The sequence below is a fragment of the Brevundimonas subvibrioides genome (assembly GCF_027271155.1).
GTDB classification, from domain to species: domain Bacteria; phylum Pseudomonadota; class Alphaproteobacteria; order Caulobacterales; family Caulobacteraceae; genus Brevundimonas; species Brevundimonas subvibrioides_D.
Genome location: NZ_CP114542.1, coordinates 1,395,415 through 1,449,387 on the forward strand (window position 1 = coordinate 1,395,415; position 53,973 = coordinate 1,449,387).

The 53,973-nt window shown below is 66.9% G+C and carries 62 protein-coding genes and 1 pseudogene (2 of these 63 cut by a window edge); 35 read left to right on the forward strand and 28 right to left on the reverse strand.

All coding sequences use genetic code 11. The annotated features are described in order from the left end of the window. The 7 genes from O3139_RS06960 to O3139_RS06990 form a co-directional block, all read right to left on the reverse strand. Nucleotides 1-328 carry the 5' portion of a hypothetical protein gene (locus O3139_RS06960; protein ID WP_269516286.1) on the reverse strand. 53 nt of this gene lie to the left of the window's left edge, so the window shows 328 of its 381 coding nt (coding positions 1-328); it begins with the start codon at nt 326-328; its stop codon lies off the left edge, out of view. A gap of 122 nt (nt 329-450) precedes the next feature. Further along, complete coding sequence (locus tag O3139_RS06965; protein ID WP_269516287.1) at nt 451-2,958, reverse strand: TonB-dependent receptor plug domain-containing protein; 2,508 nt, start codon at nt 2,956-2,958, stop codon at nt 451-453. Between the two features lie 318 nt (nt 2,959-3,276). Then, nucleotides 3,277-3,861 carry a 50S ribosomal protein L9 gene (gene rplI / locus O3139_RS06970; RefSeq protein WP_269516288.1) on the reverse strand — a complete coding sequence of 195 codons (585 nt, stop codon included), beginning with the start codon at nt 3,859-3,861 and terminating at the stop codon, nt 3,277-3,279. Nucleotide 3,862: 1 nt separating this feature from the next. Beyond that, nucleotides 3,863-4,135: a 30S ribosomal protein S18 gene (rpsR, locus tag O3139_RS06975; protein ID WP_209321060.1), complete on the reverse strand. Its 273-nt coding sequence runs from the start codon at nt 4,133-4,135 to the stop codon at nt 3,863-3,865. 15 nt (nt 4,136-4,150) lie between these two features. After that, a complete protein-coding gene (gene rpsF, locus O3139_RS06980; protein ID WP_269516290.1) occupies nt 4,151-4,534 on the reverse strand; it encodes a 30S ribosomal protein S6 in 384 nt (127 codons plus the stop codon). 181 nt (nt 4,535-4,715) lie between these two features. Then, nucleotides 4,716-4,991 carry a type II toxin-antitoxin system RelE/ParE family toxin gene (locus O3139_RS06985; protein WP_269516291.1) on the reverse strand — a complete coding sequence of 92 codons (276 nt, stop codon included), beginning with the start codon at nt 4,989-4,991 and terminating at the stop codon, nt 4,716-4,718. Then, on the reverse strand, nt 4,988-5,269 hold the full coding sequence (locus tag O3139_RS06990; RefSeq protein WP_209321057.1) for a hypothetical protein: 282 nt from the start codon (nt 5,267-5,269) through the stop codon (nt 4,988-4,990). The genes O3139_RS06985 and O3139_RS06990 overlap by 4 nt, the downstream gene beginning before the upstream one ends. 107 nt (nt 5,270-5,376) lie before the next feature. Here O3139_RS06990 and fabD point away from each other — a divergent pair, with 107 nt between their 5' ends. The 9 genes and pseudogenes from fabD to O3139_RS07035 all read left to right on the forward strand — a co-directional run bounded on the left by fabD (nt 5,377) and on the right by O3139_RS07035 (nt 13,592). Further along, nucleotides 5,377-6,333 (forward strand): ACP S-malonyltransferase, encoded by a 957-nt coding sequence (fabD, locus tag O3139_RS06995; RefSeq protein ID WP_269516292.1) that lies wholly within the window; start codon nt 5,377-5,379, stop codon nt 6,331-6,333. Between the two features lie 62 nt (nt 6,334-6,395). Next, the gene (fabG, locus tag O3139_RS07000; RefSeq protein ID WP_269516293.1) at nt 6,396-7,136 is read left to right on the forward strand and encodes a 3-oxoacyl-[acyl-carrier-protein] reductase; all 741 of its coding nucleotides are present in this window, start codon (nt 6,396-6,398) and stop codon (nt 7,134-7,136) included. Between the two features lie 19 nt (nt 7,137-7,155). After that, nucleotides 7,156-7,350: a hypothetical protein gene (locus tag O3139_RS07005; RefSeq protein ID WP_269516294.1), complete on the forward strand. Its 195-nt coding sequence runs from the start codon at nt 7,156-7,158 to the stop codon at nt 7,348-7,350. Nucleotides 7,351-7,589: 239 nt separating this feature from the next. After that, nucleotides 7,590-7,829, forward strand: coding sequence for an acyl carrier protein (locus O3139_RS07010; RefSeq protein WP_013270001.1), 240 nt, complete (start codon nt 7,590-7,592; stop codon nt 7,827-7,829). A gap of 104 nt (nt 7,830-7,933) precedes the next feature. After that, nucleotides 7,934-9,214: a beta-ketoacyl-ACP synthase II gene (gene fabF / locus O3139_RS07015; RefSeq protein ID WP_269516296.1), complete on the forward strand. Its 1,281-nt coding sequence runs from the start codon at nt 7,934-7,936 to the stop codon at nt 9,212-9,214. A 1-nt stretch (nt 9,215) separates the two neighbouring features. Next, nucleotides 9,216-10,418, forward strand: a complete 1,203-nt coding sequence (gene mltG / locus O3139_RS07020) for an endolytic transglycosylase MltG (RefSeq protein ID WP_269516297.1) — start codon at nt 9,216-9,218, stop codon at nt 10,416-10,418. Further along, nucleotides 10,415-11,282, forward strand: a pseudogene (locus O3139_RS07025) (YicC/YloC family endoribonuclease). Before mltG ends, O3139_RS07025 begins: the two are co-directional and overlap by 4 nt. Further along, the gene (gene gmk / locus O3139_RS07030) at nt 11,272-11,913 is read left to right on the forward strand and encodes a guanylate kinase (RefSeq protein WP_269516299.1); all 642 of its coding nucleotides are present in this window, start codon (nt 11,272-11,274) and stop codon (nt 11,911-11,913) included. Before O3139_RS07025 ends, gmk begins: the two are co-directional and overlap by 11 nt. A 2-nt stretch (nt 11,914-11,915) precedes the next feature. Beyond that, complete coding sequence (locus O3139_RS07035; RefSeq protein ID WP_269516300.1) at nt 11,916-13,592, forward strand: formate--tetrahydrofolate ligase; 1,677 nt, start codon at nt 11,916-11,918, stop codon at nt 13,590-13,592. A gap of 3 nt (nt 13,593-13,595) precedes the next feature. Here O3139_RS07035 and O3139_RS07040 read toward each other — a convergent pair whose 3' ends face one another. The 7 genes from O3139_RS07040 to O3139_RS07070 form a co-directional block, all read right to left on the reverse strand. After that, on the reverse strand, nt 13,596-14,729 hold the full coding sequence (locus O3139_RS07040) for a pyridoxal phosphate-dependent aminotransferase (RefSeq protein WP_269516301.1): 1,134 nt from the start codon (nt 14,727-14,729) through the stop codon (nt 13,596-13,598). Next, nucleotides 14,726-15,535, reverse strand: coding sequence for a 16S rRNA (adenine(1518)-N(6)/adenine(1519)-N(6))-dimethyltransferase RsmA (rsmA, locus tag O3139_RS07045; RefSeq protein ID WP_269516302.1), 810 nt, complete (start codon nt 15,533-15,535; stop codon nt 14,726-14,728). The genes O3139_RS07040 and rsmA overlap by 4 nt, the downstream gene beginning before the upstream one ends. Before the next feature lie 9 nt (nt 15,536-15,544). Beyond that, the gene (gene pdxA, locus O3139_RS07050; protein ID WP_269516304.1) at nt 15,545-16,540 is read right to left on the reverse strand and encodes a 4-hydroxythreonine-4-phosphate dehydrogenase PdxA; all 996 of its coding nucleotides are present in this window, start codon (nt 16,538-16,540) and stop codon (nt 15,545-15,547) included. Between the two features lie 4 nt (nt 16,541-16,544). Continuing rightward, on the reverse strand, nt 16,545-17,888 hold the full coding sequence (locus tag O3139_RS07055) for a peptidylprolyl isomerase (protein WP_269516305.1): 1,344 nt from the start codon (nt 17,886-17,888) through the stop codon (nt 16,545-16,547). A gap of 83 nt (nt 17,889-17,971) precedes the next feature. Then, nucleotides 17,972-20,404 carry an LPS-assembly protein LptD gene (locus O3139_RS07060; RefSeq protein WP_269516307.1) on the reverse strand — a complete coding sequence of 811 codons (2,433 nt, stop codon included), beginning with the start codon at nt 20,402-20,404 and terminating at the stop codon, nt 17,972-17,974. A gap of 46 nt (nt 20,405-20,450) precedes the next feature. Next, nucleotides 20,451-21,596 carry an LPS export ABC transporter permease LptG gene (gene lptG, locus O3139_RS07065; RefSeq protein ID WP_269516309.1) on the reverse strand — a complete coding sequence of 382 codons (1,146 nt, stop codon included), beginning with the start codon at nt 21,594-21,596 and terminating at the stop codon, nt 20,451-20,453. Beyond that, a complete protein-coding gene (locus O3139_RS07070; RefSeq protein WP_269516311.1) occupies nt 21,593-22,723 on the reverse strand; it encodes an LptF/LptG family permease in 1,131 nt (376 codons plus the stop codon). The genes lptG and O3139_RS07070 overlap by 4 nt, the downstream gene beginning before the upstream one ends. Nucleotides 22,724-22,866: 143 nt before the next feature. On the opposite strand from O3139_RS07070, the gene O3139_RS07075 reads away from it, so the two are divergent. The 3 genes from O3139_RS07075 to O3139_RS07085 all read left to right on the forward strand — a co-directional run bounded on the left by O3139_RS07075 (nt 22,867) and on the right by O3139_RS07085 (nt 25,134). Beyond that, nucleotides 22,867-24,339 (forward strand): leucyl aminopeptidase, encoded by a 1,473-nt coding sequence (locus O3139_RS07075; protein ID WP_269516314.1) that lies wholly within the window; start codon nt 22,867-22,869, stop codon nt 24,337-24,339. A gap of 31 nt (nt 24,340-24,370) precedes the next feature. Further along, the gene (locus tag O3139_RS07080; RefSeq protein WP_269516316.1) at nt 24,371-24,820 is read left to right on the forward strand and encodes a DNA polymerase III subunit chi; all 450 of its coding nucleotides are present in this window, start codon (nt 24,371-24,373) and stop codon (nt 24,818-24,820) included. A gap of 65 nt (nt 24,821-24,885) precedes the next feature. After that, nucleotides 24,886-25,134 carry an I78 family peptidase inhibitor gene (locus O3139_RS07085; RefSeq protein ID WP_269516318.1) on the forward strand — a complete coding sequence of 83 codons (249 nt, stop codon included), beginning with the start codon at nt 24,886-24,888 and terminating at the stop codon, nt 25,132-25,134. A gap of 74 nt (nt 25,135-25,208) precedes the next feature. Here the strand turns inward: O3139_RS07085 and O3139_RS07090 are convergent, their stop codons facing one another. Continuing rightward, nucleotides 25,209-26,369, reverse strand: coding sequence for an RcnB family protein (locus O3139_RS07090; RefSeq protein WP_269516320.1), 1,161 nt, complete (start codon nt 26,367-26,369; stop codon nt 25,209-25,211). Between the two features lie 162 nt (nt 26,370-26,531). On the opposite strand from O3139_RS07090, the gene O3139_RS07095 reads away from it, so the two are divergent. Together O3139_RS07095 and O3139_RS07100 are read left to right on the forward strand one after the other, a co-directional pair. Next, nucleotides 26,532-27,251 carry a glutathione S-transferase family protein gene (locus O3139_RS07095; protein WP_269516322.1) on the forward strand — a complete coding sequence of 240 codons (720 nt, stop codon included), beginning with the start codon at nt 26,532-26,534 and terminating at the stop codon, nt 27,249-27,251. A 186-nt stretch (nt 27,252-27,437) separates the two neighbouring features. Continuing rightward, on the forward strand, nt 27,438-27,764 hold the full coding sequence (locus O3139_RS07100) for an SEL1-like repeat protein (RefSeq protein WP_269516323.1): 327 nt from the start codon (nt 27,438-27,440) through the stop codon (nt 27,762-27,764). A gap of 38 nt (nt 27,765-27,802) precedes the next feature. On the opposite strand, the gene O3139_RS07105 is transcribed toward O3139_RS07100, so the two are convergent. After that, complete coding sequence (locus O3139_RS07105) at nt 27,803-28,528, reverse strand: polysaccharide biosynthesis/export family protein (RefSeq protein WP_269516324.1); 726 nt, start codon at nt 28,526-28,528, stop codon at nt 27,803-27,805. Between the two features lie 93 nt (nt 28,529-28,621). Between O3139_RS07105 and O3139_RS07110 the strand changes: the two genes are divergently transcribed. Continuing rightward, nucleotides 28,622-30,085: a GumC family protein gene (locus O3139_RS07110; protein ID WP_269516325.1), complete on the forward strand. Its 1,464-nt coding sequence runs from the start codon at nt 28,622-28,624 to the stop codon at nt 30,083-30,085. A gap of 48 nt (nt 30,086-30,133) precedes the next feature. Beyond that, nucleotides 30,134-30,835 (forward strand): hfsB, encoded by a 702-nt coding sequence (locus O3139_RS07115; protein ID WP_269516326.1) that lies wholly within the window; start codon nt 30,134-30,136, stop codon nt 30,833-30,835. 188 nt (nt 30,836-31,023) lie between these two features. Here the strand turns inward: O3139_RS07115 and O3139_RS07120 are convergent, their stop codons facing one another. Further along, nucleotides 31,024-32,808, reverse strand: coding sequence for an acyl-CoA dehydrogenase (locus O3139_RS07120; protein ID WP_269516327.1), 1,785 nt, complete (start codon nt 32,806-32,808; stop codon nt 31,024-31,026). Between the two features lie 138 nt (nt 32,809-32,946). Here O3139_RS07120 and O3139_RS07125 point away from each other — a divergent pair, with 138 nt between their 5' ends. The 4 genes from O3139_RS07125 to O3139_RS07140 all read left to right on the forward strand — a co-directional run bounded on the left by O3139_RS07125 (nt 32,947) and on the right by O3139_RS07140 (nt 35,925). After that, complete coding sequence (locus O3139_RS07125; protein WP_269516328.1) at nt 32,947-33,498, forward strand: cytochrome b; 552 nt, start codon at nt 32,947-32,949, stop codon at nt 33,496-33,498. Nucleotides 33,499-33,504: 6 nt separating this feature from the next. Next, nucleotides 33,505-34,083: a YceI family protein gene (locus tag O3139_RS07130; protein ID WP_269516329.1), complete on the forward strand. Its 579-nt coding sequence runs from the start codon at nt 33,505-33,507 to the stop codon at nt 34,081-34,083. After that, nucleotides 34,074-35,000 (forward strand): L-threonylcarbamoyladenylate synthase, encoded by a 927-nt coding sequence (locus O3139_RS07135; RefSeq protein WP_269516435.1) that lies wholly within the window; start codon nt 34,074-34,076, stop codon nt 34,998-35,000. The genes O3139_RS07130 and O3139_RS07135 overlap by 10 nt, the downstream gene beginning before the upstream one ends. Nucleotides 35,001-35,091: 91 nt before the next feature. Next, complete coding sequence (locus O3139_RS07140; RefSeq protein ID WP_269516330.1) at nt 35,092-35,925, forward strand: GDSL-type esterase/lipase family protein; 834 nt, start codon at nt 35,092-35,094, stop codon at nt 35,923-35,925. A gap of 31 nt (nt 35,926-35,956) precedes the next feature. Here the strand turns inward: O3139_RS07140 and O3139_RS07145 are convergent, their stop codons facing one another. The 5 genes from O3139_RS07145 to O3139_RS07165 all read right to left on the reverse strand — a co-directional run bounded on the left by O3139_RS07145 (nt 35,957) and on the right by O3139_RS07165 (nt 40,779). Next, nucleotides 35,957-36,358 carry a glyoxalase gene (locus O3139_RS07145; protein WP_269516331.1) on the reverse strand — a complete coding sequence of 134 codons (402 nt, stop codon included), beginning with the start codon at nt 36,356-36,358 and terminating at the stop codon, nt 35,957-35,959. Nucleotides 36,359-36,467: 109 nt separating this feature from the next. Then, a complete protein-coding gene (locus O3139_RS07150; RefSeq protein ID WP_269516332.1) occupies nt 36,468-37,547 on the reverse strand; it encodes a patatin-like phospholipase family protein in 1,080 nt (359 codons plus the stop codon). 21 nt (nt 37,548-37,568) lie between these two features. After that, nucleotides 37,569-38,417 carry a 3-hydroxybutyrate dehydrogenase gene (locus tag O3139_RS07155; RefSeq protein WP_269516333.1) on the reverse strand — a complete coding sequence of 283 codons (849 nt, stop codon included), beginning with the start codon at nt 38,415-38,417 and terminating at the stop codon, nt 37,569-37,571. Between the two features lie 110 nt (nt 38,418-38,527). Then, complete coding sequence (gene yaaA / locus O3139_RS07160; RefSeq protein ID WP_269516334.1) at nt 38,528-39,292, reverse strand: peroxide stress protein YaaA; 765 nt, start codon at nt 39,290-39,292, stop codon at nt 38,528-38,530. A gap of 71 nt (nt 39,293-39,363) precedes the next feature. Beyond that, on the reverse strand, nt 39,364-40,779 hold the full coding sequence (locus O3139_RS07165; RefSeq protein WP_269516335.1) for an FAD-binding oxidoreductase: 1,416 nt from the start codon (nt 40,777-40,779) through the stop codon (nt 39,364-39,366). 68 nt (nt 40,780-40,847) lie between these two features. Between O3139_RS07165 and O3139_RS07170 the strand changes: the two genes are divergently transcribed. The 4 genes from O3139_RS07170 (at nt 40,848) to O3139_RS07185 (ending at nt 43,495) form a co-directional block, all read left to right on the forward strand. Beyond that, a complete protein-coding gene (locus O3139_RS07170; protein ID WP_269516337.1) occupies nt 40,848-41,270 on the forward strand; it encodes an NUDIX hydrolase in 423 nt (140 codons plus the stop codon). A 137-nt stretch (nt 41,271-41,407) separates the two neighbouring features. Next, nucleotides 41,408-41,911, forward strand: coding sequence for a hypothetical protein (locus tag O3139_RS07175; RefSeq protein WP_269516338.1), 504 nt, complete (start codon nt 41,408-41,410; stop codon nt 41,909-41,911). A gap of 124 nt (nt 41,912-42,035) precedes the next feature. Beyond that, entirely contained in the window at nt 42,036-43,016 is a 981-nt protein-coding gene (locus O3139_RS07180) for an SPFH domain-containing protein (protein WP_269516339.1), read from the forward strand. Between the two features lie 14 nt (nt 43,017-43,030). Then, nucleotides 43,031-43,495 (forward strand): NfeD family protein, encoded by a 465-nt coding sequence (locus tag O3139_RS07185; RefSeq protein ID WP_269516340.1) that lies wholly within the window; start codon nt 43,031-43,033, stop codon nt 43,493-43,495. Between the two features lie 125 nt (nt 43,496-43,620). On the opposite strand, the gene rnhA is transcribed toward O3139_RS07185, so the two are convergent. After that, nucleotides 43,621-44,079 carry a ribonuclease HI gene (gene rnhA, locus O3139_RS07190; protein WP_269516342.1) on the reverse strand — a complete coding sequence of 153 codons (459 nt, stop codon included), beginning with the start codon at nt 44,077-44,079 and terminating at the stop codon, nt 43,621-43,623. A 60-nt stretch (nt 44,080-44,139) separates the two neighbouring features. Between rnhA and O3139_RS07195 the strand changes: the two genes are divergently transcribed. From O3139_RS07195 to O3139_RS07215, 5 genes are all read left to right on the forward strand, one after another. After that, on the forward strand, nt 44,140-44,361 hold the full coding sequence (locus tag O3139_RS07195) for a hypothetical protein (RefSeq protein WP_269516344.1): 222 nt from the start codon (nt 44,140-44,142) through the stop codon (nt 44,359-44,361). Between the two features lie 344 nt (nt 44,362-44,705). After that, on the forward strand, nt 44,706-44,924 hold the full coding sequence (tatA, locus tag O3139_RS07200) for a twin-arginine translocase TatA/TatE family subunit (RefSeq protein ID WP_269516345.1): 219 nt from the start codon (nt 44,706-44,708) through the stop codon (nt 44,922-44,924). A 26-nt stretch (nt 44,925-44,950) separates the two neighbouring features. After that, nucleotides 44,951-45,517: a Sec-independent protein translocase protein TatB gene (gene tatB, locus O3139_RS07205; RefSeq protein WP_269516346.1), complete on the forward strand. Its 567-nt coding sequence runs from the start codon at nt 44,951-44,953 to the stop codon at nt 45,515-45,517. Between the two features lie 44 nt (nt 45,518-45,561). After that, nucleotides 45,562-46,401, forward strand: coding sequence for a twin-arginine translocase subunit TatC (gene tatC / locus O3139_RS07210; RefSeq protein WP_269516436.1), 840 nt, complete (start codon nt 45,562-45,564; stop codon nt 46,399-46,401). Nucleotides 46,402-46,542: 141 nt separating this feature from the next. Continuing rightward, nucleotides 46,543-46,908, forward strand: a complete 366-nt coding sequence (locus O3139_RS07215; RefSeq protein WP_269516348.1) for a hypothetical protein — start codon at nt 46,543-46,545, stop codon at nt 46,906-46,908. Nucleotides 46,909-46,990: 82 nt separating this feature from the next. On the opposite strand, the gene glnA is transcribed toward O3139_RS07215, so the two are convergent. Both glnA and O3139_RS07225 read right to left on the reverse strand, forming a co-directional pair. Further along, complete coding sequence (glnA, locus tag O3139_RS07220; RefSeq protein ID WP_269516350.1) at nt 46,991-48,400, reverse strand: type I glutamate--ammonia ligase; 1,410 nt, start codon at nt 48,398-48,400, stop codon at nt 46,991-46,993. Between the two features lie 59 nt (nt 48,401-48,459). Next, complete coding sequence (locus tag O3139_RS07225) at nt 48,460-48,798, reverse strand: P-II family nitrogen regulator (protein ID WP_013269957.1); 339 nt, start codon at nt 48,796-48,798, stop codon at nt 48,460-48,462. A gap of 134 nt (nt 48,799-48,932) precedes the next feature. On the opposite strand from O3139_RS07225, the gene O3139_RS07230 reads away from it, so the two are divergent. Continuing rightward, nucleotides 48,933-49,751 carry an NAD(P)H-hydrate dehydratase gene (locus O3139_RS07230; protein WP_269516352.1) on the forward strand — a complete coding sequence of 273 codons (819 nt, stop codon included), beginning with the start codon at nt 48,933-48,935 and terminating at the stop codon, nt 49,749-49,751. A gap of 58 nt (nt 49,752-49,809) precedes the next feature. Here O3139_RS07230 and O3139_RS07235 read toward each other — a convergent pair whose 3' ends face one another. Further along, the gene (locus O3139_RS07235) at nt 49,810-50,640 is read right to left on the reverse strand and encodes a hypothetical protein (RefSeq protein WP_269516353.1); all 831 of its coding nucleotides are present in this window, start codon (nt 50,638-50,640) and stop codon (nt 49,810-49,812) included. A 35-nt stretch (nt 50,641-50,675) separates the two neighbouring features. On the opposite strand from O3139_RS07235, the gene O3139_RS07240 reads away from it, so the two are divergent. Next, a complete protein-coding gene (locus O3139_RS07240) occupies nt 50,676-51,029 on the forward strand; it encodes an ArsC family reductase (protein ID WP_269516354.1) in 354 nt (117 codons plus the stop codon). Between the two features lie 363 nt (nt 51,030-51,392). Here O3139_RS07240 and O3139_RS07245 read toward each other — a convergent pair whose 3' ends face one another. Then, nucleotides 51,393-51,632, reverse strand: a complete 240-nt coding sequence (locus O3139_RS07245; RefSeq protein WP_269516356.1) for a hypothetical protein — start codon at nt 51,630-51,632, stop codon at nt 51,393-51,395. A gap of 129 nt (nt 51,633-51,761) precedes the next feature. Here O3139_RS07245 and O3139_RS07250 point away from each other — a divergent pair, with 129 nt between their 5' ends. From O3139_RS07250 to O3139_RS07260, 3 genes are read left to right on the forward strand one after another with little or no spacing between them, the layout of a single operon-like run. After that, nucleotides 51,762-52,169, forward strand: a complete 408-nt coding sequence (locus tag O3139_RS07250; RefSeq protein WP_269516358.1) for a hypothetical protein — start codon at nt 51,762-51,764, stop codon at nt 52,167-52,169. 26 nt (nt 52,170-52,195) lie between these two features. Beyond that, entirely contained in the window at nt 52,196-52,735 is a 540-nt protein-coding gene (locus O3139_RS07255) for an RNA polymerase sigma factor (RefSeq protein WP_269516360.1), read from the forward strand. Further along, nucleotides 52,725-53,036, forward strand: a complete 312-nt coding sequence (locus O3139_RS07260) for a hypothetical protein (RefSeq protein WP_269516362.1) — start codon at nt 52,725-52,727, stop codon at nt 53,034-53,036. The genes O3139_RS07255 and O3139_RS07260 overlap by 11 nt, the downstream gene beginning before the upstream one ends. A gap of 4 nt (nt 53,037-53,040) precedes the next feature. Here O3139_RS07260 and O3139_RS07265 read toward each other — a convergent pair whose 3' ends face one another. Next, nucleotides 53,041-53,523 (reverse strand): hypothetical protein, encoded by a 483-nt coding sequence (locus O3139_RS07265; RefSeq protein WP_269516363.1) that lies wholly within the window; start codon nt 53,521-53,523, stop codon nt 53,041-53,043. 138 nt (nt 53,524-53,661) lie between these two features. Between O3139_RS07265 and O3139_RS07270 the strand changes: the two genes are divergently transcribed. Then, nucleotides 53,662-53,973, forward strand: partial view of a DUF6249 domain-containing protein gene (locus O3139_RS07270; RefSeq protein WP_269516364.1) — the 5' portion only. 105 nt of this gene lie beyond the right edge of the window; the window shows 312 of its 417 coding nt (coding positions 1-312); its start codon is at nt 53,662-53,664; the stop codon falls past the right edge of the window.

The window sequence follows — 53,973 nt, forward strand, 5'->3', positions numbered from 1 at the left end:
TCGGCGACATGCGACGCCGACGCTCGGCCGGGATGGCGTTCAAAAAGCTCAGCAACTGGCGCGCATTGACCGTAATGCGCTCAGCCGGGCAGGCGGGCGGTGTCCGTCCGGCCGCCCGCGCAGCGCGCACTTCGTCGCCGACGTTGGTGAAGGCGGTATTCGCCTCCCGCATCAGACGACGCGCGTCCGAGCGCAAGGCCGATGTCGGATTCAACGGCACCCTGTTTGCCTCGGTCACGAACGTGTCCAGGGTCCGCGTCTGGGCGGCGGCAGGGAGGGCAATAGCGAGAATGGACGCTGTCGCGACCACGATGATGATAGTTCTCATTGGGTCCCTCCAAGTCTGGCCAAGCTTTGCAGCGTAGCACGGCGGCGAAACCAAGGCGCGAACATGAAAACGGCGCGGAGATCGCTCTCCGCGCCGTGTCCGTTCCGGTCCTGTCTCCAGGCCTAGAAGTTGTAGCTCACGCGGCCGTAGACGAAGCGACCGTTGAAGCCATAGGGCGAGTACTGCGGGAAGCCGGTTGATCCCGTCGACCCGTTGATCGCCGCCGGAGTGAACTGCGGATACTCGTCGGTCAGGTTGGTCACGCCCACGGCCAGGCCGACACCGATAGGCAACTCGTAGCGCGCCTCCAGATCGATCAGGGTGTCCGAACCGGTCTCGTAATCCAGACTCGGACTGTTATTGGCGATCAGGACGCTGTCGTAATAGGTCGCCTTTGCTGTTGCGGACCATCCACCCAGGGACCAGTCAAGGCTGGACACGACCTTCTTCTCGGGCGTGCCGTCCTCGAACGCGAGGATGTTGGCCCGGTCGAACAGGAAGAAGGGTGAGGACGCGAGGGCGCTGGTTGACGGCGGGGTCGAGTTGACCTTGGTGTCGTTGTAGTTGCCGGCGACCGTGAAATCGAAGCGACCATAGTCGGTCGGCAGGCGATAACGGCCGACGACGTCAATGCCCTTGGTCGTGGTGTCCACGCCATTGACGAAGAAGCGCACGCCGCTGACGCTGGTTCCAGGCAGATTAGCGGTCAGGAATGCACGGATCGCATCACGCTCGGCCACGGTCTGGCCGGGACGTGCGCCGCCCGTGCCGCCCAGGGTTTCCGAATAGGCGATCCGGTCGTTCACATCGATCTGATAGGCATCGACGGTCAGATCCACAGCACCCAGACGGAAGACCAGGCCCAGCGAGTAGTTGACCGAGGTTTCAGCCTCCAGAGGCTTCGAGCCCAGGATGCGGGACACCGGATCATCCACACGGAAGGTGCTGTTCTCGGCCAGGGTCACGACGGGCACGCCGCCCACCACGCTGGCCGACAGGTTGGTCGCCGTATAGCTGAAATACTGTTGCTGCAACGCCGGGGCGTGGAAGCCCGAAGACACGGCCCCGCGGATGGCGAAGCCGGGAGTAAAGTCGTAGCGGGCCGAAGCCTTGCCGGTCAGGGTATCGCCGAAGTCGGAATAGTCCTCATAGCGGGCCGCCAGACCGAAGGAGAAGGCCTCTGTCAGCTTGCCCTCGAAATCGACGAAGGCACTGTAATTGCTACGGTCGACCTTGATGGCATTCTTGTTCGACAGGCCGGGGAAGCCTTGTGAACCGAGCGGGTTGGCTGTCGTCGTGCCCGGGATGACGATCTGAGGGCCCTGATTGTAGGACGCGGGCTCGCCGGCCGTGACCTCGAAGTTCTCGGCCCGGTATTCGACGCCGAAAGCAAAGTTCAGGGGCTCATACAGACCGATGTCCAGCGGTTTCACGCCGTCTATGCCGACTGTGAACTGGTCGTAGGACAGGCCGCCGGCATCGAACTCACGCTGGGACGTCGTGCCATAAGTGCGGTTCAGCGAGTTGACGACGCGGTAGTCCAGCGCGTTGCTGCCATATCCGGCCGACAGATCCCAATCGATGCCGAAGGCCGGACCCTTGATACCGCCGTAGATGTTCTTGTCGACGATTTCGGTCTCGATCAGCGGCAGGAAGCCGTTCGGATAGATGGTGATGTCGTTGCGGGTCTCGTTGAAAGCGCGCGCTGTGGCGGCGGACGAGCTGGCTTTGTGCTGGACGCCGCCAAACGCATAGGCCGTCCAGTCATTGCTCAACGGCTTGCCGGCGTTGAACCAAAGGCTCTGGCTCTGCACGTCCGGGTCACCGAAACGGCCGATGACCTGGTTGGAGGCTCCGCCGTTGACGGCCGATGGCGCGGCGTAGTCGGAGCGGTTCGTAGGGTCCCGGGTCTGCAACTCACCAGCGAAGGTGATGAAGCCGTCGTCGCCCAGCGGCAATCCGATCCAACCGGCCAAGGACTGCTGTTCGCCATCCTCGGCCTTGTGATCGCCACGCGCGGTCGTGAAGGTCGTGTCGAACCGCCCGTAGTTGTAAGTCAGGCCGCCACCCGAGTCAGCTTCGCGCAGGCGCAGGTTCAGCACGCCGGCAATGGCGTCGGACCCATACTGGGCGGACGCCCCGTCCCGCAGCACTTCGACGGAGCCGAGAGCGACCGAGGGTATGGTGTTCAGATCGAAGGCGGTCGAGCCGCGTCCCAGGCTGCCGTTGACGTTGACCAGGGCGCTGACGTGGCCGCGCTGACCGTTGATGAGGACCAGGGTCTGGTCCGGGGCCAAGCCGCGCAGCGAGGCGGGACGGACGTGATCGGAGCCATCCGAGATCGCCGGGCGCGGGAAGTTGATAGACGGTGCCGCATTGGCCAGGGCAGCGGCCGTCTCGGTGCCCGTGCCCGTACGGGTCAGGGTCTGGGCGCTGATCACGTCCACCGGCGCGATGGTGTCCAGGCGGCTGCGGCCGACGGTGCGGGTCCCGGTGACGACGATTTCGTCGACCTGGCTGGCGTCATCCTGCGGCGGCGCGGACTGCGCGGAGGCGACGAGCGGGCAGGCGAGCAGGGTCGCGGCGGATGCGAACCCGAGCAGGAGGGAGCGGCTGGTTATTCTGAGCATGTTCTGGACCTGACGACCGAAGGGGAGGAACGGCGCGACCGCCGCGTAACCAAGCGAAACTGTTCAGCACCGGCTGGTGCGGACGGACCCACAGCGCACCAAGAGCGCAAGATTTTTGCGCCGACGGAGCTCAGGGTCCGGTGCCATGCAAGCTGGGTTCGCCTCGAGCGCAGGTCAAGGACGGGAATTGTCTTCGTCGGCGCGCCGTTGCATTTTTGACATGGAAGGGACGCAGTGCAGAAACGAAGAAGGGCGCGCCTTTGCGGCACGCCCTTCAGGTTTTCTATTCCGCCCGATAAGCGGAAATAGGGTCGGCGATCAGGCCTCGGAGCCGAGACCGTCCTGCTGGCCGGCACCGCCTTCGACCATGTCGCGGGCCTGTTCGGCGGCGGCATTGCGGTCTTCGTCGTAGGCCGACTTGATGACGTCCTCGCCCTTGGCCTGACGCTCGGCCTCGTCTGCGGAACGGGCGATGTTGATCTTGACCGTGGCGGTGACCTCGGCGTGCAGGCGAACCAGCACCTCGTGAACACCCAGGGTCTTGATCGCCGTGTTCAGGACGACCTGCGAGCGTTCGACCTTGCCACCTTCGGCCTGGACGGCCTCTGCGACGTCGCGACCGGAGACCGAGCCGTACAGCTGGCCGGTCTCACCCGCCTGGCGGATCATGACGTAGGACTGACCGTCGATCTTGTCGGCGATCTTCTGGGCCTCGCTCTTGTTCTTCTCGTTGCGGGCCTCGATGGCGACGCGGTCGAGTTCGAACTTCTCCAGGTTTTTGGAGGTGGCGCGAAGGGCCTTGTCCCGCGGCAGCAGGAAGTTGCGAGCGAAGCCATCCTTGACGGTGACGACGTCGCCGATGGCGCCGAGGTTCTCGACGCGTTCGAGCAGAACGACCTTCATCTTATTTCACCACATAGGGCAGGAGGGCCAGATAGCGGGCGCGCTTGATGGCCTTGGCCAGTTCGCGTTGCTTGATCTGGGACACGGCGGTGATGCGCGAGGGCACGATCTTGCCGCGTTCGGAAATGTAGCGCTGCAGCAGCTTGACGTCCTTGTAGTCGATCTTCGGCGCGCCTTCGCCCGTGAACGGGCAGACCTTGCGGCGACGATTGAACGGACGGCGGCCGGAGCCGGCGCCGACGGGCATGCCGGGGGTGGAGGTGGTATCGGTCATGGGTTCAAATCCTCCTTACGCGGCCACGTCGGCGTCTTCACGCGGCGTGCGTTCGCGATCGCGTTCACGCTCGCGCTCGCGGCGGGCCAGCAGTGGCGACAGTTCCAGGTCGAGTTCCTCGACGCGGACGGTCAGCCAGCGCAGCACGTCCTCGTTGATGCCGAGCTGGCGCTCGACTTCGGCCATGGCGGGCGGGGGGCAGTCGATGGCCAGCAGGGAATAGTGCGCCTTGCGGTTCTTCTTGACCCGATAGGTCAGGTTGCGCAGGCCCCAGTATTCGATCTTGGCGACCGTTCCGCCGCCGGCGACGATCAGGTCCTTGATGGTGTCGTTGAGGGCTTCGGCCTGTTGCGCGCTGATATCCTGGCGCGTCATGACCGTGTGCTCGTAAAGAGCCATTCGTCAGTCTCCCTTGTAGGGCGTCGGCGCGACCGGACCGGGTGAAGTCCGAACCACGATGGATCCTGAAGCGGCGGTCGGAATGACTTCCCGAACCCTTTGGTGTTCCGCATCAGGACCGAAGCCCTGGAAAGCGGGCGCGTATAGGGGAAAAGGGGTCGGGGGGCAAGGACTGAAAGGGTCAGCGCCAGTTCTGGGCCGCGTGACGGATGCGGAGGATGACCACTTTGCTTTTGGCGATCCGGTACACAACGATGAAGGGCGTCTTCGGCACCCGAAGCTCGCGTGTGCCCGCCCGACTGCCGGCGCGGCCCAGGTTCGGAAACTCTGAGAGATTTCGAATACTGGATTCAATCCGGCTCGCGACCATGAGCGCCGCGCCCGGCTTGTCGCCCGCAATGAAGTCTGTCTGCGCCCGCATGTCCTGAAGGGCACGCTGGGCGAACTCAATGTTCACCGGGATTGTTTGGCCAAGAGATCGGTCAAGCGCGCCCGCATTTCGGCGAAGACGATATCTGCATCGAGCAACGGTTCGTTGTCGGCTGAATCAATGCCTTCCTGAATCCAGGCGAGATACTCACCCTCGGTGGCGAAGCCGAGCCACGGATCGCGGGCGTGGAGCGAATCCCGGACGAAATCCGCCGCCGCTTGTTCCGGCGTGATCTCATTGGCCTCAGCGCGCGCCTTGAGGCGTTCGAGGTCTTCGTCGGACAGCTGGATCGCGACCTGGGCCATGCCCGAAACGTCGTCTCTCGACCGCCTTTCGTCAAGTCGGCCGGGTTGCCCGGAGGCGGCAACCGGCTTACCCCTCCGCGCTTCTCAGGCAACAATGGACCCTCCTTATGACCCTCGCCCTCCTGTTCCCCGGACAAGGCAGTCAGGCCGTCGGCATGGGCGCGGCGCTGGCCGACGCCTTCGCCTCCGCCCGTGAGGTTTTCGCCGAGGTCGATCAGGCGCTGGGTCAGGATCTGTCGGGTCTGATGCGCGACGGGCCGGAGGATCAGCTGACCCTGACCGAAAATGCCCAGCCCGCCCTGATGGCGGTGTCGCTGGCGGTCATGCGGGTGCTGGACAGGGAGTTCGGCGTGTCCGTGGCGCGCGCGTCGTTCGTCGCGGGCCATTCGCTGGGCGAGTATTCGGCGCTGGCGGCGGCTGGGGCCCTTTCGATCGCCGACACGGCGCGACTGCTGAAGCTGCGCGGTCAGGCCATGCAGCGGGCCGTGCCGGTCGGGCAGGGGGCGATGGCGTCGCTGATCGGACCGAAGACGGACTTGGCCCTCGCGGAGGAAGCCGCTGCGGCCGGGGCCGAAATCGGCACCTGCGTGGTCGCCAACGACAACAACAACGGCAACGTGGTCATCTCGGGCGACAAGGCCGCCGTGGATCGGGCCATTGAGAAGGCGAAGGAGCTGGGCGCGCGGGCGATCCCGCTGAACGTCTCGGCCCCCTTCCACTGCCCGCTGATGCAGCCCGCCGCCGACGAAATGGCCGCCGCCCTGGCGTCCGCAAACCTGACCGCGCCGTCCGTGCCCGTCGTCGCCAACGTCACGGCCCGGCCGGAGACCGACGCCGACACGATCCGCCGCCTGCTGGTCGAACAGGTCACCGGCCGTGTCCGCTGGCGCGAGAGCATGATGTGGATGGCCGGGGAAGGCGGCGTGACCCGCTTCGTCGAGATCGGCTCGGGCAAGGTCCTGACCGGCATGGCCAGGCGGATCGCGCCGGAGGCGGAAAGCCTGGCGTTGAACAGCCCCGAAGACATCGAGGCTTTCGCGAAGGCAGTGACGAGTGACGAGTGACGAGTTCAATCGCCGCCCTTCTCGCCACTCGCCACTAAACACTCGTCACTACGGAGACACTCATGTTTGATCTGACCGGAAAGACCGCCCTCGTCACCGGGGCCACGGGCGGCATTGGCGGGGCCGTCGCCCGCGCGCTGCATGCCCAGGGCGCGACCGTCGTCCTGTCCGGCACGCGTGAGGCCGTGCTGGCCGAACTGGCGAAGGAACTCGGCGAGCGGGCGCATTTCGCCACCGCCAACCTGTCGGATCCGGCCTCGGTCGATGCCCTGGTCGGCGTCGCCGAGGAGGTCGCGGGCGCAGGCCTCGACATCCTGGTCGCCAATGCGGGAATCACGAAGGACGGCCTGCTGCTGCGCATGAAGGACGAGGACTTCCAGTCGGTCCTGACCGTGAACCTCGAAAGCTATTTCCGCCTGAGCCGCGCCGCCATGAAGGGGATGATGAAGCGCCGGTCGGGGCGTATCATCGGCGTGACCTCGGTCGTCGGCGTCACCGGTAACGGGGGCCAGACCAACTATGCGGCGTCCAAGGCCGGCATGATCGGCTTTTCCAAGTCGCTGGCCCAGGAGGTCGGATCGCGCGGCATCACGGTCAATTGCATCGCCCCGGGCTTCATCACCTCGCCCATGACCGATGTGCTGAACGAGCAGCAGCGCGAGGGCATCCTCCGGAACATCCCGGCCGGCCGCCTCGGCACCGGCGACGAGATCGCGGCGGCGGCCGTCTATCTTTCATCCGACGAAGCGGCCTACGTCACGGGCCAGACACTGCATGTGAATGGCGGCATGGCGATGATCTGATCGCCGAAGGAACATCCCGATGATCGTCCTCCGCTACCTCGCCACCATTCTCGCGGGTCCGCTGCTGCTGATCGGCGTCATCTGGGTGCTTCAGGGGTTCAACATCCTGCCGGGCAGTTTCATGACCGGCCATATCATCTGGGCGATCTACGGGGCTCCGATGGCGATCGTCGGCGGGGGTCTGGTGTGGTGGGTCAATCGTCCACGCCGATAGCACCCGGCTCAAGCAGCGCGACCGCGCGATAGCCCACCTGGCCTGCCTCAAGTCGCGCGACCGCGCCGTCGCCGCTCAAGATGCGTTACGGCCTATTTCCCACCGCGAGCGGTGTGCTAAAGCGTCGGCAACCGGTTGGGTCAGCGAGGCGTTGCCTCTTGCGCAAACGGGGCCGCCGTGAGACGGCAAACCAAGATTACAACGCCGCCCCGGGCGGCCTCTAAAAGGCAGAGACACCCATGTCCGATACCCTGGAACGCGTCCGCAAGATCGTCATCGACCACCTGGACGCCGATCCGGACAAGGTCACCGAAAAGGCCAGCTTCATCGACGACCTGGGCGCTGACTCGCTCGACAACGTCGAACTGGTCATGGCCTTCGAGGAAGAGTTCGACATCGAAATCCCCGACGACGCCGCCGAGCACATCCAGACCGTCGGCGACGCTGTGAAGTTCATCGACGAAAAGACCGCCGCCTAAGCGCATTCGGTCTAACGGCAGTTGATGGCCGCCCGGCCCTCCTAGCGGAGCGGCCCGGCGGCCATTACTGTTTCTGAATCAGGATTCTGCTGGAGCGCGAAAGCATGCGTCGCGTCGTCGTCACCGGTCTCGGCCTCGTCACCCCCCTGGGCACTGGCGTCGAGCACAGCTGGAAGGGCATCGTCGAGGGGCGCTCCGGCATCCGTCCGATCACCGCCTTCGATACGGAAGGCTACGGCTGCACCATCGCGGGCGAGGTGCCCAGCGTGGACGGGCGGGGCGGCGGCGGGCCGGACGTGCCCGGCAGCTTCGATCCCGACGCGATCATGACGCCCAAGGAGAGGAAGCGCGTTGACGACTTCATCCTGTTCGGCATCGCGGCGGCGGACGAGGCGCTGAACGACGCGAACTGGCACCCCGAGACCGACGAGGACAAGGAACGGACCGGCGTCATGATGGGCGCGGGTATCGGCGGCCTCGGTCCCATAGCCGACAGCGCCCAGATTCTCGCCGAGTCAGGGCCCCGCCGGATCAGCCCCTTCTTCATCCCGTCCGCCCTGATCAACCTGGCCAGCGGTCAGATCTCGATCCGGCATCAGCTGAAGGGCCCGAATCACGCTGTGGTCACGGCCTGCGCCTCCGGTGTCCACGCCATTGGCGACGCGGCCCGGATGATCGCCTTCGACGACGCCGATGTGATGGTGGCGGGCGGGGCCGAAAGCTCCATCGTGCCCCTGGGCATCGCCGGATTCCTGGCCTGCAAGGCCCTGTGCACCGCCTACAACGACACGCCCGAGGCAGCGTCGCGCCCCTATGACCGGGGCCATGCCGGCTTTATCATGGGCGAGGGGGCCGGCGTTCTGGTGCTGGAGGAGTACGAGCACGCCAGGGCGCGCGGCGCCCGGATCTATGCCGAGATCATCGGCTACGGCATGAGCGGCGACGCTTTCCACATCACCGCGCCGTCCGAGGACGGCGACGGGGCCTATCGCGCCATGAAGGCGGCGGTGAAGCGTGCCGGGATCGCGGTCGAGGACATCGACTACGTCAATGCCCACGGCACCTCGACCATGGCCGACTGGATCGAGCTGCGCGCTGTCGAGCGTCTGGTCGGCGACCATGCAAAGAACCTGGCCATGTCCTCGACCAAGTCGATGACCGGCCACCTGCTGGGGGCGGCCGGGGCCATTGAGGCGGTGTTCAGCGTGCTGGCGATCCGCGACCAGATCGCGCCGCCGACGATCAATCTGGACGATCCGGAACACGAAACCGCCATCGATCTGGTGCCACACAAGGGCAAGCCCATGGAGATCGACGTGGTGATGTCCAACAGCTTCGGTTTCGGCGGCACCAACGCCTCGGTCATTTTCCGCAAGGTTGCCTGACATGACGAACGGCCGGGGGGCGGCTCCAGGACAGAAGCGGTCGGGACTGGTAGTGGCCGCCCTGGCCGCCTCGGCGACCGTCAGCCTGTTCCTGATCGCCGGCCTCGCATGGGCCTGGAGCGTCTATTATGCGCCCGGACCCTCGGCGAGGACGGGCGATGCGACCATCGTCACCCTGCCGTCCGGCTCGGGCGTCTCGGCGATCGCGGCCCGCCTGAAGAGCGCGGGGGTGATCCGGTCGGCGGATATGTTCAAGGCTGCCGCGACCCTGACCGGGGCCGACCGGCGGCTGCGTGCCGGCGAATATGAGGTGCCGACCCGGGCCTCGCTCAAGGGGGTGCTGGCGCTGCTGACCGACGGCCGCGTCGTGCGCCATTTCGTGACTATCCCCGAGGGGTGGTCGTCGGCCCAGGCGGTGGACATCCTCAACAAGGAAGCCGTCCTGACCGGCACGATCGCCGAGGTGCCCGAAGAGGGCTCGCTCTGGCCCGAGACCTATGAGATCGCGCGGGGCGAAACGCGCGCAGAGGTCATTGCCCGCATGCAGCGCGCGGCGACCGAAAACCTTGCGGAACTGTGGGCCCGGAGGGGGCCCAACACCGTGGTCCGGACGCCGGAAGAGGCCGTGATCCTGGCCTCCATCGTCGAGAAGGAAACCGGCATCGCGCGCGAGCGGCCCCAGGTGGCGGCGGTGTTCTCGAACCGGCTGCGCATCGGTATGCGGCTGGAGAGCGATCCGACCATCATCTACGGCATCACCAAGGGTCGACCTCTGGGTCGGGGTATCCGCCGGTCTGAGTTGGAGCGCGACACCGGCTGGAACACCTATCTGATCGACGGCCTGCCCCCGACACCGATCGCCAATCCGGGCCGGCAGTCGCTGGCGGCGGTGCTGAACCCGCCCCGGTCGCAGGACCTGTTCTTCGTCGCGGACGGCACCGGGGGGCATGTGTTCGCCTCGACCTATGAGCAGCACCTGGCCAATGTCGCGCGCTGGCGCTCGATCGAGGCGGGCCGGGCGGGGCCGTCACCGGCAGAAACCCTGCCGCCCGGTACGGCGCCGGTGACCCCGCCTCCGCCCACCGGAGAGGCGGTCATCACCATGCAGCCACCCGGATCCTTGACTCCGTCACGGGCGACCACGGGGCTGCGGCCTGCCGTGCCGCCCCCATCGATGACATCCGCGCCGGCGAACGGGCCATGAGCGACCTTTCGGGCATGACAGGGTTCGGCCGGGCCGATGGCGTTCTGGACGGCTGGACCTGGTCGGTCGAGGCGCGCTCGGTCAACGGCCGCAATCTGGAGGTCCGGTTTCGCGGGCCGAACGGGTTCGACAATCTGGAGCGGCTGGCCAGGGCGGCAGCGCAGGGTCGGCTCAGCCGGGGCCAGGTGACCCTGGGCGTCAACGCACGCCGCGCAGACGGCGACGCGCCGACCCTGAAGGTCAATGAGGCGGTGCTGGCCCGCTATCTGGCGCTGGCCAATGAACTGGCGGAGGAGGGGGCCACGCCGCCGTCGGCCGATGGATTGCTCGGCCTGAAGGGCGTGATCGAGAGCGACGAACAGGTCGACGACGCCGAGGCCCGCGCCACCGTCGAGGTCGCCATCGCCGCCAGCGTGGAGCAGGCTCTGGATGCGCTCAAGGTGTCGCGCGAACGCGAAGGCGCCCAGCTGCGCCCCGTGATCGAGGACTTCGTCGGCCGGATCGAAGCTCTGGTGACCCGCGCCGAAACCGAAGCCGCCGCCCAGACCGGGGCCGTGCGCGAGCGGTTCGCCCGACGCATGGCCGAGCTGGCCCCGGACGTGCCGGGCCTGCAGGAGCGGATCGTGGTGGAGGCCGCCGCCCTCGCCACCCGGGCGGACGTCCGTGAGGAACTGGACAGGCTGATCGCTCACGTCGCCTTGCCAGCCGCCGGCCGGCCGGAAGCTGGACTTCCTGATGCAGGAGTTCATGCGCGAGGCGAACACACTGTGCTCGAAATCGGCTACGACCGCGCTGACCGCCATCGGCCTCGACCTGAAGGCGGTCATCGAGCAGCTTCGGGAACAGGTACAGAATGTCGAATGACCGCACGCCCCGCCGGGGTGTCCTGCTGATCGTGGCCAGCCCCTCGGGCGCGGGCAAGACCTCCCTGTGCCGTCGCCTGATGGCCGACCACGCCGGGCTGGAGCTGTCCGTTTCCATGACCACGCGCGGCATCCGGCCAGGCGAGGTGGCCGACCGCGACTATCACTTCGTCTCGCCTGAAGAATTCCAGCGCGGTATCGACGAGGACGCCTTCCTGGAATGGGCCGATGTGCACGGCAACCGCTACGGCAGCCCGCGCGCGCCCGTGGCCAAGGCCCTGTCCGAGGGCCGGGACGTCCTGTTCGACATCGACTGGCAGGGGGCCCGGCAGATCGCGGAGAAATGCCCGGGCGACGCCGTCCGCGTCTTTATCCTGCCGCCCAGCCTGGAAGAACTCCGCCGCCGTCTGGTGACCCGGTCGCAGGACGCCGACGACGTGATCGAGCGCCGCATACAGAACGCCAAGGGCGAGATCGAGCACTGCGGAGAGTTCGACTACGTCTTCGTCAACGACGACTTCGACCGGTCCTATTCCGAACTGGCCCATATCTATCACGCCGAGCGCAGCCGGCGGTTCCGCAACACCTGGGTCGAGACCTACCGGACGGGTCTGCTCTCGGAGGCGGTCTGACGGTGCCCGGTGATATCGAGATCTCCCAGGCCGCAACGCTGGAACCGATCCAGCAGATCGCCGCCAGGGTGGGGATCGGTCCCGATGCGCTGGAACCCTATGGCCGTTACATCGCCAAGCTGTCGCGCGAGGTTCTGGCGGGTCTGGCGGATCGTCCCGCGGGGCGGCTGATCCTGGTCACGGCGATCAATCCGACGGCGGCGGGCGAAGGCAAGACGACCACGACCATCGGTCTGGGCGACGCGCTGAACCGGATCGGGCGCAAGACCGTCATCGCCCTTCGCGAGCCCTCGCTGGGGCCGGTGTTCGGACGAAAGGGCGGGGCGACGGGCGGAGGCCAGGCCCAGGTCGCGCCGATGGAACGGATTAACCTGCATTTCACCGGCGACTTTCACGCCATCGGCGCGGCGCACAATCTTCTGGCCGCAATGGTCGACAACGCCCTCTACTGGGGCGACGACCGGGGGCTGGACGCGCGACGGGTCACCTGGCGGCGCGCCGTGGACATGAACGATCGGGCCCTGAGGCAGGTCGCGATCGGTCTGGGCGGCACCAACGGCGCGGCGCGCGAGAGCGGGTTCGACATCACCGTGGCCAGCGAGGTGATGGCCGTCCTGTGCCTGGCCGAGGGGCCGGACGATCTGGCGGCCCGGCTGGCTCGCATCGTTGTCGGGCGTAGGCGTGACGGCGGGGCGGTGACGGCCGGCGATATCGGCGCGGCCGGGGCCATGGCGGCTCTGTTGGGCGAGGCTGTCCTGCCCAATCTCGTTCAGTCGCTGGGCGGCACGCCGACGCTGGTCCATGGCGGTCCTTTCGCCAACATCGCCCACGGCTGCAATTCGGTGACGGCGACCCGCGCGGCGCTGGCGCTGGGCGAGTTCGCGGTGACGGAGGCCGGGTTCGGTGCCGACCTGGGCGCCGAGAAATTCCTCAATATCAAATGCCGGTCCAGCGGCCTGGCCCCCTCCGCCGCCGTGATCGTGGCGACGGTTCGGGCGCTGAAGCTGCAGGGCGGGGTCGCAAAGGACGCGCTGGGCACCGGGGACGTCGCGGCCGTGCGGGCCGGCTTCGTCAATCTGGCGCGCCACATCGAGAACCTGCATGGCTTCGGGCTGCCGGTCGTGGTGGCGATCAACGCCTTCCATGGCGACACGGCCGAAGAACAGGCCGCGATCATCGACCTTTGTGCGGCGCACGGGGTCGAGGCCCATATCTGCACCCATTGGGCCGACGGCGGCGCGGGGGCGGAGGGGCTGGCCCATGCCGTGGCGGCCCTGGCCGAAGCCAATACCGATCCGGGTCGCGCGCTGAAGCTGACCTATGCCGACGACCTGCCGCTGGAGCAGAAGATCCGCGCGGTGGCCCAGTCACTGTACCGCGCCTCCGACATCGTCCTGTCGCCAACGGCGAGGAAAGACCTCGCCCGGTTCGAGGCCGAGGGCCACGGTCACCTGCCGGTCTGCATGGCCAAGACGCCCTATTCCTTCACCGCCGACGAGAAGGTGTCGGGTGCGCCACAGGGCTTCGTCCTGCCGGTCGACTCGGTGCGGCTGTCGGCCGGGGCGGGCTTCGTCGTCGCCCTGTGCGGTGCGGTCAACACCATGCCGGGCCTGCCGCGCGTGCCCTCGGCCGAGCGGATCGCGCTGGGCACTAACGGCCGGATCACCGGGCTGGATTGAGCCTCAGTCTGACGCTCGGGCCGCAAACCAGGGAATCATCCGGGCCAGGGCATCCTCGATCTCCGGCGTGGAGACGGCAAAGCTGAACCGCATGAAGCGGTGGCCGTCGACGGGGTCGAAGTCCACGCCGGGTGCGGTCGCCACCCCGGTGTCGCGCAACAGACGCTCGCAGAAGGCCACGCTATCCTGCGTCAGATGGCCGATGTCGGCCCAGATGTAGAAGGCGCCGTCGGGCGGAGCGATCGACTTCAGGCCCAGCGCGGGCAGGGCCTCCAGCATCCGGGCCCGGTTGGCCCGATAGACCTCGGTATGGCCCTCCAGCACCTCATGCTGGTCCATGGCGATCAGCCCCGCGTGCTGGCTCAGCGACGGCGGGGTCAGGAACAGATTGCCGATGAAGGCCCGCGCCCGCTCCGCATGGTCGGCGGGCACCAGCAGCCAGCCCAGCCGCCACCCGGCCATGCTCCAGTATTTGCTGAAGCTGTTGATCACCATGGCGTCCGGCTCGAACGACAGCATCGACGGCTGGGGGCCGACATAGGACAGGCCGTGGTAGATTTCGTCGGAGAGAATTCGGATACGCTTTCTGCGACACACGGCAGCGATGTCGGAGAGTTCGGAGGCGGAAATCACCGACCCGGTCGGATTGGCCGGGCTGGCGATGATGACCCCGGCGGGCGGGGGATCCAGCGCGTCCAGCGCGACCGCGGTCAGCTGATAATGCTCGGCTGGACCGCAGGCGATCTCGACCGCCTCCATGTTCAGCGCCCGAACCGTATTGCGATAGGCGACGTAGCCGGGGCGGGCCATGGCGATCCGGTCGCCCGGTCCGAAGGCGGACGACAGCGCCAGCACCAGGGCGGGAGAGGCCCCGCAGGTCAGCAACAGACGATCGGCCGTGACCGCGACGTCGTAGCGGTCACGGTACAGCTGGGCGATCCGCGCCTTCAGCGGCGCGCTCTCCCAATAGCCCATGCCGTCGAGGTCCAGCACGCGGTGCGCCTCGGCGATCGCGGCCGGCGGGGCCCCGGTCGACGGCTGGCCGAACTCCATATGGATCACGCTGCGGCCCTCGGCCTTGAGGGCGTGGGCCAGGCGACTGATGCCGATGGCGCGGAACGGGTCGATGTCGGTCATGGGGTCGCCTCCGCCAGCCTCAGGAAGCCCGCGATGTCGATGGTCTCCGCCCGGGCGTCCGGGTCGATGCCGGCCGCTTCGCACAGGGCTCCGCCGCCCAGTGGCTTCAGGCTGGAACGCAGCATCTTGCGGCGCTGGCCGAAGGCGGCGGCGGTGACGGTCTCCAGACGCTTCAGCATGCCGCGCTCGGGCCGCCCGGCGCGAGGGATCAGGTGGACGACGGCCGAGGCCACCCTGGGCGGCGGCGTGAAGGCGGCGGCGGGCAGATGCATCACGATCCGCGCCTCGGCCACCGCCTGGGCGATGACGGCCAGACGGCCGTAGGCGTCGTCGCCGGGCGCGGCCACGATCCGCTCGGCGACCTCCTTCTGGAACATCAGGGTCATGGCGTGCGGCGTCCAAGGACCCGTCAGCCATTTGATCAGCAGGGGCGTCCCGACATTGTAGGGCAGGTTTGACACGACGTGCGCGGGGTCGGTCACCAGATCGGCCTCGACGACCTTCAGCGCATCGGCCTCCATGATCCTCAGGCGGCCGTCGCCGGTGTCCAGCTCGGTCAGCAGGGGCAGAAAGCGGGGGTCCTTCTCGACCAGCACCACCGCACCTGCGTCGCTTTCGAGGATCGCGCGGGTCAGGCCGCCGGGGCCGGGGCCGACCTCGATCACGGCGCGTCCCTCGAACGGACCGGCCAGGCGCACGATCTTGCGCGTGATGTTCAGGTCCAGCAGGAAATGCTGGCCGAAGCTCTTTTTGGCCAGCAGGCCGTGGGCTTCCAGGGACTCACGGAGGGGGGGCAGGTCTGACACCGGCCCCTGTTAGCGCGCCGCCCGCGCCGCCGCCATGGTGGAGGCCAGACGGATGGCAGCGATCAGACTGTCCGCCCGCGCCACGCCCTTGCCGGCGATCTCGAAGCCGGTGCCGTGGTCGGGCGACGTCCGCACGATCGGCAGGCCCAGGGTGGCGTTGACCCCGCCCCAGAAGTCCAGCGTCTTGACCGGGATCAGGGCCTGGTCGTGATACAGGCAGACGGCGGCGTCATAGGTCGCCCGCGCGTCGTCGTGGAACAGGGTGTCGGCGGGCAGGGGGTCGGTGATGGCGATGCCCTCGGCCCGCAGCGCCTCGGCGGCGGGACGCAGCACCTCGATTTCCTGCAGACCCAGCGCGCCGCCCTCACCCGCGTGAGGGTTCAGGGCGGCCAGAGCCAGGCGAGGCGCGGCGATGCCGAAATCACGCCGCATGGCCTCGTGCACCACGCGCGCCGTCCTGCAGACCCGTTCGGCCGTGACCAGTTCCGGCACCTGGTCCAGGGCCACGTGGATCGTCACCAGACAGGCGCGAAGGTCCCTGGCCGTCAGCATCATGACCGGCCCGCGCGTGCCGGCGAAAGGCGCGTCGGCGGTCAGTTCGGCGATGAATTCGGTATGGCCCGGAAAGCGGAACCCGGCGGCATAGAGCGGGGCCTTGGCGATCGGGGCCGTGACCACGCCCGACGCTTCGCCGGACAGGGCCAGGCCGACGGCCCGCTCGATCCAGTCGGCGACGACGGAGGCATTGCGGGGATCGGGCCTGCCCGGTTCGACCGGCGCGGGCGCGGGATGGTGCAGAACCGGCAGGGCGCGCGCAAAGACCGATGCGGCGTCGCCCGGCGCTCCGATCTCGACCACGGGAATGCCCTGCGCGGCCAGCAGGCGCATGTCGCCGATGACCGCGAACTGAGCCTCGCCGCCCAGGGTCTGCCACGCCCTGGCGATGATCTCCGGTCCGATCCCGGCGGGTTCGCCGAGGCTGAGGACCAGAGGCGGCAGGCCCATGGATCTACTTCAGCTCGATCAGGGCGTCGGCGCGCAGATCGCGCAGATAGCGTCGCGCCAGCATGGCCAGGTTCTGGTTCTGCAGACGGCCTTCGATCTCGCGCGCGGTCGGCACGTCGGCACCGCCCGCGCGGCGCCCGCAGACAGCTAGCAAATGCACGCCCAGCGGCGTGCGGACGACGTCACTGACACTGCCGATCTCTGCTGAACGTGCGACCTGCTGGAACTGCGGGGCCAGGTTGGCCACATCCGCCTCGCCCAGGTCGGAACCGAGAAGCCCGGCCTCCGACGAGGTCCGTTGCAGGATGTTGTCGCAGGTCAGACTGCCGCGCAGGGCCTGAAGCCGGGTCGTTGCAGCGGCCACATCGGCGGGGGGCGCGGTTTCCGGTAGCTCGATCATGGCCTGTTTCAGCGACACCAGATTGGTCGCTGCGCCCGCGCGCTTGTCGCGCATATAGATGATGTAGACACCGCCGGAGACGGGGATCGGCCGCGACAGCTGACCGACCTGAAGCGACTCGAGGGCCGCCTGCAGTTCGGGCTGGACGGTGCCCTGTACGATCCAGCCGGCATCGCCGCCGCGCGCTGCCGACGGGGCGGCCGAGAACTGGCGGGCCACCGCCTGGAACGGCGCGCCCTGGACCATCTGCTGCACCAGCTGTTCGGCCCCGTTGAAGGCCTGCTGCTGGCCACCGACGCGGGCCGCCTCGATGTAGATTTCACCGACCAGATACTGGGGCTTGGATGCGGCCTCGGTGACCTGGCGCAGCGCCTGCTGGACCTGCGCCCGGCTGACCCGCGATCGGCCGTTGAACCGCCCACCGACCAGTTCGCGCCAGCCGATCTCGGTGCGCAACTGCTCGCGAAGGTTTTCAACCCGGATACCGCCACCGGTCAGGAATCCCAGATAGGCCTGAGGCGTCGTGCCGGCGTCCTCGGCCATACGCGCGATCTCCTGATCCACCTCGGCATCGGTGATGATCAGCGTATCGTATTTGGCGATCTCGGCGGCCTGCAGTCGTTCCTCGATCAGGCCCTGCAGCGCCTGCTGCTGGATCGCCGGGATGTTCTCCTCGGTCGGTTGCACCTGGCTCATGGCGATGGTGGTCAGCATACGCTGACGCAGGTCGAAGCCGGTGATGACCTGATCGTTGACGGTCGCGACGATGCCGTCGGCCATCTTGAACTCGGGCTGGGGCGGCTGGGCCGCCGTGATCGGCTGCTGTCCGGCAGCGGGATTCAAGGTGCCCGCCGCCGCTCCCGGAGCCTGCGCCGGACGAGGGGCCGTCTGGGCCACGGCTGAACCGGCGACCAGCGCCACCATCGCGACGGCGGTCGAAATACGCATCAAACCCATGGTCAGTCCTGATTCCCTCGAACCCGCGCGCCGTGTCCAAAAACGGTCCAGGCACACGCGTTCACGCGTCATGCCTAACGCAAGCCGTTTGATCCATAGCCTGACCCTCCAAAAGTGGCGAGGTTTAGACGAACATAGACCCCATCCGAAGGCCCCGTGGGCCGAACGCGGGTGTTGTCGCGACGATAGCCGACCTCGACCCGGAAACAGTCGTCGTCGAACAGCAGGCCGACTTCGGACCGGGTGATCAGGTTTCGCTCCAGGTCGGCGATGCCTGCGACCGTCACGCCCCAGTTGCCATAGACGAACTGCTGACCCGCCAGCTGCACGAACTCGTAATTGCGGTTGTTCGGCCCGGTCAGGGGATTGGACCGATCGACGATGTAGCTGAGCGTCGCGAGGTTGCGCGGTCCCCATCGACCATCGACCGCCGCCTCGGCCCGGCGGATATTGCCCGATCCATCGACGGTTGCGTGGCCCCAGCCACGGATGCGGTCCGACGGCTGGAAGCTGCCCTGGACCACCCAGTCCGAGGTCTGGGCCCCGACGCCGGTCGGGTCGTAGATCTTGGCGGGCGCATCGGGGATCGGAATGCCGAAGGCGGTCTGGTCCGCATCGCGCATGCTGCGCCCGACGAACAGACTGGCGCTGCGGTTGGTGTCCCAGCGCAGGGTGGAACGCACCCCGGCCGTGAACCGGAAGCCGCCTTCCAGCAGATCGTATCCGGGAAAGCGGTCGATGCGGAACAGCGAGGACTCGTCCAACTCCAGCGTCTCGGAGTCCTCGACCGGGATCCGGGCGTCGACGTCGGGCGTGTTGGACAGCGAGACCTGGCCCAGCGGTTCGACGATCAGGTCCGCCCCGTTTCCCAGGCGACGAATCAGGGGGTAGCTGACGTCCAGGCCAATGGTGGCGCGCTCGCGGGTGATGGTCTCATCGGCAAGGCCCAGAACGGGCGGCAGGTCGGCGACCGAATAGACATCGACGCGGCCGTCGATGAAGGGCTCGTAGCGGATGCCCGCCGCCGAGGTCAGGGACCTGCGCCAGTCGATCTGGGCGGTGATCCGGCGGCTGTCCACACCGGGCAGGCCCAGGGTGGAGCCCGTCGGCACGACCTGCGGCCTCAGCACCGGACTGCCGACGTAGTCGTCGCGATACAGCGACACGGCCGATCCCCGCAGCCGCAGCCGACCGCCCAGCACCGGCTGCTCCGGCTCCCAGCGGCCTTCGATCAACGGCGCGACCAGCGGCAGCGATCCGTCATTCTCGAACACGTTCAGTGCGGGCGTCACATCGTTGAACTGTGCGACCCGCAGGCTCTGGAAGGAGAAGGAGGCGACCGACAGGTACGATCGGTCGGTCTGTCGCTCGGCATACAGCTGCGAGATCAGGCGACGCTGGTCGCCGTAATACAGCCCGTTGTCCTGATAGGGGTCGATGACGTCATAGCGGTCGAACAGGGTCTTGTCGGACGTCCGCTCGGCGGTGAAGCCCCAGCGCCACGGGCCGGCCGGATCGAACTTGCCCCAGCTCAGGATATAGCTACGGCTCGTCTCGTCGCCGAAATCGACGTTGCTCTCGGCGCTGCCGTCGCCGTCCAGATCGAAGTCGCCGAAGTTCCGCGCATAGGTGTAGCCGGTCCGGGCCACGATCGTGCCGTTGGAGAAACGCCGGCGCCATTGAAGGTTCAGGAAAGGGGCCACGCCGGTGTTGAACTGCGGGCTGATCAGCCAGTCCTCTGACGGGGAGACGACCCGAAGGTATGGCGTTTCGATCGAGACGCCGCGTCCCTGGTCATAGTTGACGATCGGCACCAGAAAGCCCGACGCCCGATCCACGGTCGGGTCGGGATGGGCGAAGTAGGGCGTCCAGAAGACGGGCACGCCGCCGATCTTGAAGACCGCATTCCGATACAGGACCGCACGCAGGGCCTCGTCCTGGACCACCTTCTCGGCCTGGATCGAGAGACTGGGCTCCCTGGGATTGCCCTCGGCGTCGCAAACGGGGCAGGGCGTGAACAGGGCGTAGTTCAGCTCGCTCACGTTTTCGGACCGCCGGACCGCGGTCGCGGCCATCAGGCTGGCACCGTTGGTCAGCCGTGTCGCCAGGTCGACCGCGACGCCGGCCTTCAGATCCGAATCCAGTTCCAGGTGGCTGGCATGGACGACGTTGCCGTCCGGGTCGATCAGCTCGACCTCGCCGTCGGCGACCCCGACTCCCTGGCCGATGTCATAGGTGACGGCACGGCCGCGCAGCGAGTGGCTCTGGAAGCGCGCATAGACGCGGTCCTGCTCGCCGGCCGCGGTGATCACATTGCCCTGGCGGCTGGCCTGATCGGCTTCGAGATAGACGGCGTCGGCCGGCAGGCCGTCGGCGGGGGGCGGCGTCGGGCGCAGCTGGGTCTGGGCCAGCGCCAGGCTGGAAACCGCCCAGGCCGCCAGCACCGAGCCGGTCAGCAGGCGGGTCCGCAGAGGGTGCCGGAAAAGAGGGCCGCGATCAGCCTGCATCGGTAGGACCGTATCCCTTGTTCAGGCCCCCGCCTTCGGGAACCGCTTAGCCGTCTTCGGTATAGAACAGCAAGGTGAAGGCCGCGAGCGCCGTCAGGACGGCCGGCAGCCAGGCGGCGATGACCGGGGGCACGACCTCCGCCGAGCCCATGGCCGCCGAAAACTGGTTCAAAAAGAAGAAGGCGAAGCCCAGCACGACCGCCGCAACCGCCATCCGGGCCAGATCGCCCAGCCGCATAAGCCGCAGCGAAAAGGCTGCGGCCAGGATGGTCATGGCCGCAAAGGCCAGCGGGGTGGACAGCAACTGCTGCAGTCGCAGCCGATAGGCGGTGGACGAGAACCCCGCATCCTCGATCCTCCGGATCTGGCCCGGCAAGGACCAGAAGGGCGTCGATTGCGGTCGTGCGAACCGTTCGAACGCCTCGTCGTCGGCCAGGCTGGACGGCAGGTCCAGGGTCGAATAGCGCGTGGCCCGCTGTCCGGTCTGGGCCCCGACCGCATCGACGAGACGCCAGCGCCCGGCGGCCAGGCTTGCGGACCGGGCGTCGATCCGTTCGGTAAAGGCGCGGCGGCCTTCCGGATCGGTCGCATAGATGAAGAAGGTCACGTCCAGCAGCTCGGCACGGGCGCGATCCTGACGGGCCGCGCGGATGACCATCTGGCGCTGGCCTTCGCCCTCACGCAGCCAGATCGCCTCCTGCTCGCCCCCGCCGACGCCATCGGAGATGCGACTGCGTTCACGCTGGAACATGCCGTCGCCCGACGCGGCCAGGGGACCGATGACGGTCACCGTCAGGATCCCGGCCATGAAGGCCGCGCCCGCCGCGGGAAGGACGAAGCGCCAGGCCGAAACGCCCGCCGCCCGCATGGCGATCAGCTCGCTCCGGCGGTTCAGCCCGACGAAGGCCGCCAGCGTCCCGAACAGGAAGACGAACGGAAGGAGCTGCACGATCACTGCCGGCGACTTGATCAGCATCAGGCCCAGGATGCGGAAGCCCGACAGATCGGTGTCAGACCCCAGACCGCGCGAGATCTCGACGAAGTCGATCAGCATGACCAGGGCGCTGATGACCCCCAGCGCCACGGCCAGCGACTTGCCCAGCTGGAGCAGCACATACTGCTCGATCCGTCCCAGACGCAGCGCGCTCAACACATGGGTTGGTGCCGCGCCTATGCTGCCCAGTGTGCTCATACCGGTCGCACCTTCAGTCGGGACAGGGTCAGGCGAGAGGCCCTGCGCGGCTTCAGCGCCCTGAACACCAACCTGAGTGCCACGACGGTCGCCGCGACCGGCAGCAGATACTGGAACACGTTCAACCACCCGTTCCATGCGCTGGCGGCTACCACCGCATAGCCGACGACGCGGACCACGAGGAAGGCGGCCGAGGCCTTTGCGATCCGCCCGGTATAGCCGGTCCGGCTGAAGGCCCCGCCAAGGATGGCGGTCAGGGCCATGGCCATGGCGGTCAGGGCATACAGCGGCGACGACAGCCGGGAATGGGCCTCGGCCAGCAGTTCACCGCGCGGAGCCGTATCGCGAATCAGTTCGGGCGTCGGGTTGAACAGCTGGGTGATCCACAGGTCGGCGGACTTGTAGCGGATGCGCTGGTCGTCGGTGACATACTGACCCAGCGGGAAGACGTAGCCGTCGAACACCAGCTGCTGCAGCACGCCGGCCGAGCTGTACTGCTGCCACGACCCCTGTTTCATGGTCAGGACAGGCTGTCCGTCGACGCGCCCGAAGCGGGCCTCCGCCGCGTCCCAGGTCGTCACCTCGTCACCGTTCTGGATGTAGATGAACAGGTTCTTCAGCAGGCCATTCTGTTCGATCTGCTGGACATAGACGGTCAGGCCGTTCGGGCCCTGAACGAAGCGGCCTTCCTCGACCAGCAGGGCCGCCAGATCGGTGCGGATGGCAAAGGCCTGTTCCCGCGCCGCGCGCTGGGTCCAGGGTTGCACGACGACATTGGTCAACAGCATCACCGCAGCGACACCCGCCGCCAGCCAGGCGCCGGGCGCGATCATCTGCCAGCGGGTCATGCCGCTGGCATAGGCGGCGGTCAGTTCCTGCTCTCGCTGCAGCCGCGTCAGGGCGATCAGCGCCCCGACGAACAGGCCTATGGGCAGGATCACGCTGAACAGCTGCGGCACGGCCAGAAGGGTCAGCTTGGCCATGACCCAGACGCTCTGGCCGCGTTCGACGATGACCTCCAGCTGATCCAGGCTCTGGCTCAGGATGCCGATTCCGGCCAGCGAGGCGCACGCTGCCAGCACGGGCAGTGCGATCTGGCGGAACAGATAGGTCTGGATCAGGGTCATGCGGGCGATCAAATCACCCGGTTGCGGGCGCGGGCGTGGCGGTCCATCTAATACACGCCCGGCTGCGTCGCCGACAATGGCAGACGCAGCCACCTTCACCGTATCAACGACCGGGAGCGAATCCCGGCTGGAGTCCCTGTTTCATGCATATCGCCTTCGTCGCCGAAGCCGGCGTTTCGCAAGCCTTGGCCGTTCTGGTCCATGATGGTCGCACCTTCGCGGGGTCGGGTGCCGACCACGATGCCGCTGCGGCCGGTAGCCTGACCCGGGCGATGACGAACAGCCGCTTCAACGGCGGCGCGTCGAGCACGCTGATCGTCGCCGCGCCTCAGGGCATTCAGGCCGACACGGTGGTTCTGGTCGGGGCAGGCGAGGCGGACAAGTTCGACGATCTGGCGATCGAGACGGCGGCCGGCACCGCCTATCATGCGGTCAAGCTGTCGGGTGCCGAGACCCTGACCATCGACCTGCGCCACCTCTCCGCCGGGCAGGCCGCGCGGGCCGCCTTTGCGGTGAGACTGGCCGCCTACCGGTTCGACAAATACCGGACCCGCGAAAAGCCGGACAAGGTTCCCTCGATCAGGACCGTCAACATCGTCACCGCCGACGTCGCGGCCGCCCAGGCCGCCTTCGGGCCACTGAGCGCTGTGGCCGATGCGGTCTGTTTCTCGCGTGACCTGGTCGCCGAGCCCGCCAACGTCCTGTATCCGGTCGAGTTCGCCCGTCGCGTCAAGGAACTGGAACGCCTCGGCCTGACCGTCGAGATCCTGGGCGAGAAGGAGATGGAGGCGCTGGGCATGCACGTCCTGCTGGGCGTCGGTCAGGGCTCGGTGCGCGAAAGCCAGCTGGCGGTGATCCAGTGGAATGGCGGCAAGCCCGGCGACCAGCCGATCGCCTTCGTCGGCAAGGGCGTCTGCTTCGACACCGGCGGCATCTCCATCAAGCCCGCCGCCAATATGGAAGACATGATCTGGGACATGGGCGGGGCCGCCGCCGTCGCCGGACTGATGCACGCCCTGGCCGGTCGCAAGGCCAGGGTCAATGCGGTCGGCGTGCTGGGCCTGGTCGAGAACATGCCCGATGGCAATGCCCAGCGTCCCGGCGACATCCTGACCTCCATGTCCGGCCAGACGGTCGAGATCATCAACACCGACGCCGAGGGTCGCCTCGTCCTCGCCGACGCCCTCTGGTACACCCAGGACCGGTTCAAGCCGAAGGTCATGGTCGATCTGGCGACCCTGACGGGGGCCATGATCGTGGCCCTGGGCCTCGACTATGCGGGCGTGTTTTCGAACGCCGACGATCTGGCCGAGGCGATTCTGGCCGCCGGTCCCAAGGTCAACGAGAACGTCTGGCGCCTGCCCATGCCGCCCCAGTACGACAAGATCATGGACAGCGTGAACGCCGATGTGAAGAATTCGGCCGGGCGCGACGGCGGCTCGATTACCGCCGCCCTGTTCCTGCAGCGGTTCACCAACGGCGTGCCATGGGCGCACATCGACATCGCGCCGGTGGCCTGGGCGTCCAAGTCGACGCGCGCGACTGTGCCGGACGGCCCGGTCGGCTGGGGCGTGCGCCTGCTCGACCGCATGGTAGCCGACACTTACGAGGGCTGACCTCTTGGCGGACGGCCCCGGGACGAAAGCAATGGGCGAGATCTGGTTCTATCACCTGGAGCGATCCACGCTGGATCAGGTCCTGCCCGAACTGCTGGACCGGACGCTGCAACGCGGGTGGCGCGCCCGGGTTCGGGTCGCCGATGCGGAACAACGGGCGGATATCGACGAACGTCTGTGGTCGTGGCGCGACGACAGCTTCCTGGCGCATGGCCTTGCCGACCAGCCGCATGCCGCGCGCCAGCCCATCCTGCTGACCGCCGGACATGAGAACCTCAATGCGTCTCAGGCGCTGTTCATTGTCGATGGGTCGGACATGACCGTCACCGAGGAGTTCGAGCGATGCTTCATCATTTTCGACGGACGCGACGAGACAGCGTTGCAGGGCGCGCGGGAACGCTGGAAGGCGCTGAAGGGGCAGGGGGCCAACCTGGCCTACTGGAAGCAGTCGGACGAGGGGCGCTGGGAAAAGGCGGCCTGATCGGCGCGCTGATACTGGCGGCGTGCTCGTCGACGCCCGTCCCGGCACCCGAAGCTCCCGCGATCGTGGAGGAAGCCGAGGCCGGCCAGCCGGTCGGCACCCATATGCCGGATGGATCGGAGGACCTCTGCAAGGCGGCCGACTTCCAGTATCTGGTCGGACGCCACCGGACCGAAATCCCGGTGCCGGTCGAGGTCGTCAGTCGTCGCGTGGTGTGCACCACCTGCCCGGTGACGATGGACTTCTCGCCCTACCGGCTGAACATCTTCTACAATGACCAGAGCGGCATCGTTGAGCAGGTCCGCTGCGGATAGCGCCCGGCCTGTGCGACGACCCGGGATGAGCGTTCTCTCCCCGCGCCGTCGGAACGGCGCGGGGGAGCTTCGATCTACCAGCGCCAGGCGTCGTAGATGGCGTCGATGATATAGCCGTCGTAGCTGTCGATCAGATAGATGGTCGTATCGACCAGCACCCACCGGGTTCCCGGGGGCGGATAGCCCAGCCCGTAGGTCCGGTAGTCGTTCAACTGGTAACGCCAGAAGATCGACGGCAGGTAGGACCCGACATAGTAGCGCTGACCATAGTAACTTCTCGGCACCGAGTAGTAGCCGTAGTTCGGCGCAAAATAGTACCCGAACCGGATCCCGTTGAAATCGCGGAACGACCGGTCGTGGCGCCACCAGTCGCTGGACCGCCCCCGGTTCCAGTTGCGACGCCAGTCGTTCTGGTTCCAGCGGTTGTTGAACCCGCCGTAATCGCGCCGGCCGTTGCGGTCGTTGTCCCAGTTCCGACCGCCGCCGTGGCGATCGCGGTTCCAGTCCTGGCCACCGTTTCCACCGTTCCAGCCACCGTTGCGATCCCGGTCACGATCGCGGTTCCAGTCCTGACCGTTGTTGCCGGTCCAGCCGCCGTTGCGATCGCGGTCGCGGTCGCGGTCGTGGTCACGATCCCGGTTCCAGTCTTGCCCACCATTGCCGCCGCTGGTCCAGCGGCCGCTATTGCCGCGATCCCCGCCCTGGCCGTCTCGGCCGCCGCGACCCTGGCCGCCGTCCCATCCGCCGGGTCGGCCGGGATCGCCCCCGGCGCGGCCACCCCGGCCACCGCTGCCCTGGGATGGCCCTGGGGTCGGATCGACGGCCGGGGCCGGGGGCTGATCCGGCCGGGTCCAGCCGTTTCCGCCGCCTTCCCATCCGCCGGGTCGGCCCGGATCGCCTCTGTCGCGGCCACCCCGGCCACCGTTGCCCTGGGATGGCCCGGGAGACGGGTCGACGGCCGGGCCCGTGGGTTGATCCGGCCGGGTCCAGCCGTTTCCGCCGCCGTTACCACCCCGATCGCCACGATCCCGAGGTTCATGCCCGCTATCGGCAGGCACGTAATCGGGCCTCGGACTTGTCGGTTGGCCGTATGAGTCGCCCCCGCTTCTGTCGCGCGGCGACTGGACCTCGTCCGAAGAGGTCTCGGGCTCGTCCTGGGCATGCGCCAGCGTGGGCAGGGACGCTGGCAGGGCCAGGGCGGCGAGGGCGGCGAAGGCCGTAAGGGTCGATTTCATCTCATGGTTTCCCGCACGCCGATCCCGGCGGCTCGTCCTTACGGTCGCGCTTCCACCATGAACGCTGTCTGAACGAACCGGGGCGCTTGCGGCAGGCCATGGCGCGGCCCAGATCAGGGGCCCGCCTCGGATGCGGCCCCCCTGTTCCGGAGACCCCCCCCCATGACCGACCCGATCCAGCTCTGGTACTGGCCCACGCCCAACGGCTGGAAGGTCTCCATCGCCCTGGAGGAGATGGGGCTGCCCTATGAGGTCAAGGCCGTGAACATCGGCACCGGAGAACAGTTCACGCCGGAGTTCCAGGCCATCAGTCCCAATGGCCGTATGCCCGCCATCGTCGACCCGGACGGTCCCGATGGACAGCCGCTGTCGATTTTCGAGAGCGGGGCGATCCTGCAGTATCTGGCCAACAAGTCGGGCCAGTTCTATCCGACCGACATCCGGGCCCGCGCCGAGGTCGATCAGTGGCTATTCTGGCAGGTGGGTGGCCTGGGGCCGATGGCGGGCCAGACGCACCACTTCCGCCAGTATGCCCCCGCGATCATCAAGGATCAGCGCCAGATCGCCTATGGTGTGCGCCGCTATACCGATGAAACCCACCGTCTTTATGGCGTCATGGATCGTCGGCTGGCGGACCGGGACTATCTGGCCGGCGACTATTCCATCGCCGACATGGCGGCCTGGCCCTGGATCCTGCCTGAACATCAGGGACAGAACATCGACGAGTTCCCGAACCTGAAGGCCTGGCTGGCCCGCGTGGGTGCGCGCCCTGCGGTGATCAAGGGCCGCGCCGTCGGCGATGCACTGCGCAGCAATCTGGCCGCCTCCGGCAAGGCAGCAGAGGCGGCGCGCAAGGTTCTGTTCGGCCAACGGGGCCGATAGAGTCTGAATCAGAGATTTACAGTGTATTTCTCAGGTCTGAACAAACGGGACAGTATTCATATCCCCTTTACATAAAAGCTTCTGCGGCGCCTCGCGCTGTTAACTTTAACTTCAAACCGGTGGTATTTGATCGCGTATCGAAGGGCGGGTCCAGAACGGACATCTCCCATCGCAAAGGATACGGTGATGAACGCGCAAGAAACCGCGCCGGAACTGCACAGCACGGATCTCGGCCATGAGGTCGAGGCCCCGACGCTGCCCCTCCCCACGGCCGATATGGACGGCGACGCCCTGTTCCGGCTGGGCATGATGTATTCGTCCGGATCGGGGGGCTGCCCGATGGACCGGGTCTCCGCCCACATGATCTTCAATCTGGCGGCCATGAAGGGCTCGATCGAAGCCCGGGTCTATCGCCGCGAGATGTCCGAAGAGATGGAACGCGACGAGATCGCCGAGGCCCAGCGCGCCGCCCGCCGCTATATCGACGCCGGCGTGATCAAACTGGCCGCATAGGCTTCAAAGTATTGGCCGCGTCGTGAGCGGTCGCAGACCTAGAAGCTCTGGTACTGCCCGTTGATCGAGTAGCTGAACCCGATCGGCAGGGCCGCCCGCACCTGGGTGAAGAAGTTGGCCAGTTCGCCCAGGGTCGAGCGCGGCACGAACAGGATGTCGCCGCGCCGCAGGGCCACGACCTCGCCCCGACGGGGCCGAAGGTCCACCACCCGCATCATCCGCACGCCGCCCGGCCCGCGCCGGATCAGCGCGACCTGCTCGGGCCTGGCCCCGGCCAGGAAGTCGCCCGCCTGGACGATCGCCTGATAGGCGTCCATGTCGCCGGTCATGTCGTAGACGCCCGGCGTGCGGACCTCTCCGGCCACCCAGACCTTGACCGGTCCCGCCGTTTTCAGCGTCACCTCGACCACCGGTCGCACCAGTTGCGAGGCGTAGGCGCTGGACAATTCATATTCCAGCTCCGCCAGGGTCCGGTCCGCCGCCATGGCCTGACCGATCAGGGGCAGGGCGATCCGCCCGTCGGGCCCGACCCTCATCGTCCGCGTCAGTTCGGTCGCCGTCGGCGTCGCCACCTCGATCTCGTCGCCGGGATAGAGCAGATATTCCGGCTCCGCGTCGGTCCAGTCGGCGAAGGCGATATCGGAAAAGCCGGAGGTCCGAACGCGGTTTGGCCGCGGCCCGCTCTGGCCGCTGGCACAGCCTGCCGTCGACGTGGCGACCATCGCCGCGCCCAGGGCCCACAGAATCTGTCGCCGATGAAGCATGAAACCGACCCTCGCCGATCATGGGTAACCAGTGGTTAACGTGGACGTCTGAAAGATTAATCTCGTTTACGATTCTACGGATTCGCCTTTCCCATGCGTTCGACGGCCAGCACGACGACCTATGTCTCGGCTCGCCCCCGTTACGGGGTGTTCGATGTCATCGGCCTGCTGTTTCGCGAACTGGCCCTGATGATCGTGATCTTCCTTGTGGTGTTCGCCATCGGAGCCGCCGCGGTCCTGACGCTGAAGAAGACCTATAACGCCGGAGCCAGCCTGTTCGTCGGGGCCGGTCAGGAATACGTCTATCAGCCGCGCGTGGGGCTGGGCGACCGCCAGTCGTCGCCGCCCGCACCCGGTGAGGTCGCCCAGGCCGAGGCCAACATCATCGGCAGCCGCGAGGTCAAGCTGCGCGCCGTCCGCGCGCTCGGCCTGGAGGTCTTCCACAAACCCGGCAAGGTCTCGACCGACCCGATCGCCAAACAGGAAGGTGATGCGATCAAGGCCATCAACGACGGCCTCACGATCTCGACCACGCCGCAGAGCGCGATCATCGGCCTGGGCTTCGAAAGCGATAACGCCGACAAGTCCGCCCGCATCCTGAACGCCATTCTCGACCAGTATCTGATCTATCGGCGCGAAGTCTTCCAGGACCGCTCCACGTCCGCGATCCAGTCCCAGCGCCGGGTGTTCGAGGACGAACTGGCCGATGTCGACGCGGCCTACGAAGCCTTTCTGGCTTCCAACGACATCGGCGATTTCGCATCGACCAAGACGGCGCTGGCGGCGGTCTATCAATCGACCCTGACCGAGAAGCTGTCGGTCGAGAACCAGCTGAACCAGGCGACGCGGCGGCTTCAGACCCTGGAGGCGCAACAGGCCAGTACGCCGGCGGAAGTCACGCTGCAGCAGGACCTCAATGTCTCGGCCCAGGACCAGATTCTGCAGCTACGGACCGAGCGGGAACAGCTTCTGGCGCGCTACCAACCCGACAGCCAGCCGGTGCAGGACATCGAGGCGCGGATCGCCGGGCTTCAGGCCTATGTGGCCTCGGGCACCACGGTGGGGGCCAAGGAGGTACGTCTGGGGCCGAACCCGGTCTGGACCGAGCTGGAAACGACCCGGATCACGACCCGGGCCGAACGGGACTCGCTCGCGGCCCGGCTTTCGTCCGTCAATCGTCAACTGGCCGAGATCCTCGACCGTCAGGCGAAGATGACGCGCGACGAGTCTGAAAACGCAACGCTTGCCTCCAACCGCGACGTCCTGACCGCCAATATCCGCGATTTCCAGCAGCGCGAGGCCCAGAGCCGCGCCGATGCCGGTCTGGTGCGTGCCGGGGCCGACAACGTCCGCGTGATCGAGCGCGCTGCCGCCCCCACGCGCGGCACCAGCCTGAAGCTGCCGCTGATGGCGCTCGCCTTCCTGTTCGCGGGCTTCACGGCGCTGTGCGTGGGCCTGTTGCGGGTGTTCACGCGCCGGGGTCTGTCGACGCCCGCGATCGTGGGCCGCACGCTGGATATGCCGGTCCTGGCCGTGGCTCCGATGAAGGCGGTCTGACGGGGGCATGATAGCCTTTCCCCCGACAGTCACCGCGTAACCGATTCGATGGTCGATCTCACAAGCGAAATGGCGGGCCTCTGGGCTGCGCTGGGATCGGCGCCCGCCCACCGCGGACGGGTCATCCAATTCGCCTGCGCCAATACCGGGGAGGGGGCCTCCACCGTCGCGCGCGAGTTCGCCCGGTTGGCGGCCGTGCGGGCACGAAAGCCCGTCTGGCTGATCGACGCGGACCTGGCCCAGCCTTGTCAGCTGGAAGCGGTCGCGGCCGACCGGGAACGCTTCGGGCGTCTGGGCGCCGCAGTGGCATCCTCGCCCAACGGCTCCAGCTTCTATGCCGTCAGCCCGCCGGTGATCGGGCGCGACCGCAAGCCCGTCGCCCCGGCGCGTCTGATGACCGCGCGTCCCTGTCTGGGCGGGCGTCTGTGGGTCACGCGGTTCCGGGCCGAGCTGCTGCGCTCGGGTCAGCGCGTCGAGGCCCTGCCCGACCCCCGCTACTGGGATGCGATGCGCAGGCACGCCGACACCATCATCATCGATGCACCGGCTGCGGACCGCAGCGACCTGTCGATCACCCTGGCCCCCTTTGTGAATGCGACCGTCCTGGTGGTCGCCGGCGAGATGTCGGGGGCCGCCGAACCCGTGATCCTGCGCGACGAGATCGAGGCGGTCGGAGGCCGCATCGCCGGGGTGGTTGTCAACCGCTCCACCTATCGCCCGCCGGCATTCCTGAGGCGGCTGACGGGGTAAGGGCACGCTACGTCCGAAACTGACGCAGGCCTGTGCTATCGGTTGCGACGTGGCTCATCGGGGCGTTCGCCCCCATGCGCAGAGTGCACGCAGGTTGCACTGGTGCAATCGGCTCGGTCAGGCCACCAGTGGGTTTCAGCGTCGATTGCACCTTTTGCACCCGGTTTTTTCGAGTGCAATTCGGGGCCTCAGACCCCCAGCGCCTCGCGGCCCATGCGCTGCAGCAGGTCGCCCCCCTGGCCCACGGCCGCCAGTCGGCTGGACGCGTGGCCCAGGATGTTGGCGGCATAGATTTCGTACAGGGCGATCTTGCCCTCCAGCCAGGCCGGATCGCCGTCGCCGGCGTTCAGCTTCGCCCTGGCCGCCAGGGCACCTCTCGCCAGCATCCAGCCGCCGATCACGTCCCCCATCAGCTTCAGATAGGCGTCGGCCGCGGCCAGCACGTCGGCGGCCCCGGCCGGATCGGCCTTGCGGTCCAGGATCCACAGGGTGGCGTCCTCGACCGCCGCGATCGCTGTCCTGAACCGTTCGACCGGCTTGCCGGAATAGAGGCCGCCAAGGTCCTTCAGCGTGGCCTTCATCTCGGCGATCACGGCCCTGGCCGAGGCCCCGCCGTCCTGCGACAGCTTGCGCCCGACCAGGTCCATGGCCTGGATGCCGTTGGTGCCCTCATAGATCGGGGCGATCCGCGCATCGCGATAGAACTGGGCCGCGCCGGTTTCCTCGACGAAGCCCATGCCGCCATGGATCTGGACGCCCTGCGAGGCGATCTCGACGCCTGCGTCCGTCGACCAGGCCTTGGCGATGGGGGTCAGCAGGTCCTCGCGGCCCTTCCAGTGCGCGCGCAGCTCGGGCGTCGCGGCATGTCGGGCCATGTCGGCGGCCACGCCGGTGGACAGGCAGATGGCCCGCGCCGCCTCGATCCGGGCCTTCATGACCGACAGGATGCGGCGCACGTCCGGATGATCGAAGATCGGCGCGCCCGCTTCTCCGGTCCAGACCGAGCGTCCCTGACGCCGGTCGAGGGCATAGGCGAGGGCGTGCTGGTAGGCCCGATCGGCGATGCCGACGCCCTCCATGCCAACCCCCACCCGCGCCGCGTTCATCATGGTGAACATATGGGCCAGGCCTTCGTTGGGCCGGCCGACCAGTTCGGCGGTCGCGCCCTCGTACTGCATCACGCAGGTGGGCGAGGCGTGGATGCCCAGTTTGTGCTCGATGCCGACCGGCCTGAAGCCGTTGCGGTCGCCCAGGGTGCCGTCCTCCTTGACCAGATACTTGTTGGCAAGGAACAGGCTGATGCCCTTGGGTCCGGCGGGCGCGTCGGGTAGCCGGGCCAGGACCATGTGGACGATGTTGTCCGTCGCGTCGTGGTCGCCCCAGGTGATGTAGATCTTCTGGCCGGTCAGGCTGTAGGTCCCGTCGCCGTTCGGCGTGGCGGTGGACGTCAGCGCCCCGAGGTCCGACCCGGCCTGGGGCTCCGTCAGGCACATGGCCCCGGTCCACTCGCCACTGACCATGCGCGGCAGATAGGCGGTCTTCTGATGCTCGGTGCCGTGCGCCTCTATGGCCTCGATGGCCGCCAGCGACAGCATGGGGCACAGGCCAAACGCCATGTTCGCCGCGTGCACGGTCTCATAGGCCGCCAGCTCCAGCGCCTTGGGCAGGGCCTGTCCCCCGGCCGAGACGGGTGCCGCCAGACCGGTCCAGCCGCCCGCGGCGAACTGGCGATAGGCGTCGGCGAATCCCGGCGCGGCGGTGACCGCCCCGTTCGCATATTTCGCCCCGGCCAGATCGCCGGGCCGGTTCAGCGGGGCCAGGACTTCCTCGGAGAACTGACCGGCCGCTTCCAGCACGGCGTTCAGCACGTCGCCGTCATAGTCGGGAAAGGCCCCGGTGGCGGCCAGGTCGTCGATGCCGGCGACGGCGGTCAGGCTGAAGGCCAGGTCGCGGACGGGGGCACGATAGGTCATGGGCAGATCCTTTTCGGAGCCAGGCACCGCTCCGTTCGTCTTCTTCATGCGACGATGCCGTGGCGTCAGGCAAGGGATGGCTTGGCGTCCGGCCTCAGGTGCGCCAAGCTGTGCCCGAGACTTCAACGGGGACACCGTATGGCCGAGCCACGCAATCGCTATTCGATCGTATCGCTGATCTTCCACTGGGGCCTGGCCCTGCTGATCCTGACGCAGGTCTTGCTGATCACCGCGCATGAGGCGACCAACGGGCCGCAGTCGCGCGAGTTTGTGGTCCTGCACAAGGAAATCGGCCTGACCATTCTGCTGCTGACCCTGGCCCGAATCGGCTGGCGGATCGCCAATCCCGCCCTGCCCATGCCGCCCGGAACGCCTCAGTGGCAGAAGGTCGCGGCGCGGGGGACGCATGTGCTGTTCTACGTCCTGCTGATCGGCCTGCCGCTGGGCGGCTGGGCAGCGTCCAGCGCGGCCGGGCGCGACATCAGCTATTTCGGCCTGTTCAACTGGCCCCTGCTGCCGCTGCCTCAGAGCCGTGATCTGGCGGGCACCTTCATGGACATGCACGAGCTTGGGGTGAAGTTCCTCTATGTGCTGCTGGGCCTGCATGTGCTGGCCGCGCTGAAGCACCAGTTCATCGACCGCGACAATGTGCTGCACCGCATGGTGCCCTTCATCCCGCGCCGGCCCTAGGCTCCGATGCGCCGCCGTCGGTTCCTGTCGGGTGTGATCCTGCTGGCTACCGGGGCCATCGCCCTCGGCGGCCCGCCGGTCCTGGCCCAGGCCAGCCGGTGGGTCGCCGTGCCCGCGCAGTCCAGCATCACGATGCGCGTCGGCAGTCCGCTGGGTCACCGCAGCGGGCGATTCGAGCGCTGGACGGCTGACGTCCGGTTCGACCCGGCAGCGCCCGAAGCCGCCCGGGTCGCCGTCACGGTCGAGGCCGCCTCCCTGCGCATGGACAATGCCGCCCTGACCCGGCCGGCCATCGGACCCGCCCTGCTCGACACCGAACGCTTCCCCGACATCCGCTTTCGACTGACGTCCCTGCGGCGTCTGGACGGCGAGCGGTTCACGGCCGAGGCCGATGTGACCATGAAGGGTGTGACCCGTCCGGTCAGCTTCCCGGTGACCTTGCGCAGCGATGGCCGGACGGCGCAGATGACCGGCGGCTTCTCGCTGGACCGGGCCGCCTACGGAATTGGAACGCAGGGAACGTGGAACAGGCTGATCGGCCGACAGGTGCGGGTGGACGTCTCGCTGGCGACCCGATCCGCCTGAGCGAGGGTCTGGACGCGGCCGTCGCGGCGCTGCGGGCCGGGCGGCTGGTGATCCTGCCGACCGAGACCGTCTATGGGCTGGCGGCCGATGCCGGCAACGCCGACGCCGTCGCCCGGATCTTCGAGGCCAAGGGCCGACCCCGGTTCAACCCCCTGATCGCCCATGTCGCGGATGCCGGGGCGGCCGAGGCCATCGCCCTCTTCGACGATGCGGCGCGGAGGCTGGCCGCCGCCTTCTGGCCGGGCCCCCTGACGATCGTGGCTCCGGTCCGGTCGGGCGATCGGGTCTGTGACCTTGCCAGGGCCGGGCTGGACAGCGTCGCGGTGCGGGTGCCGGGCCATCCGGTCGCGCGGGCGGTGCTGCAGGCCTTCGGTGGCCCCGTCGTCGCGCCCTCGGCCAACCGCTCCGGCCGCCCCAGCCCGACCAACTTCGCCGATGCGGTGGAGGAAACGGGGCCATCCGCCGCCGCCGTCCTGGACGGAGGCCCCTCCGCCGTAGGGGTCGAGAGCACGGTCGTCTCGGTACTGGACGGCCGCGTCGCCCTGCTGCGGCCCGGGGCCGTGACGCGCGACCAGATCGAGGCCCTGATCGGCCCGCTGGCGACCGGCGAACACGGCCACCGCTCCCCCGGCCGCCTGACCACCCACTACGCCCCCGACGCCCCCGTCCGGATCGACGCATTGGATGCCCTCCGCCCCGGCGAAATCCTGCTCGGCTTCGGCCCCGGGTCCGGCGATCCCCGCTGGAGCCTTAGCCCGACAGGCGACCCGCGCGAGGCCGCCGCCAACCTGTTCCGCCTTTTACGCGAGGCGGACAGGGAACATCCGGCGGGCATCGCCGTCGCGCCGGTGCCCATGACGGGGCTGGGTGAAGCGATCAACGATCGGCTGAGGCGGGCGGCGGGGTTTGTGGGGTAGGCTCGACCCGGATCGAACACGGATTTGCAAGTCATGTTGCGCGTCTGAAGGTCTCGTGACAGTCCTGCGTGCAACAAGGGGAACGCCGGACATGTCGAACATCATCGGGGCACGCCACCCCCAACGCGTCTGGACCATGGTTCTGTCGCTTCTGGCAGCCTCCATCGGAAGCTCGGCCTTTGCCCAGACGCCCGAGCCGTTCGCCTCGACCCGGCCGACGGCCCGGATCGAATACTGGCAGCAGCGGCTCAACGAGATCGAGGCCCGGCTGTCGGATCCAGCCAGCCTCGCGCCGATCCGGCTGGTCTTCCTCGGCGACTCGATTACCGATTTCTGGACCATGGCCGAGAACCCCTGGTTCCCGGGCACCACAGGCGGACGCGCGGTCTGGACCGGGACGTTCGGCGGCGCGGACAGCGACTATCTCGCCCTCAATATGGGCATCTCCGGCGACCGGACCGAGCATCTTCTCCAGCGCATTCTGCCGAAAGGCGAGGGCGGACTGGGGGAACTGGATCGACCGGACCTCGATCCCGACGTCATCGTGCTGCTGATCGGCATCAACAACAGCTGGGCCGCCGAGGACCCCGCCGTCTCCAGCATCTTCGAAGGCGTCCGCGCCGTCGTGGAGGCCGTGCACGCCCGCAAACCGCGTGCGATGATCGTTCTTCAGTCGTTGCTGCCGACCAACGAGACCGATCGGAACGAAAACGTCGTGAAGCCGGTCAATGCGGCGCTCGAGGCCTTTGCGTCTGAAAGTCCACAGACGGCCTACGTCCGCTATCTCGACCTGTATCCGACCTTTCTGACCCCGGACGGTCAGCAGAACCGGGCCTTCTTCATGGACGCGGTGCATCCGGACGAGGATGGCTATCGCGCCTGGCGGGACCGTCTGGTGCCGTTTCTGGACGATCTCCGGCAATAGCAGCGTGCCCGCTGTTCCCGGGCTGACCCCGTCATCTTGCTGGTTTTTGTCCGAAGCCCGGCACGAGGTGAGAGGGCCATCCGATGCGGACCAGAAGGCCGTCCGGACCGCACACCCCGACTTCATAAAGCCCCCATTCGCGGTGGCGCAGAATGCCGCCCGGGCGAATGATCAGGTCGTCCACATGCGCCGCGATGGCGTCCACATCCGGCGTCCGGATGAAGACACCGAAAGGATTGTGCGATTCCGGAACGGTCCAGGGACCGGCTCCGGCCTGGGTCAAATGGACCTCGCATCCCCAGCCGGTCATGATGCAATAGGTCCCATCGCCACCGGTCCGGCCGAAGCCAAGACGCTCCCAGAACGGAATCGCCGCCGCCAGATCGTTGCTCGGAACGATGGCGAAGGCGCCAACGGTCGCAGGGATGGGCATGGATCTTCTCTGGCTGGATGGATGACGAGGCTGGGCCCATACCCAGCCTGCGCGGACGATCTCCGGCGTGCAATAGATCGTCGGCGGACATTTCGACCCGAAGGTCCGCCTACCCGAACCGCGCCTGCAGATCGACGCTGGACCGCACGCCCACGTCCCCGAAACAGCTCTCCAGCCATTCCTCCGCGGCCGCCCGGCCACGCGCCTTCAGGTCGTTCAGGAAGGTCCATTCGGTGTTGAACTTGGAGCCGAGCGACAGGTCGCCCAGCCAGCTGTCGGCCTCGATGGCGTGCATCAGGACGTTGCGGTAGCGGTCCTGGGCCGAAGGCGTCAGCCGCCCCTGTTCGATCAGGTCCTGGACGAAGGCGACGGCCCGCAGTTCAGCCACCAGCGGGGCGTTGAAGACGACCTCGTTCAGCCGGTCCATGATGTCCCCGGGGGCCTTGGGCGTATCGGCCCGCTCGAAGGCGTTGAGGGTGATCAGCAGGACGTCATTGGGCGTGTCCTCGTAGAACAGCGGCCACAGCGGCGGATTGGCCAGATAGCCGCCGTCCCAATAGGGCTCTCCGTCGATCTCGACCGCCTGGAACAGCTGGGGCAGGCAGGCGGAGGCCAGCAGCACCTGATCGGTGATTTCCGCATTGGCGAACACCCGCGATCGGGCATGCCGCACGGCGGTGGCGGCGACGTGCAGCTTGACGTCCGAGCCCCGGATCGCCTCGAAATCGATCGCGGCGTTCAGGACCCGGTTCAGTGGGTTCAGGTTCAGCGGGTTGAACTCATAGGGCGACATCGACATCGCCAGCGTCTCCGACGCCCGCCACAGGGTGGTGTCCTTCAGCCAGGCGGGGGTCAGGGCATTGGACCAGATCGAGGTGTCACCAAAGACGTTCTTGCCGCCCGACTGATTGGTCTCGCGCCACAGCTTGTCCAGCGCCTTGCGGGCCCCGTCCACTCCGCCGATCGCCAGGCCCGACACCAGGGCCGCGCCGTTCATGGCCCCGGCCGAGGCGGCGGTCACCGCCCGGATGTCCAGCCGCCCGTCCTCCAGCAGCCGGTCCAGCACGCCCCATTGAAAGGCACCGTGCGCCCCGCCGCCCTGCAGGGCCAGACAGATGGGACGCGGGGACGCGGGATCGGTCGCCTCGGGGGCGGGCGTCGGCGTGGCCTTGCGTCTGAAAAGCGCCATTCGCCCCCGCCGGTGCTTGCCTTATTGCGCGGTCCAGCCGCCGTCGATCGAGAACGCCGCCCCGTTGGCCGAGGCCCCCAGATCAGAGATCAGATAAAGGAACAGGCCCGACAGTTGTTCCGTGGTGACGAACTGCTTGGTGGGCTGCGCTTCCAGGATCACGTCGGTGATGACCTTTTCCTTCGAGATGCCGCGCGCCCTGGCCTGATCGGCGATCTGCGACTGGACCAGCGGCGTCTCGACATAGCCGGGGCAGATGGCGTTGCAGGTGATGTTGTCGCGCGCGACTTCCAGAGCGACCGTCTTGGTGAAGCCGACCACGCCATGCTTGGCGGCGACATAGGCCGACTTGAACGGGCTGGCGACCAGACCGTGTGCGGATGCGATGTTGACGATCCGGCCACGCCCTTGCGCCTTCATGATCGGGATGGCGGCGCGGGTGGCATAGAAGGTCGAGGACAGGTTGATAGCGATGATCTGTTCCCACTTGTCCGACGGGAATTTCTCGACCGCCTCGACATGCTGGATGCCGGCGTTGTTCACCAGAATGTCGACGCGACCCAGCTGGTGCTTGCCGAAGGCGACCATGTCGGCCACCTCGTCACCCTTCAGCATGTTGGCGGCGTGATATCGCACGCGGACGCCACAGCTGGCCTCCAGCTCGGCGCGGGTACGCTCAATCTCCGAGGGATCGCCCAGACCGTTCAGCACCACGTCGCCGCCACGCGATGCGACCGCCCGGGCCAGCGCCAGGCCGATGCCCGAGGTGGAGCCGGAAATGACTGCGACCTGACCCCGCAGGTCATCGGGATTGCGATAGACGGGACGCTCGGTCGCTTCGCCATCCTTCTTGCCGGGCCACTGGAACATGGGGTCTCGTCCACTCTGGTTTCTTGGTGTCGCAGAAAGGTGCGCGACGGTTTCAAGGTTCCGTCAGCCTAGCCGTTCGCGACTGCGAAGGCGACAGGTCGGGCCAAATTTCATGTCCGGGTGAATATCCAGTCGGTGTCGGTCGAGGCCGCCTTGTCGAAGGCGTAGCCGTCGCGGGCAAAGGCCTTGAGGTCCGCAGCCTTCCCGATCCGCTCGTCGATGGCGAACCGGGCCATCGATCCGCGCGCCTTCTTGGCGAAAAAGGAGATGATGCGGCTTTCGCCGTCCTTGGTCTCACGGAACTGCGGGGTGACGACGGGCAGCTTCAGCGCCCTGGCGTCGATCGCGCCGAAATACTCCTGGCTGGCCAGGTTGACCAGGGTGGGGTCGGACTGGTCCGCCGCATCGGCGTTCAGCTGTTTCGAGATCCGGTCGCCCCAGAAGTCATACAGGCTGGACCCTCGACGCGTCTTCAGCCGCACGCCCATCTCCAGCCGATAGGGCTGGATCCGGTCCAGAGGGCGCAGCAGGCCATACAGCCCCGACAGGATGCGCAGGTGATCCTGGGCCCATGTCAGCGCCGCCTCGTCCAGCGTCCGTGCCTCCAGACCCTGATAGACGTCGCCTGCGAAGGCGAAGGCGGCCTGGATGCCGACATCGGTCGCGGCCGGATCGAAGGCCTGGAACCGCTCGCGGTTGAGCCGGGCCAGATCGTCCGAGATGCTCATCAGGCGACGCAGGTCGGCCTTCGTCTGGCGTTTGGCTGTGCGCGCCAGACTGGCCAGGTCGTCGGTGAACCGCGGCGGCGTGGCCGGGACCGTCGTTGCGGGTTCGGAAAAATCCAGCCGTTTGGCCGGGGACAGCACGATCAGCAAGGGCAGGGGCTCCGTTCGTCAGCCGGGGTGTCTAGGCCGGTTCGGTGACGGAATGAAGGGTGCCGATCGCCTCAGAACAGCACGGCCGGGTTCATGATCCGCTTCGGGTCGATGGCGGCCCGGATCGCCTGCATGGTGGCAATCTCGAGCGGCGACTTGTAGCGACGGGCCTCTTCCGTCTTCAGCCGGCCCAGGCCGTGTTCGGCGCTGATGGAGCCTTCGTAGCGGGCGACGATGTCGTGAACGACCTGCGATCCCGCCTCCCACCGACCCAGGAAGGCCTGCAGGTCCGCACCGGGCGGGCACAGCACGTCGTAATGCATGTTGCCGTCGCCGACGTGGCCGAAGGCGCTGACCCGCGCGCCCGGCTCGAACCGTTCGACGGCGGCGGTGGCCTCGTCCAGGAAGTCGGCGATGCGGCTGACGGGGACCGAGACATCATGCTTCCAGCCGCCGCCCTCGGGCTTCTGCGCCGCCGATTGTTCCTCTCGCAGCTTCCAGAAGTCGTGTGCTTGCGCCTCGTTCTGGGCGATGGCGGCATCGGTGATCAGGTCGGTCTCGAAGGCGGTGGACAGGATACGCTCCATCCCGGCCTCGGCCGCGCCCGGCTCGCCCGACGTCAGCTCGATCAGGGCATACCAGGGCTGGACGCTGTCCAGAGGCTCACGGACACCGGGGATGTGCTTCAGGGCGAAATCGACGCCGACGCGCTTCATCAGTTCGAACGCCTCAACCCCGCCGCCGGTCTCGGCCTTGGCGCGGGCCAGCAGCTGGATCGCCGCGTGGGGATCGGCCAGACCGACAACGGCCGTCGCGCGGCTGCGCATGATCGGGAACAGCTTCAGCGTCGCGGCCGTGACGACGCCCAGCGTGCCCTCGGCCCCGATCAGCAGCTGTTTCAGATCATAGCCGGTGTTGTCCTTCCTCAGCCGCTTCAGGCCGTTGAAGACCTGCCCGTCGGGCATGACCGCCTCGATGCCCAGCACCAGATCGCGCATGACGCCATAGCGAATCACAGCCGTGCCGCCGGCGTTGGTCGAAATCACGCCGCCGATCGTCGCCGTGCCCTCGGCCGCGAGACTGAGGGGAAAGAACCGGTCGGCCCCGGCCGCCAGTTGCTGGGCTTCCAGCAGGGTGACGCCCGCCTCGACGGTCATGGCGTCGTCCAGCGGGGTGACATCGCGCACGGTCCGCAAGCGGCGCGTCGACAGCAGGACCTCGCCATAGGGGATCTGACCGCCGACCAGGCCTGTGTCGCCGCCCTGGGGCACGATGGCGACCCCGTACCGGGCGCAGATCTCGACCGCCTGGGCCACTTCGGACGTGGTAGCCGGCTTCAGCATCAGGGGCGAGTGCCCGGTCCAGCGGTTCCGCCACTCGGTCAACCAGGGTGCGATCTCGGCCGCATCCTCGGTCCAGCCGGCCGGGCCGAGGGCGGCCTTCAGGGCGATGACGGCGTCGGCAGGGGGAGGGGGGCTCGCGCTCATGTCGCCTTGTCTCAAAGCGTGGCCGCATATGCCACCCCAAACCGCTGCCGGACGGCTATGATGCGGCGATGACATCGCCGACCGCCATGATTCCCGTTCCCGCTGTGGGTGTCGTCTGCCTGAAGGGCGACCAGGTTCTGATGATTCGGCGGGGGACGGCGCCGCGCATCGGCCAGTGGAGCCTGCCGGGCGGTCGGATCGCGCCGGGTGAGCGGGCCATGGATGCCGCTCTTCGAGAACTGCGCGAAGAGACCGGCGTGACCGCGCGCCTCATCGGACTGATCGATGTCGTCGATGGCATCTTCGCCGATGAGGGTCGCCACTATGTCCTGATCGACTATGCCGCCGAATGGATCCAAGGCGTGCCTGTGGCAGGCGACGACGCGGCCGAAGCCACATTCATGTCGATCGACGAGGCGCTGAAAGCCGTCGACTGGGCCCAGACGCGCCGTATCATCGCCGCCGGAGCCCGGTTGGCCGGAAGGGCCTGACACTCTGTCAGGTGTCGTCACTTACCTATCGGGGCCCGAAAAGCGACATAAACCTCAGTCGACCCGGATGACTTTGCCGGTGTCGTCTGCCACACAGCAAAGAGTTCGGCGTTGTGCCGACTCGGGGGAGATATCGAATGAAGAAGACCTTGCTCGCTGCAGCGTCCACTGCCGCTCTCGTGATCGGCATGAGCGCCTTCGGCACCGCCGCCATGGCCCAGGCCACGTTGACGGTTACCAACGACGGTGAAGTCGCCATCACCGAACTGGCCATTTCCGGCACCTCGGTCGAGGACTTCGGCGAGAATCTGCTCGACGAAGAAATCGCTCCCGGCGACGGCGTCGAAGTGACCTTCGAAGTCGGCGACGAGTGCATCCAGGACGTCCAGGCCACCTACGAGGATGGCGACACCGAAGAAGTCTATGACGTCGACCTGTGCTCCGGCAGCGGCTTCGAGGTTGAGGACGACGACGTCGACGAGGAAGATCCCTCGGAAGACGAAGAAGAAGATGAGGACGAGGACGAAGACGACTCGGACGACGAGGACGAAGACGAAGACGAAGACGACTCGGACGATGAGGACGAGGACGAAGAAGACGATTCCGACGACGAAGAAGAAGACGAGGAAGAAGAAGAGTAATCTTCTTTTCAATCCGAGCCTTGCGGCGGTCCCCTTGGGGGCCGCCGTTTTCGTTTGGAGGTGACCGGTTTCGATGGAACAGACCTCGGCGCAGGCGTAACATGGCCGACGTTGGAGGAAACGAATGAGCTATTTCGCACTCGCCCTGGTGGCCCTGGCCATCGTGATGCTGTTCAGCGTGGTCAAGATCGTGCCCCAGGGGCGGGAACTGACCGTCGAGCGGTTCGGCAAATACACCAAGACCCTGAAGCCCGGCATCAGCATCCTGACCCCGTTCGTCGAGCGGATCGGTCGGCGCATGAACATGATGGAGCAGGTCCTGGACGTGCCCCAGCAGGAGGTCATCACCAAGGACAACGCCATGGTGAAGGTCGATGCCATCGTTTTCATCCAGGTGATGGAGGCTTCGGCCGCGGCCTATCGCGTCGAGAACCTGCCCTATGCGATCACCCAGCTGTGCTCGACCAATCTGCGGACCGTCGTCGGATCGATGGATCTGGACGAGGTCCTGTTCCAGCGCGACAACATCAACTCGCGCCTGCTGACCGTCATCGATGCGGCGACCGAGCCGTGGGGCGTCAAGGTCAACCGGATCGAGATCAAGGACCTGACCCCGCCCGTCGACATCACCAATGCCATGGCGCGCCAGATGAAGGCCGAGCGTGAACGTCGCGCCGTCATCACTGAGGCCGAGGGCGAGAAACAGGCCGCCATCGCCCGCGCCGAGGGGGCCAAGCAGTCGGCCATCCTGCAGTCGGAGGGTCGCAAGGAAGCCGCCTTCCGCGACGCCGAGGCCCGCGAGCGCGCGGCCGAGGCCGAGGCCAAGGCGACGGCGATGGTCAGCCAGGCCATCGCGGCCGGCGACGTCAACGCCATCAACTATTTCGTGGCCCAGAAATATGTCGAGGCCTTCGCCGAGCTGGCGCGGAACCCCACCGCCAAGACGGTCATCGTGCCCGCCGAGATGGGCAGCCTGGTCGGCACCATCGCCGGGATCGGCGAGCTGGTCGGTCTGGCCCGCGATCAGCAGCAGGTGACCCGCGCCGCGCCCCCGCCTCCGCCTCCGTCACGCCCCCGTGGCGGGACCGTCCCGCCCACCGCCTGATCCGGAGCACGCTCATGACCGCGATCGCCGACATCTATGCCGCCCAGCCCTTCTGGATCTGGCTGGCGCTTGGCGTTCTGTTGCTGGCCGTCGAGGCCGCTTTCTCGACCGAGTGGCTGCTCTGGCCGGCGGTTTCAGCCGGGATCGTCGCGGTCCTGACCGCGCTGGGCCTGCGGCTGGGTCTGCCGGTCGAGATCGGTCTGTTCGCAGCCCTGACCCTGCTCTCGACCCTGCTGTCGCGCCGACTGATCCAGCGGGTGAACCCGTCGGACAGCCCCGACATCAACGATCGCGACGTCCGGCTGGTCGGCCAGCGGGCCAGGGTCGTATCGGCCTTCGTCGGTGGACGGGGGCGGGTGTTCGTGTCGGGTGCCGAGTGGCCGGCGGAGATCGAGGGTCCGGCGCCCGATGTGGGGGCGGACGTCGTCGTCGAATCGAGCCTGGGGTCGGGCCTGAAGGTTCGCGCCGCCAGAGCATGATCGTTTGAGGTGGACCCACGTAGTGGGTCCAACCGAAAGCGTGAATCATGCTCTTGCTCATATCTGGAGCCTGATTCACGGCATCGGCGGAATCGCGAAGCGATTCCACCTCAGCCGATCAGGCTCTAGGCTTTCGCCTTCGCCGCTCGCATCTCCTCGATGCCGCGGTTGGCCAGCTGGTCGGCCCGTTCGTTCAGGGCGTGACCGGCGTGGCCCTTGACCCAGTGCCACTTCACCTCGTGCCGGGTGCGGGCCACGTCGAGGCGTTTCCACAGGTCGTCGTTCTTCACCGGCTTTTTGTCCGCCGTCTTCCAGCCGCGCGCCTTCCAGCCGTGGATCCAGCCGGTGATGCCGTCCATCACATATTTGCTGTCGGTGTGCAGGTCGATGCGGCACGGGCGGGTCAGGGCCTCCAGCGCCATGATGGCGGCGGTCAGCTCCATGCGGTTGTTGGTGGTCAACGGCTCGCCGCCCGACAGTTCCTTGGTGCGCTCGCCAAACTGAATGATCGCGCCCCAGCCGCCGGGACCGGGGTTACCCTTGCAGGCACCGTCGGTATGGATGATCACGTGGGACACGGGCATTCTCGCTAAACGGGTGGACTAGTGCGCCGTTTTCCGCCACGCTGAGCGTTGGAGGCAGCCATGTTTCGATTTCGGATTGAAGAGATCGATGGTCAACCTATCATTCGTCTGACGCCACGAGATCTTGACGCTCTTGGCGGCGATGTTGGCGATGTCATCGTACTCGATAGGTCCGGCTGGCAAGTCCAACGCACAACAAACGAGATTGAGCACCAGATCGAAGCGGGCAAAGAGTTCATGGAGCTCCACAAAGGGGTCCTTTCCGCTCTCGCCAAAACCTAGGCCGGTTGGCTCTTCAATCAGGAGTCGACAGCGTTGGGAACTCTCAGCATTTGGTATTGGCTGATTGGGCTTGTGCTCTGGCCCTCGATGGCCGCCATAACGGTGGTGCCGGTTTGGCGGGTCCTTCACAGGCTCGGGATATCGCCTTGGCTAAGCTTGCTAAGCGTGGTTCCAGTTGTCGGCTTAGTCGGATTGTGGGTGCTGGCCTTTAGCGACTGGCCTCGGCGCGCCGAGGCAAACTAACGCAGCGAGTTTCGCAATCGCTTGGCGCACAGCCATCCGGTGGCCTATATGCAGCGTATGTTTGTTGCCGGTCGCTTTCGACCAACTCGAGGAGACTGATTATGGGTGCTTGGGGACCAACACACTGGATTTTCGTCGCGGTCGTTGTCCTCATTCTGTTTGGCGGCAAGGGCAAACTTTCGGGTTTGATGGGCGACGCCGCCAAAGGCATCAAAGCTTTCCGAGACGGCATGAGAGAAGACGACAAGAAGGACGGTCCGCACGAGGGTGTCAGCAGCCTGCCGCGCACCGACGCGGAAAAGGAAGAGCTGAAGCGCTAGTCGCGGGCGGGAAGAGAGCCTGACGGATGGGCGGCCTCGGCCCCGGGATCGGGGGCCTCGAATACGTTGTGATCGGCATCGTCGCCCTCGTGGTCGTGGGACCCGAGCGGCTGCCTGGCATGCTGCGCGCGCTGGGCAAGATGGTCGCCAAGGCGCGGGGCATGGCCAATGAGTTCCGCGCCAGCTTCGAGGACATGGCCCGCCAGTCCGAACTGGATGAGCTGAGGAAAGAGGTCGAGGCCCTGCGCACCAGCCAGATGGTGCCCCTGGGGGCCGCCGCCGACGCGGCGTTCAAGGACATCAAGGCCGAGCTGGAACGCCCCGCTCACGTCGATAGCCCGCCACCGGCTGTGATTCTGGACCAGCCGGAGTTCCCCGACGCCGTGACGATGCCAGCGCCGGAGACCGTCGCGCCCGGGGCCAGGGCTTCCCGCAAGCCCCGCGCCGCTTCTGCCAAGGCGATCTCGACGGACACGACCGCGAAGGCTCCGCCCAAGCCCCGGGCCAAGGCGGCGGCCAAGGTCGCTGAGGCTCCGAAGCCCGTCCCGACCGCCAGACTCCGCGCGGCGCGTAAACCCGGGGCCGGGGCGTGACCAACCGCGACGAAGACGAGATCGAGGCGTCGCGTGCGCCCCTGATGGATCACCTGATCGAGCTGCGCGGGCGGCTGGTCTGGTGCGTGGTGGCCTTCATCCTGGCCTTCATCCTGTGCTTCTTCTTCGCGGCCCAGCTGCAGGTCGAGCTGATCAAGCCGTTCCAGGCCGCCGCCGCCGTCCACGCTGCCGCCGTCGCCAAGGGCCAGCACGCCAATCCGCTGGACCTGCTGGCCATTACGGCGGGACTGAAGCCGTTTCCGCCGGGCGGGCTGGCGGCCGTGCAGCTGATCGCGACCGCGCCGTTGGAGCAGCTGTTCACCAAGATGAAGATCGCCGGGTTCGGGGCCATCGTCCTGGCCTTCCCGATCATCGCCTATCAGCTGTATGCCTTCGTCGCGCCGGGCCTTTACCGCAACGAGAAGGGGGCCTTCCTGCCGTTCCTGATCGCCACGCCGGTCATGTTCTGCCTCGGCGGGGCGCTGGTCTATTTCGTCATGCTGCCCTTCGTGATGCTGTTTTCCCTGAGCCAGCAGATCTCCAGCGAGGGCATCACCGTGATGCTGACGACCAAGATCTCGGACTATCTGAACCTGGTGACGTCGTTGATCCTGGCGTTCGGCCTGTGCTTCCAGCTGCCGGTGGTGACGACGCTTCTGGGCATGGCCGGGCTGATTTCGTCGAAACTGATGAGCGAGGGCCGTCGCTATGCCATCGTCGCCGTGGTGGTGCTGGCTGCCATCGTCACGCCGCCCGACCCCATCAGCCAGCTGATGCTCGCCGTGCCCCTGGTGCTGCTTTATGAGGTCTCCATCTGGTGCGTCCGGCTGATCGAGTGGCGGCGCAAGACGGATGAGGACGTCGAGGGGCTGGCGGCCGTCTGACCGAGACCGGATGTCGCCGATCGGCCGGGTGACCGTCAGGGACGGGCGGCTTGACTTGCCTCGTCCCGGCCATCAGCCTTGCCGTATCGCCTGGCCTCGACGGCTCATCCGTCTGCGGCTCATCCGAAAAGGACCGATCCCATGGCCTCGCGTTTGCAGACATTCCCGGGGCTTGCCCTGAGCCTCAGCGTTACCGCCATCGCAATGGCCCTCGGCGGCCTGGCCCAGGCACAGGTCGTAAACCAGGCCGGGACCGGGAGGGTCATTGTCCGGTGCGAAGGTCCCACGGCGAACTGCCTGGACCCGGCGGGCGGTTCGCTGCGCAACGCGACGGAAGATGCGCCGGCCGACGAACCCGCGACAGGCGACACAGCGGTCGACCAGCCGACGCCTTCACCCCCCCATGCTTCAGCGGTGTCGGCCGACCCGGCAACGGCCGACGCTGAGCATCCCGCCGACGACTCGTCGGAAGACGGGCATGACGACAGCCCGGGCAGCGAATCCTGACCGCGACCTCCCAGGCGAACGCCACAGAAAAGCCCCGGATGGCGGACCATCCGGGGCTTTGCCTATCCGCCGATCGGGTCGATCAGCAGCTGTAGTACATGTCGAATTCGACCGGGTGGGGGTGCAGCGCCAGGCGCATGACCTCTTCCATCTTCAGCTCGATATAGCTGTCGATGAAGTCGTCATCCATGACGCCGCCCTTCTTGAGGAAGGCGCGGTCCTTGTCGAGGTTCTCGAGCGCTTCCTTCAGGCTGCCGCAGACCTCGGGGATGTTGCCGCGCTCTTCCGGCGGCAGGTCGTAGAGGTTCTTGTCGGCGGGGCCGCCCGGATCGATCTGGTTCTCGATGCCATCGAGGCCCGCCATCAGCAGGGCGACGAAGGTCAGATAGGGGTTGCCCATCGGATCGGGGAAGCGGGCCTCGATGCGCTTGCCCTTGGGCGAGGAGACGTGCGGGATCCGGATCGAGGCCGAGCGGTTGCGGGCCGAATAGGCCAGCTTCACCGGGGCTTCATAGCCGGGCACCAGACGCTTGTAGGAGTTGGTGGTCGAGTTGGCGAAGGCGTTGATCGCCTTGGCGTGCTTGATGATGCCGCCGATGTACCACAGACATTCCTGGCTCAGACCGGCGTATTTGTCGCCGGCGAACAGGGGCTTGCCGTCGCGCCAGATCGACTGGTGCACGTGCATGCCCGAGCCGTTGTCGGCGAACATGGGCTTGGCCATGAAGGTCGCCGACTTGCCGTAGGCCGCGGCCACGTTGTGGATCACGTATTTATAGAGCTGCAGGCGGTCGGCCATGGTCAGCAGGTCCGAGAACTTCAGACCCAGTTCGTGCTGGGCGGGGGCGACCTCGTGGTGGTGCTTCTCGGGCTGGAGGCCCAGGTCGCGCATGACGCCCAGCATCTCGCCGCGCAGGTCCTGGCCGCTATCGACCGGGTTGACGGGGAAATAGCCGCCCTTGGGCCCGGGGCGGTGGCCCATGTTGCCCTCGGTGTATTCCGCGCCCGTGTTGGCCGGCAGCTCGGTGGAGTCATAGCTGTAGCCGGTGTTGTGCGGCTGGGTCGTCCAGCGCACGTCGTCGAAGATGAAGAACTCGGCTTCCGGCCCGAAATAGACCGCGTCGCCCACGCCCGAGGACTGCACATAGGCCAGGGCCTTCTTGGCCATCGAGCGGCTGTCGCGGTTGTAGGGTTCGCCCGTGTCGGGGTTCATCACGTCGCAGAACAGGAACATGGTCGTCTGCTGGTAGAACGGGTCGATGTAGGCCGTGGTCAGGTCCGGCATCAGCAGCATGTCGCTCTCGTTGATCGCCTTCCAGCCGGCGATGGACGAGCCGTCGAACATGGTCCCTTCGGTCAGGAACTCCTCGTCGACCAGGTCGATGTCGAAGGTGACGTGCTGCAGCCGTCCCTTGGTGTCGGTGAAGCGGACGTCGACGTATTTCACGTCCTTGTCCTTGATCTCCTGCAGGATCTTGCTGGCGGCGCTCATAGGTTCGATGTCCTTCTTTTCGTTTCTTCTGGGGAGGAAGCTTACTGGTCTTGTGCGGCCTAGACCGCCTGCGCCCCGGTTTCGCCGGTGCGGATGCGGATGACGTCGGTGATGTCGGAGACGAAGATCTTGCCGTCGCCGATCTTGCCCGTGCGGGCGGCGGTCTGGATGGCCTCGATCACAGCCGGGGCCAGGTCGTCGGCGACGACCACCTCGATCTTGATCTTGGGCAGGAAGTCGATGACGTATTCGGCCCCGCGATACAGTTCCGAATGACCCTTCTGGCGGCCGTATCCCTTGGCCTCGAGCACGGTCATGCCCTGCACCCCGATGTCCTGGAGCGCCTCTTTCACGTCGTCCAGCTTGAACGGCTTGATGACGGCTTCGATTTTCTTCATGGGCGCCCCCGAGCTGGCTTGGGCCGGATCTCTTGCGAGAACGTCCAGACACTCGGGGAGCAAAGGGACACCGCATTGCAGCATAAGGCAAGGGCCACGTTGCATTTTCAGGCGCTCCGTGCGCGGAAGGACGGATGGTGAAAACGAATGCTCCGTCCCTGTGGGGAGATGTCATCCCGTGGCCGGGCGCACAGACGCACAAGCACAGGCGCGGGCGGCTGGGCGTGGTCAGTGGCGGGCCCCTGAGAACGGGGGCCGCAAGGCTGTCGGCGCGGGCGGGATTGCGGACCGGGGCGGGGCTGGTGCGGCTGCTGTGTCCGCCGGACGCGGCCCGGGTCGTGGCCGGGGCGGTCGAGGCGATCATGGTCGACGCCTTCGGGACGCCCGGTGAGCTGGCGACACTGACCGGGCCGATGCAGGCAGTGGTGATCGGCCCGGCGGCGGGGCTGGACGAGGCCACGGTCGCGAACCTGACCGCCATCGCGGACGGGGCGGCGGGGCTGGTGGTCGATGCCGATGCCCTGACGCTCTTTGCCGGGCGGGCGGATGCGCTGTTCGCCCTGCTGGACGAGCACGACGTCATCACGCCGCACGAGGGCGAGTTCGAACGCCTGTTTCCCGGGCTGCTGGCGCGGGGCCGGGAGGCGGCGGCGATCGAGGCGGCCGGGCGGTGCGGCGCGGTCGTGGTGCTGAAAGGCAGCCGGACGCTGATCGCCGCGCCGGACGGACGGATCGTGGTTCAGCCCGAGGCCTCGCCCTGGCTGGCGACGGCGGGCAGCGGCGACGTGCTGGCCGGCATGATCGGCGGCTGGCGGGCGCAGGGGATGTCGGCGTTCGACGGGTCTTGCGCGGCCGTCTGGATGCATGCCGAGGCCGCGGCCCGCTTCGGTCCCGGCCTGATCGCCGAAGACCTGCCCGAACAGATCCCCCATGTCCTCAGGAGCCTGCGATGACCCCGACCCTCTATGGAATCAAGGCCTGCTAGCCATCCCTAGACGTTTAAGGCCGGCATCAGCGACCTCCCATATGATACATCGTGGTCCAAGATCTTCGTCTTACTGCCGCCTCACGACTGGTTAAGCAGAAGGGAAAAAATTCGGTCATATAGGGCACCGTACTGACGACCCCCTTAGCGGTTTCCATCTTTTGCACTTCATCGGTGAGGTGATCGATTAATCGGTAGATGGGCTGTATCGTCTCAATGAGGGTCCAAACGCAGTGGCCCCTTGTCGCATTGGCTATAGCCACCTGATAATTGGCATCGATTGTCAGTTCGATGCGACCTAGCGGGCCCCATTCCCAGCCGAGAAATCCACGATCTTCACAGAAGGTCCGCGCTCTCGCCATGAACTTTTCGAGACGCCAGTTCGGAAGAACACTCTCCGCAAGATTGAGATGAACCCTGAACCATCGGATCAGCGGATCGGCCTTGTCAGTCCGCTTCGAAAGCTGGTCGAAGTTGTAATATCGAGATGCCACGGCGAACTCGGACAGAGCATCTAACATGTCATAGTGGTCGGAATTCTCATCGAACCAGCCGTCGTTGATGCCCATGGATAGTCCGGCCGCGCGGGCAGCGGAATAAAGATCGATTATCGAGTGGCCAAATGTGCGTAGTTGCTTGTCTGTGGGATTTGCGAGTTCGTGATTGGCCTTGTGCTCAAGGATGACGGCTATCTTGATCATCCGTTCCAGCCCAACAGAGAGGCTGAAAAGAGCACTGTAGACGGTCCCCTGCCTGTCGTAATCGATCGTCGCTAGGGCCTCGAAACCAGAGAGCAGCGATGAGCTTGCGAGGTGCCCCTCTTGAGCCAGCAGGCGATGTTCCGCAGAAGCCATCATCCGCAGAGATTATGCGGGTTTTGATGGACGATCCAATGACCCCGACCCTCTATGGAATCAAGGCCTGCGACACGGTGAAGAAGGCCCGCGCCTGGCTGGACCAGCACGACCGGGCCTATGTGTTCCACGACTACAAGGCCGCCGGCATCGACCGGGCGACGGTGGCCGGCTGGGTGGCCGAACATGGGTGGGAGACGGTGCTGAACCGTAACGGCACCACCTTCCGCTCCCTGCCGGATGAGGCGAAGGCCGGGCTGGACGCCGACAAGGCCATCGCCCTGATGCTGGCCCAGCCGTCGATGATCAAGCGGCCGGTGCTGGATACGGGTGACCGCACGGTGGTGGGGTTCAGGCCGGAAATGTATGCGGCGGCGTTTAGGGTGGAATAAAATCTAGTAAAATCAGATATATGCCTTCGATATCTGATTTGTGGACAGCGGTTCAGGCCAACCCCGATTTGCACTCCGGAAAACCGAGTCCAGAGAGTGCAAGGCGCTGATTTTACAGACCTTAAACTGCACTCCGTTGGACTCAGGGAGTCCAACGAGCTCAATAGGCCGTTCCTTCTCCCCTTGCGGGAGAAGGTGCCCCGGAGGGGCGGATGAGGGGTGACTCCCGATATCGCCGGTGAACGCCACCCGGGCCCACACCCGATGCTCCGGAGTCACCCCTCATCCGTCAGCCTTCGGCTGCCACCCGTCGTCGGATCGCATGCGATCCTTCCTCCACCCCCAAGGCGAGAAGGAAGCTTTCTAGCCCTCCACATCCGTCTCGGGGCGGTCGTGGCCGTCGGCGCGTTCGGTGATCCAGGCGCCAGTGCTGTCGGCGTATTCGATCATCGCCGTCTGGTCCGCGACGCGCTGTTCGCGCGAGGCGCGCACGGCGGCGGCCTTTGCGGCGTCGTGGTCGGGGAAGGTCTCGGACCAGGTATCGCCGACCCTGTAGGCCCAGCCGCCGTCATGCTCGGCGATGCGATAGGTGACGTGGGTCATGGGAGGCTCCGTTGCAGGTTTGATAGCTTCACTCGCATTTTCCTCAAGGTCGTGCATCCATTTCGCGGTTCGGCTGCGACCACTCATCGAAAGCGCGGGCGATGGGCCGGCGTGTATGGGGTGAATACGATGGAAGACCTGTTCCGTTCCTACTGGTGGCTGCTGTTTCCGTTCGCCGGGTTCCTGATTGCCGCATGGGGCAATTTCTTGCGTTACCGCAGACAGAAGGCTGTGCTCGATTTGATCCGTAGCTATGTCGAAAATGGTCGGGAACCCCCGGCCTCATTGGTTTCTCAAATCGAGCTTGTCGGCGATGACGCCTCCATGACGACCGGCCTGCGGCGAGGCCAGACACCCGCCAACTATTGGTCGCTCGTCGGCCTTTTCTCCATGATGGCGGCGGGCTTCAGCCTGGCCAGTTTTCTTGGTGTTGACGGAGGGAGTGGGGCCTTCCTGATCGTGGCATTGACGATGGCTGCGGTGGCTGTTTGGGCCTTGATCTGCGCCGTGATGAAGAAGCGGGATGGTGGCGTCTAGCTGGACCGGGCAGGAGGAGCCGTTGGGTGAACACACCGACAGACGCCGGGCTGGTGCGGGCCGCCCGCGCGGGCTCGGACGCCGCCTTCGCGCGGCTGGTGGAGCGGCATCAGGCCCCGGTGCGGGCCTTTCTGCGCCGGATTCTGGGCGGCCGTTTCGACATGGCCGACGACCTGGCGCAGGAGGTGTTCGTGGCGGCCTGGGGTTCGCTCGGGCGACTGAAGGATCCGGCCGGGGTGCGGTCCTGGCTGTTCGGCATCGCCTGGCGACGGGCGCAGGACCGGATGCGGTCGGGTCTGAGAGGCCAGGCGCGGGACCGGGCCTGGCTGGACGAAACGCAGACGGCGGCCGGGATTTCGCCCGAGGACCGGCTGGCCCTGGCCGACGCCATGGCGAGCCTGCCCGCCGACCAGAGGGCCTGCGTCGCCCTGTGCCTGGCCGACGGATGGTCGCATGGCGAGGCCGCGGAGGCGCTGGGGCTTCCACTGGGCACAGTGAAATCCCATGTCACCCGGGGTCGGGCGCGGCTGCTGGCCGTGCTGACGGGAGGATCGGATGACGCCTGACGACACGAAGGAGCAGACCCTGGCCGCCTTCTTCGCCGAAGCGGCTCCCCCGGCGCGCGACCTGGGCTTTCAGGCCGTGGTGGCGGAGCGGGTCGCGCGTCGACGGGCGATCGCGACGGTGGTCGCCCTGATTCCCTGGACGATCGCCGCCATCGCCCTCTGCTGGGCGCTGGGGCCGCTGCTGGCACCGTTCGTGCTGGCGTTCAGCCAGACCCTGGCACCGGCCGTCGCCATCCTGACCCTGACAGCGCTGGGCGTCGCGGTCTCCCTGATGGCCGGACGCAGGCTGGTGCCGGTCTGAGGCGTCAGCCGGCGCGCAGATAGCCGAGGCACTCCACCTTCACCGTCCGAAGCGCGGGATCGGCCACCCCCTCGACGGCGGCGATGACGGTCGGGTCGTCGGTGGCCTCGCACGTCCGTTCGCTGGCCCCGCCGGAGGCGTTCAGGGCGGTCAGCACGCCCTCCGGATTGATCGGCAGGGCCCGGGACAGGGCGTCGGCCAGACCGTCGGCATAAACGCCGTCCACCTCGGGCCGCAGAAGGGGGGCGACGGCGAGCCAGCCGGGATCGCCGGTCGCGATGCCGGCGAACACAGGGTCCAGTCCATTGGGTGCCGCCGGGCCGGTCAGGACGGCGACGGTATGGCTTGCGCCGTCGGCAGCGATCAGGTCGGCGAGGTGGGCGGCCGTCATCGGCGGCTCGGGGATGTCCTGGCCCTGTGTCGTGTCCACGGGCGGCGAACAGGCGGCGAGGGCGGCGATCAGGGCGGCGATAAACAGGCGGTGCATCGGTCGGGGTCTCCTCGCGCGCCACCTTACGAAGATTTCACGTCGATCCACGCATCCGTTGGCGCTCGCCACTGCCTCTTGTGATCAGAAGGCCCGGGCATCAGGCTCGCGTCGATCATTCAAAGAGGGGCTAAACCCATGGAAGACTTCATCCCGATCTTCGCCATCTTCGCCGTCTTCGGCTCGATCACGGCCATCGCCTTTGGTCCCAGCTGGCTGAAGAGCCGCGAGCGCCGCGACATGCAGGCGACCGTCCGCGCCGCCATCGAAAAGGGCCAGCCCCTGCCGCCCGAGGTCATCGAGGCCCTGGGCAAGGAAGCCACCAAGAACCTGCCCAGCCGCACCCGCGACATCCGCCGGGGTATCGTCTGGCTGGCGACCGGAATCGGCATCGCGGTCTTCAGCCTGATCAACGACCTGACGGGCAACAGCGATGGCTGGGGACCCCAC

Coding starts and splice junctions, on each gene's coding strand:
- O3139_RS07230 (WP_269516352.1), top strand. CDS start 48,933: ATGGTGAAAACGAATGCTCCGTCCCTGTGGGGAGATGTCATCCCGTGG.
- O3139_RS07090 (WP_269516320.1), bottom strand. CDS start 26,369: ATGAAATCGACCCTTACGGCCTTCGCCGCCCTCGCCGCCCTGGCCCTG.
- O3139_RS07095 (WP_269516322.1), top strand. CDS start 26,532: ATGACCGACCCGATCCAGCTCTGGTACTGGCCCACGCCCAACGGCTGG.
- O3139_RS07260 (WP_269516362.1), top strand. CDS start 52,725: ATGACGCCTGACGACACGAAGGAGCAGACCCTGGCCGCCTTCTTCGCC.
- O3139_RS07140 (WP_269516330.1), top strand. CDS start 35,092: ATGTCGAACATCATCGGGGCACGCCACCCCCAACGCGTCTGGACCATG.
- O3139_RS07150 (WP_269516332.1), bottom strand. CDS start 37,547: ATGGCGCTTTTCAGACGCAAGGCCACGCCGACGCCCGCCCCCGAGGCG.
- O3139_RS07155 (WP_269516333.1), bottom strand. CDS start 38,417: ATGTTCCAGTGGCCCGGCAAGAAGGATGGCGAAGCGACCGAGCGTCCC.
- tatC (WP_269516436.1), top strand. CDS start 45,562: ATGGATCACCTGATCGAGCTGCGCGGGCGGCTGGTCTGGTGCGTGGTG.
- O3139_RS07080 (WP_269516316.1), top strand. CDS start 24,371: ATGGGCGAGATCTGGTTCTATCACCTGGAGCGATCCACGCTGGATCAG.
- O3139_RS07250 (WP_269516358.1), top strand. CDS start 51,762: ATGGAAGACCTGTTCCGTTCCTACTGGTGGCTGCTGTTTCCGTTCGCC.
- O3139_RS07170 (WP_269516337.1), top strand. CDS start 40,848: ATGACATCGCCGACCGCCATGATTCCCGTTCCCGCTGTGGGTGTCGTC.
- O3139_RS07125 (WP_269516328.1), top strand. CDS start 32,947: ATGGCCGAGCCACGCAATCGCTATTCGATCGTATCGCTGATCTTCCAC.
- O3139_RS07060 (WP_269516307.1), bottom strand. CDS start 20,404: ATGCAGGCTGATCGCGGCCCTCTTTTCCGGCACCCTCTGCGGACCCGC.
- glnA (WP_269516350.1), bottom strand. CDS start 48,400: ATGAGCGCCGCCAGCAAGATCCTGCAGGAGATCAAGGACAAGGACGTG.
- O3139_RS07075 (WP_269516314.1), top strand. CDS start 22,867: ATGCATATCGCCTTCGTCGCCGAAGCCGGCGTTTCGCAAGCCTTGGCC.
- lptG (WP_269516309.1), bottom strand. CDS start 21,596: ATGAGCACACTGGGCAGCATAGGCGCGGCACCAACCCATGTGTTGAGC.
- O3139_RS07100 (WP_269516323.1), top strand. CDS start 27,438: ATGAACGCGCAAGAAACCGCGCCGGAACTGCACAGCACGGATCTCGGC.
- O3139_RS07215 (WP_269516348.1), top strand. CDS start 46,543: ATGGCCTCGCGTTTGCAGACATTCCCGGGGCTTGCCCTGAGCCTCAGC.
- O3139_RS06965 (WP_269516287.1), bottom strand. CDS start 2,958: ATGCTCAGAATAACCAGCCGCTCCCTCCTGCTCGGGTTCGCATCCGCC.
- O3139_RS07195 (WP_269516344.1), top strand. CDS start 44,140: ATGTTTCGATTTCGGATTGAAGAGATCGATGGTCAACCTATCATTCGT.
- pdxA (WP_269516304.1), bottom strand. CDS start 16,540: ATGGGCCTGCCGCCTCTGGTCCTCAGCCTCGGCGAACCCGCCGGGATC.
- O3139_RS07070 (WP_269516311.1), bottom strand. CDS start 22,723: ATGACCCTGATCCAGACCTATCTGTTCCGCCAGATCGCACTGCCCGTG.
- O3139_RS07040 (WP_269516301.1), bottom strand. CDS start 14,729: ATGACCGACATCGACCCGTTCCGCGCCATCGGCATCAGTCGCCTGGCC.
- O3139_RS07110 (WP_269516325.1), top strand. CDS start 28,622: ATGCGTTCGACGGCCAGCACGACGACCTATGTCTCGGCTCGCCCCCGT.
- rpsF (WP_269516290.1), bottom strand. CDS start 4,534: ATGGCTCTTTACGAGCACACGGTCATGACGCGCCAGGATATCAGCGCG.
- tatB (WP_269516346.1), top strand. CDS start 44,951: ATGGGCGGCCTCGGCCCCGGGATCGGGGGCCTCGAATACGTTGTGATC.
- mltG (WP_269516297.1), top strand. CDS start 9,216: ATGACGAACGGCCGGGGGGCGGCTCCAGGACAGAAGCGGTCGGGACTG.
- rpsR (WP_209321060.1), bottom strand. CDS start 4,135: ATGACCGATACCACCTCCACCCCCGGCATGCCCGTCGGCGCCGGCTCC.
- O3139_RS07185 (WP_269516340.1), top strand. CDS start 43,031: ATGACCGCGATCGCCGACATCTATGCCGCCCAGCCCTTCTGGATCTGG.
- O3139_RS07105 (WP_269516324.1), bottom strand. CDS start 28,528: ATGCTTCATCGGCGACAGATTCTGTGGGCCCTGGGCGCGGCGATGGTC.
- tatA (WP_269516345.1), top strand. CDS start 44,706: ATGGGTGCTTGGGGACCAACACACTGGATTTTCGTCGCGGTCGTTGTC.
- O3139_RS07225 (WP_013269957.1), bottom strand. CDS start 48,798: ATGAAGAAAATCGAAGCCGTCATCAAGCCGTTCAAGCTGGACGACGTG.
- O3139_RS07265 (WP_269516363.1), bottom strand. CDS start 53,523: ATGCACCGCCTGTTTATCGCCGCCCTGATCGCCGCCCTCGCCGCCTGT.
- fabG (WP_269516293.1), top strand. CDS start 6,396: ATGTTTGATCTGACCGGAAAGACCGCCCTCGTCACCGGGGCCACGGGC.
- O3139_RS06990 (WP_209321057.1), bottom strand. CDS start 5,269: ATGGCCCAGGTCGCGATCCAGCTGTCCGACGAAGACCTCGAACGCCTC.
- O3139_RS07145 (WP_269516331.1), bottom strand. CDS start 36,358: ATGCCCATCCCTGCGACCGTTGGCGCCTTCGCCATCGTTCCGAGCAAC.
- O3139_RS07130 (WP_269516329.1), top strand. CDS start 33,505: ATGCGCCGCCGTCGGTTCCTGTCGGGTGTGATCCTGCTGGCTACCGGG.
- fabD (WP_269516292.1), top strand. CDS start 5,377: ATGACCCTCGCCCTCCTGTTCCCCGGACAAGGCAGTCAGGCCGTCGGC.
- O3139_RS07165 (WP_269516335.1), bottom strand. CDS start 40,779: ATGAGCGCGAGCCCCCCTCCCCCTGCCGACGCCGTCATCGCCCTGAAG.
- O3139_RS07120 (WP_269516327.1), bottom strand. CDS start 32,808: ATGACCTATCGTGCCCCCGTCCGCGACCTGGCCTTCAGCCTGACCGCC.
- O3139_RS07175 (WP_269516338.1), top strand. CDS start 41,408: ATGAAGAAGACCTTGCTCGCTGCAGCGTCCACTGCCGCTCTCGTGATC.
- O3139_RS07115 (WP_269516326.1), top strand. CDS start 30,134: ATGGTCGATCTCACAAGCGAAATGGCGGGCCTCTGGGCTGCGCTGGGA.
- rplI (WP_269516288.1), bottom strand. CDS start 3,861: ATGAAGGTCGTTCTGCTCGAACGCGTCGAGAACCTCGGCGCCATCGGC.
- fabF (WP_269516296.1), top strand. CDS start 7,934: ATGCGTCGCGTCGTCGTCACCGGTCTCGGCCTCGTCACCCCCCTGGGC.
- O3139_RS07245 (WP_269516356.1), bottom strand. CDS start 51,632: ATGACCCACGTCACCTATCGCATCGCCGAGCATGACGGCGGCTGGGCC.
- O3139_RS07235 (WP_269516353.1), bottom strand. CDS start 50,640: ATGATGGCTTCTGCGGAACATCGCCTGCTGGCTCAAGAGGGGCACCTC.
- O3139_RS07240 (WP_269516354.1), top strand. CDS start 50,676: ATGACCCCGACCCTCTATGGAATCAAGGCCTGCGACACGGTGAAGAAG.
- O3139_RS07010 (WP_013270001.1), top strand. CDS start 7,590: ATGTCCGATACCCTGGAACGCGTCCGCAAGATCGTCATCGACCACCTG.
- rnhA (WP_269516342.1), bottom strand. CDS start 44,079: ATGCCCGTGTCCCACGTGATCATCCATACCGACGGTGCCTGCAAGGGT.
- O3139_RS07055 (WP_269516305.1), bottom strand. CDS start 17,888: ATGCGTATTTCGACCGCCGTCGCGATGGTGGCGCTGGTCGCCGGTTCA.
- O3139_RS07180 (WP_269516339.1), top strand. CDS start 42,036: ATGAGCTATTTCGCACTCGCCCTGGTGGCCCTGGCCATCGTGATGCTG.
- O3139_RS07005 (WP_269516294.1), top strand. CDS start 7,156: ATGATCGTCCTCCGCTACCTCGCCACCATTCTCGCGGGTCCGCTGCTG.
- gmk (WP_269516299.1), top strand. CDS start 11,272: ATGTCGAATGACCGCACGCCCCGCCGGGGTGTCCTGCTGATCGTGGCC.